Source organism: Uniformispora flossi (assembly GCF_049534875.1).
GTDB classification, from domain to species: Bacteria; Actinomycetota; Actinomycetes; order Streptomycetales; family Streptomycetaceae; genus Yinghuangia; species Yinghuangia aomiensis.
The window spans coordinates 1-56914 of record NZ_JBMULZ010000001.1 but is presented as its reverse complement, the minus strand read 5'-3'; the positions used below and the strand labels follow the sequence as shown (position 1 = coordinate 56914).

The following is a 56914-nucleotide window of genomic DNA, read 5'->3' as shown; positions in this document are numbered from 1 at the left end:
TCCACGACCGCGGCCGGCTCGCACCCGGAATGAAGGCCGACATCAACCTGATCGACTTCACACGGCTCCGCGCCCACGCCCCGGAAATGGCCGCGGACCTCCCGGCCGGCGGCCGGCGCCTGGTGCAACGGGCCGATGGATACCGGCACATGGTGGTGTCCGGCGAAGTCGCGTTCACCGACGGGGAGCACACGGGCGCCATGCCGGGCCGGGTGGTGCGCCGCACGTAGGGCGATATGGGGTGTGCTGCTGAGCCGTTCGGGTGGTTCGGCGGGCGATGCGCTTGGCGGCCCGCGCTGCGGATATGGCCACGTCATGCGAACTGCAACTGCCCTGCCCCTGATTCCGCTGCTCCTGCTCGCCGCCACACCCGCGACCGCGGCGACGGCGGCGCCCGGCCATGCCGGTGCGCCGCCGTGCGCACCCGAGGACTTGGCCGTCGAGGCCAACGAACTCCCGCCCATCGCCCAGGCCGTGGTCTTGGTGCACGTCACCAACACGAGCGACGCGGCGTGCACGGTCGACCGCTTCCCGACCGTGACGTTCGGCGACCTGGACGGCAGCGCCCGGCCGGAGCCGCCGGCGTCCAGCGTGCCGTACGCCATCAACGCGCACGGGGACATCTACGCCGCCGTGCGCACCGACGACGGCAGCGGCAACACCCGGTACGTCCCGACGCTGACCGTTTCCGCCGACCCCGCCCACCCGGGGACCACCTTCACGGCCGCCGAAATCGGCGCGCCCACGCCCGGGATCCCGGTGTACGACCCGATCACCACGTGGTGGTTCGGCACCCCGGACGACGCGATCGCGGCGCTGCCGCCGCGCTGATCCGCCGCGTCGGTTCCCGCTCGACCTGCGCCGGGACCCGCTCGCTCCCCGCAGTGCCGAGGCGGCCCCGTACTCCCGTCGGGGCCGCCTCTCACGCGTCGTGGAACACCAGCCCCAGTGTGCGCCGCCGCCCCGACCGCACCGTGCTGACGCCGTGCCGCACCGCGCCCGCCGACCAGCCGCGGACCGACCGCACCGGGCGGTCGCGGGTGGTGAACACCAGGCCGTGCCCCTGCGGCAGCACCGTCGCCGTGCCGCGCGACTGCGCGCGGGCCCGTTGTTCGAGCAGCAGGAACTCGCCGCCGGTGTAGTCCTCGCCCGGCACGTCGAGGCCGATCACCACTTGGAGCGGGAACACCAGGTCGCCGAACAGGTCGCGGTGCAGCGCGTTCCAGTCGCCGGGCCCGTAGCGCAGCAGGATCTGCGAGCCCTTGACCTGCCCGGCCTCGTGGCACATCGCCAGCCACGTCTCCAGGTCGTCCGGCCACGGCGCGGGACGCCCCAGCCGCGCGGCCCAGTCGCGGGCGACGGGCAGCAGCCGCGGATAGAACGCGCGGCGCAACGCGGCCACGGGTTCCGGGGCTGGGTCGGCGAAGTAGCGGTACTGGCCGGAGCCGAAGCGGTGCCGGGCCATGTCGACCGTGGAGCGGAACAGCTCGGTGCGGTCGTACCAGGCGGCCAGGTCGCGGCACTGCGCGGGCGTGAGGATCGGCGGTGTCAGGGCACAGCCGGCGGCGTCGAGTTCCGTGCCGAGAGCGGACCAGTCGGCGTCGGCCACGCGGCGGACGGCTCCGTCGAGGCCCGCCGCCGGTGGTGCGGGTGCCGCGGATGGTGCAGGGGTCACAGGTGCAGTGGTCATGAGTCCTCCGCTGCCCAAGCCTGCCGCGCGAGCGGCTTGCGAACCGGCGGAAATCGGACCTCGCGCTGGGCGTGGCCTACTCGGCGTGGCTGTTGCCGATCTCGACGCGCACCCCGTCCGGGTCCTCCAGGAAGACCAGCTCGTTGCGGCCCGCCGGCATGTCCACGATCGTCCGTGTGTGCTCCAGCACCCGGCCTCCGCACGCGACCAGGTGGGCGACGGTCGCCGTGACGTCGTCGGCGACGAAGGCGATGTGGGTGAGGCCCACGATGTTCCGCCGGTTCGACGGCCTGCCGTCCACCGCGGGCGAGCGGTAGTGGAGCAACTCGATGGTCATGCCTTCCTTGCGGATGAACTGCGCCGTGAGGTCGATCTCACCGGGCACCTCCAGGCCCTTGCCGTACTCGGTGCCGATCGGGTAGGTCGCGAACGGCTCGAAACCCAGACCGTCGCAGTAGAACCGCAGCGACGCGGCGAGGTCGGTCACACAGATGCCGAAGTGGCTCGTCTCGGTGCGTACCTGAGGCGCAGTCACGGGCTGGGGCATGGGCTGTCCTTTCCTCGACATGGTGGTACACATTTGCAACGCGGTGTTGCACTATGACTCCCGCAGGAAAGCACACACCCCCGGCATGCTCCAGAGGCATGTGCGAACTTTCGTGAGAGGCGGCACTTGTGACGGAACGTCAGTCACCGCCCACGGAGCGCGTGGTGCAGGTCCTCAACTTGTTCGCCGACCACCCCGACCGCCGCTGGACCCTCACCGGCGTCGCGGAGGCGCTCGGTCTGACCAAGGCGACCTGCCTGGGCATCCTCGGCGTGCTGACCGACGCGGGCTTCGCGACGCGTGACGACGCCAAGACGTACGGCCTCGGCCCGGCCCTCCTGCGCCTCGGCTGGGCCGCGGAGACCGGGCTCGCCTCGCTCGACGTCGTCCGGCCGCACATGGCCCGGCTCTACGACCGCGTCGGCATGCCGTGCGTGCTGGTGTCCGTGCACCAGGACCACCTCGTCGTGGTCGACCGCATCGGCCCCATCGGGCCCGCCGACCAGCGCGACCTGGTCGGCGACCGGTTCCCCTTCACGCCGCCGCTCGGCCTCGTCAACGTCGCGTGGGCCGACGACGCCACCGTCGACGCGTGGCTCGCCCGCACCCCGCTCGCCCCCATCGGCGTGGGCGAGGAGACCACCCGCGACCTCGTCCGGGCCGCCCGCGCGCACGGCTACCTGGTGGAACGCCGCGTCGGCGCGGCCGGGACGCCGAACGTCTTGCTCGCCAACCTGATCGGCTCCGACCTCCCGCCCGCGGTCGTCAAGGAACTCCTGGGCCACCTGCCGCCGACCGACTGGTCCGAGTACGTGCGCGAACTCCCCGCCGACGATGCCGCCGAAATCGACCTGTGGTGCGTATGCGCGCCCGTGTACGACCGGCGCGGGCACCAGCGCTACACGCTCACCCTGATGGGGGACACCACCCCGGTCCCGGCGGGCGAGATCCGCGCCCGGGCCGCCGAGCTGGTCGCGGCCGCGCAGGCCGCCTCGGCCTCCCTGGGCGCCCGGCCGAACTGACGCCACCGGCCTCTTCCGACTTCGCCGGATCCGCGACGACCAGAACCTGCGACGACCAGAACCTGCGACGACAAGAACCTGCGACGCAAAGGAGCACGCCCATGCCCGTCCCCACCAAAGAGCAACTGCTCACCTGGGCGGACCAGTACGTGGCCACGTGGAACGCCGGCGACAAGGCGGGCTTCGAAGCCAACTGGCGCGCCGTCGCCCCCGGCCACTTCCGCATGCTCGACCCGGTCGGCACGCCCGAGAAGGTCGGCTTCGAGGAATGCTGCCTGAACCCGTTCGACCTGTTCCAGCCGAAACTGCAGTTCCGCATCCAGCCCGGCACCCTGTTCGTCTGCGGCAACGAGGTCGCCTGGGTGATGGAGAACCACTTCACCACCGACGAAGGCCGCAAGACCGTGGTGCTCAGCATCGAGACCTACCGCTTCGAAGCCGACGGCTCCGCGGTGCTGCGTACCTTCTACGACGTGCCCGACCACGGCGACGGCGAACTCGGCGAGATCTTCCAGACGTACCTGCCCTGACCCGCCCTCGCCCCCGCACCAGCCTGCCCTGAACCACCGCTGCTCTGCACCACCCCTTGTCCTGACCACCGCTTGTCCCGACCCATCCCCGACTCATCCCCGGCGGCGCCCCGGCCGCCGTCCTCGGAGAACGGAGCGCCGCACCATGGCCCCTGTCGTCCCGTCCGGCCGTCTCGTCTACGGCATGCAACTGCCCGTCCAGACCAAGAGCAAGAGCACCGCCGAGCCGTGGGAGCGCGACGCCGGCGTCGACGCGATCGTCACCGTCGCCCAGCACGCCGAGAACACCGGCTTCTTCTACGTCGGCGTCTGCGACCACATCGGCGTCCCGGCCGGCCCGGAAGCCGACCACATGGGCACCACCTGGTACGACTGCGTCGCCACGCTCGGCATGCTCGCCGGGCTGACCAGCACCGTGCGGCTGGTCTCGAACGTCTTCATCCCCGCCTACCGGCACCCGCTCGCCACCGCGAAGTCGTTCATGACCCTCGACAACCTGTCGAACGGCCGCATCGTCCTCGGCGTCGGCGCCGGCCACCTGCGCGGCGAATTCGACGCGCTGGGCGTGCCGTTCGAGAAGCGCGGCGCGCTGACCGACGAGGCACTCGACGGCATCCGCGCCGCGTTCGACGCGGAGTTCCCCAAGCTGACCGGCGAGCGGTTCCGGGATGGCGGCATGGGCCTCGGCCCGCGGCCGGTGCAGCCCTCGATCCCGATCTGGATCGGCGGCAAGGCCCGCCCGGCGCTGCGCCGGGTCGCGCTGCGCGGTGACGGCTGGATCCCGCAGGCCACGCCCCGCGAGCAGATGACCGAGGACATCGCCTACATCCGCACGCTGCGCGAGGAGAACGGCCTGGCCGAGGCGCTGGACATCGGCTTCATCACCGAGCCCGTCCACGTCGGTACCCCGACCTGGGACCTCGGCGACGGCCCGGTGGTCAGCGGAAAGCCCGAGGAGATCGCCGAACGCATGCGCGAGATGGGCGAGATCGGCGTCAACCACCTCCAGGTCCGCTTCCGCAACCGGTCGCTGACCGAGCTGCAGGACCAGATGTCGGCATGGCACACCGAGGTCGCCCCGCTGCTGAACGACTGACGCGTGCACCGACGGTCGGAGCGTCGTCCCCGGTCCCGGAGGGCCGGGGACGACACCCCTAACGGAGTGCTTTGCTCCGTATCGGGTAGGGTTGCCTTGTGCCTCCCACCCGACGTCGCCCGGCTCCGCGGCAGGCCGAGGCCGACCGCAACGACCGCGAACTGCTGCGCGCCGCCCGCGAAGTGCTCGCCGAGGACGGCGCGCACGCGTCGGTCGCGGCCATCGCCGCCCGCGCCGGGGTCGGCATCGGCAGCCTGTACCGCCGCTATCCGACCAAGGACGACCTGTTCCGGCACCTGGTCGACCTGTCGCTCGACCACTGGATCGCCGTCCTGGAGGCAGCCGACGCGGAAGAGGACGCATGGACCGCGCTGTCGGTGTTCCTCACCCGCGGGCTGGAGTCCGACAGCAGCGGCTCGCTCGCCCCGATCGCCGGGACGGTCGAGATCACCCCGGCGATGCGCGCCAAGAACGACCGCAGCGAAGCGATGCTGACCGCGCTCGTCCAACGCGCCCACGACGCGGGCGTGCTGCGCCCGGACGTGTCCACCTCCGACATGTGGGCGCTCGTCGAGCAGCTCACTCCCGCGCCGATGATCGAACAACTGCGCAAACGCGGCCTCGCCGACCAGCTCCCGGCCGCGACTGCGGCCCGGCGGCGCGTCCTCGCGATCGTGCTGGACGGCCTGCGCGCCCCGGGCACCCCGCTGCCGGACGCGCCGCCGCCGAAGTCGGTGTTCGATCGGCGCTGGGAGACGGACTGAAGGGCTTCGGGCGCGGCTCGGGGCTTCGGCCGTCGGGCCGGGCGCCGCTTCAGACGTCGCGGAATCCGGCGAAGTACCCCGCGATCATGTCCTCGCTCCCGTGCCCCGCGGCATCGGCGCGCCGGAACCGGTCGCCCGCGGCCTCCGTGACGTCGACCGCGATACCCGCCTTCCGGGCGGCGTCGGCGATCAGCCGGGTGTCCTTCTCCGCGTTGCGCACCGTGAAGCTCGGGGTGAAGTCGCCCGCCCGCACCGCCGCCATCTTCGCCTGCAGGTAGCCGCTGTCCATCGGCCCGCCGGTCACCACCGCGGCGAAGTCCGCGGCGTCCACGCCCAGGCCCTCGGCGAGCGCGAGGACTTCGCCGACGACGGCGGTCAGCGCGATGGCGTAGTCGACGGTCACCAGCTTCAGCCGGGAGGCCGAGCCGACGTCCCCGGTGCGCACGGTCTTGCTGCCGACAGCGTCGAACACCGCGTCGGCCCGGTCGTCCTGCGGACCGCCCGCGAGGACCACCAGCGTTCCCGCCTCGGCGGGCTGCCGCGTTCCTTGCACGGGGGCGTCGACGAAGACCAGCCCACGCTGCTCGGCGAACGAGGCCAAGCCGTCGAGTGCGGTGAGCCCGACGGTGCTCATCTGCGCCCAGCACTGGCCGGACCGGAGAGCCGACGCCGCGGCATCCATAGCCGACGCCACTGCTTCCCCGTCGCTCAGCATCGTCACGACGACGTCCGCACCGTCGACCGCCTCGGCCGGATCCGCGGCAATCCGCGCCCCGGCGGCGCCCAGCGGCTCGGCCCGCTCCCGCGTGCGGTTCCACACACTCAGCCGATGTCCCGCGGCGAGGATGTTGCGGCCCATGGCCGCGCCCATGATTCCGGTTCCCAGCAGTGCGACGGCGGTCATGGCGGCTCCGATCGTGGTGGCGAGGTCGTACGGGGCCGAGGCCGACGGCTGACGCACCACCGGCCGACAACGGCGGATCTCCCCCGGGCGGCTACCCGGGTAGGGCGGTGGCTCCACGCTATCCACCACGTGCCGCCGGGGCGGGCAAGGACGTGCCGAAATGCCGGATCCAGTCGAGGCATCCGAGGTCCCCGAGACACTTCGCCGGACCCGGCCACCGACGGCACCGGCGAGGCCGAGGCGGCGCCCGAAGCTTCGGAAACCGCACACGGCGGGCATCGCAGGCCCCGGGGCCGGGCCGCGCTCCCGCGCCATCGGCCACTGCGCTTCCGCGCACTCCGCTCCGGTCGCCCGGCCGATCTCCCCGCTCCGGCCGCCGGGAGCAGCGCTCCGCGCTCCGGCCGCCGGGAGCGGCGCTCCGCGCTCCCGTGCCGGGCGGCCCTCGTGAACGGCGCCGACCGCCGGTGGAATCGGGCGTGCCCTGGCGGCGCGTGGGCCGCCCGCCGTGGGCGACGCCCACATCCACCAGTCACGTCTTAGGCTTCGAGGCGTGCCCGCTGTCCCCGCCGCGCCCGGCGACGCCCTCGCTCCGCCGGGCGGCGGCGCCATCGTCAACGCCTGCCTGCGCGACGGCAGGGGCGGCAGTCCGACCGCCGTGCTGCCCGAGAGCGGCCTCACCGAAGCGGAACGCCGCGCCGTCCCCGCACGCCTGGGCACCTCGCACGCCGTGTTCGTTGCCGCCGAGACCGCGCCCGACGGCGAAATCACCGCCGCACTGCGGTTCTTCACCACCGCAGGCGAGCTGCCCGCGTGCGGCCACGGCACCGTGGCCGCGCTGGCGTACCTGGCCGCGTCGTGCGGGATCGGCGGTAGGCCGGTGAGGCTACGCACGCACGGGCAGGCGGTCGAAGGGCACGTCGCCACTCATCCCTACGGCTACGAGGCGGTGTTCACCCCGGGCGCGGTGGATATCGGCGAACCGGCCGAGGGGGAGTGGGAAGCAGTGGTGCGGGCCCTGCGGATTCCGGGGACTGGCGCCGGGCGGGGCACGAGTCTTGGCACGCATGGGGGCGCGAGTCGTGGCATGAGTCGTGGCACGAGGCTTGGTGCTGGTGCTGGTGCTGGTGCTGGTGCCGGTGCCGGCGGTGGCACGCGTCGCGGCGCGAGCACTGCCGCGGAGCCCGCGTGTTCCCAGCCGCGTCACCCTCAGCCGCATGACCGCCGTCCGCGTATTGCCACCCTCGGCCGCCCCCGCCTCCTCGTCCCCGTCGCCGACCGTGCCGTGCTCGCCGTCCTCGCCCCCGATCTCGACGAACTCCGCGCCGCCTGCGACCGCCTCGGCCTGCTCGGCTGCTACGTCCACACCGTCCCCACGCCCCAAGGCCGCGCTGCCGCCCGCATGTTCGCCCCGTCGATCGGCGTGCCCGAGGACATCGCGAACGCCAACAGCACCGCGTGCCTCGCGGCCCGCATGGCGGCCGACGGCGTGCACGCGATTGCCGTCGACATGGGCGACTCGCTCGGGAGCCCCGCCACGATCACCGCGGGCACCCGGCCGGGACCCGACGGCCGCCCGCGAGTCCACGTCGGCGGGGTCGCCGCCGTGGACCGCGTCATTCCGTGGTGAGCGACTGCTCCTCGTCCGACGCGGCGTGCGCCCGCGCGTGGTCGTCCCGGTGGGCGAGCACCTCGCTCATGTGGTCTTCGGCCCAGTCCTTGAGGTCGGCCATCACCCGGTTCAGCGACAGGCCGAGGTCGGTCAGTTCGTAGGTGACCGTGACCGGCACCGTGGGCGTGACCGTGCGGGTGACCAGGCCGTCGACTTCCAGCGAGCGCAGCGTCTGGGTGAGCATCTTCTGGCTGGCGCCCGCGAGCCGGCGGGACAGTTCGGAGTAGCGCATCGACCGTGGGCCTTCCCCGTGTTCGACGCCCGGACGGTGCGGGCCGTCACTGCCGAGCGCCGCGAGGATCAACGCGACCCACTTGTCGGAGATCCGGTCCAGCAGCTGACGGCTGGGGCAGCCCTCCATGAACGCGTTGTAGCTCGTCCTCGCCTCGGCCCGCCGCTGAGCCGCCGTCCGCGTCGACATCGTTCGCTCCTTCGGTACCCGACGGGGGCTTACGCACTTCCAGGTGCGCTCTTATGCCGCGAGGTTAATCAAACCAGCATGGAGCACGGAAACGATCACCCCGCCAGACCGGAGCAAAACCATGCAGGCTGCCACGTTCCGCACCGCCGTCGTCCGGGTCCCGAACGGGCCCGACTCGATCGAGATCATCGACGTTCCCGTCGCCGAGCCCGGCCCCGGCCAGGTCCGCGTCGCCATCGCCGCGGCGACGGTCAACCCCACCGACCTCGGCGTCGCCGCGGGCTTCTTCCACGCGATCGGAATGGTCGAACAACCCGAGCACACCGGCCTGGGCTGGGAATTCGCCGGTGTCGTGGACGCGGCCGGGCCGGACGCCGACGTGGCCGTCGGCACCCGGGTGGCCGGTCTGGTGGTCGGCTTCGACCGCGACTACGGCACGTACGCGGAACGGATCGTGGTCGCCGCGACCGACGTCGCCCCGGTCCCGGACGACCTGGACCTGGTCGCCGCGACCACCGTCCCGCTCAACGGGTCGGCCGCCGCGCACGCCGTCGACCTGCTCGGCGACGCGCCCGCCGGAGCCGCCCGGCTGCTGGTGACCGGCGCCGCGGGGGCGGTCGGCGCGAACGTCGCCGTCCTGGCCCGGGAACGCGGCTGGCAGGTCACCGGGCTCGCCCGCGGCGGCGACGAGGAGTTCGTCCGCGGTCTCGGCGCCGACTTCACCACGCGCGCCGAGCCGGGCTGGGACGCCGTCGTCGACCCGGCGCAACTGAACGACCAGGCGCTCGGACTGGTCCGCGACGGTGGCGCCTACGTCGGCCTTCGGCCCGGCCTCGGACCGGCCGCCGAGCGCGGCATCTCGGTCGCCTCCGTGGTCACCGCCTCCGACCGCGCCCGTATCGCCGACCTCCTCGCCCGCGCCGCCGCGGGCGACCTTCCGGCCCGGGTCCACGCCGTCGTCGGGCTGGACCGAGCCGCCGACGCCCACCGGGCCACCGCCCAGGGCGGTCTCCGCGGGCGCTACGTCATCTGCCCCTGAGCCGCCCGCACTCAGGACTCCGTCCGCAGGATCTCCATCAGCCGGTCCACGAACTCCGCCTGTGCCGCGAGCAGTTTCCGGCGGGCCTCGTCCGGGCCGCACCACTCCGCCCGGTCGACCTCGGGGAAGCTGCGCACCGCCCCGGAGCCGCGCGGCCACTCGACCTCGACGAGGTTGCTCACCAGCTCGGCGACGTCGAAGTCACCGGCAACCGCCCACGCGGTGACGACCTTCCCGCCGCGCTGGGTGACCGAGCCGAGCGGGACGGCGAGCGCCGGGTCGACCTCGGCGCCGGTCTCCTCGCGGAACTCCCGCACCGCGGCGTCGAGCGGCGCTTCGCCGCCGGTGTACTCGCCCTTGGGGATCGACCACGCGCCCGCGTCCCGCCGGGCCCAGAACGGACCGCCGGGATGGACCAGCAGCACCTCGACCACTCCGTCGCGCATGCGGTGGAGGAGGATCCCGGCACTCTGCTTCGGCATGCGGGTGCTTATGCCCGACCCGCGCACCCCGAACCGCACCGCCCGCCGGAAGCCACGGAGACCCCCGAAGCGGTGGAAACGCCGATCGCGCCCGATTCCGTGTCGACGACGACACGGAATCGGGCGCGATCGCCCGGCTCACCGGCGCCCGGCGGACCTCACCGAAGCAACGTCCGCCGGCCCGGGCCGGCGTTCATCGCACGTCGAACCGGTCCAGGTCCATGACCTTCGCCCACGCGGCCACGAAGTCGGACACGAACTTCTGCTTCGCGTCCGCGCTCGCGTAGACCTCGGCCAGCGCGCGCAGCTCCGAGTGCGAACCGAAGACCAGGTCGACGCGGCTGCCGGTCCACTTGACCGCACCCGTGGCGCGGTCGCGGCCCTCGAACGCCGAGGCGTCCTCGGACGTCGGCGTCCAGACCGTCCCCATGTCGAGCAGGTTGACGAAGAAGTCGTTCGTCAGCACGCCCGGCGTGGCGGTGAACACGCCCTGTTGCTGCGCCGATCCGTGGTTGGTGCCGAGCACCCGCAGGCCGCCGAGCAGCACGGTCATCTCGGGCGCGCTGAGGGTCAGCAGGTTCGCCTTGTCGAGCAGCAGGTACTCGGCGGACAGCCGGTTGCCCTTGCCCAGGTAGTTGCGGAACCCGTCGGCGCCCGGCTCCATCGCCGCGAACGACTCGACGTCGGTCTTCTCCTGCGTGGCGTCCACCCGGCCCGGCGTGAACGGCACCGCGACGTCGAAGCCCGTGCTCTTCGCGGCCTGTTCGACACCGACGCCGCCCGCGAGGACGATCACGTCGGCCAGCGACACCTTCTTGCCGCCGGTCTGCGCCGCGTTGAAGGCCTCCTGCACGCCTTCGAGCCTGCCGATGACCGCGGCCAGCTCGTCCGGCTCGTTGACCTCCCAGCCGGCCTGCGGCTGGAGCCGGACCCGGGCGCCGTTCGCGCCACCGCGCTTGTCGCTGCCGCGGAACGACGAAGCCGACGCCCACGCCGTCGACACCAGCTGCGCGACGGACAGGCCCGAGGCGGCGATCGCCGTCTTGAGCGCCGCCACGTCGTCCGCCTCGATCTGCGCGTAGTCCGCGTCCGGCAGCGGGTCCTGCCACAGGAGTTCCTCGGTCGGGACCTCCGGGCCGAGGTAGCGGACGACCGGGCCCATGTCGCGGTGCGTCAGCTTGTACCAGGCGCGGGCGAACGCGTCCGCGAACGCGTCCGGGTTCTCCAGGAAACGACGCGAGATCTGCTCGTACGCCGGGTCGAACCGCAGCGACAGGTCCGTCGTCAGCATCGTCGGCGCGTGCGTCTTCGCCGGGTCGAACGGGTCCGGCACGGTGCCGGCGCCGGCGCCCGCCTTCGGCCGCCACTGGTGGGCGCCCGCGGGGCTGTCGAACTGCTCCCACTCGTAGCCGAAGAGGATCTCGAAGAAGGTGTTGTCCCACTGCGTCGGCGTGTTCGTCCAGATGCCCTCGAGGCCGCTGGTGATCGCGTCGCCGCCGACGCCGCTCCCGAAGGTGCTCTGCCAGCCGAGGCCCTGCTGCTCGAGCGCGGCCCCCTCGGGCTCCGCGCCGACGTTCTCCGCCGGTCCGGCGCCGTGCGTCTTGCCGAACGTGTGGCCGCCGGCGATCAGCGCGACGGTCTCCTCGTCGTTCATCGCCATGCGGCGGAACGTCTCGCGGATGTCGCGGGCTGCCGCAATCGGGTCCGGGTTGCCGTTCGGGCCTTCCGGGTTGACGTAGATGAGGCCCATCTGGACGGCGCCGAGCGGGTTCTCCAGCTCCCGGTCGCCGGTGTAGCGCTCGTCGTCGAGCCAGCCGGACTCCGGGCCCCAGTAGACGTCTTCCTCCGGGTCCCACACGTCCTCGCGGCCGCCGCCGAAGCCGAACGTCTCGAAGCCCATGGTCTCCAAGGCGACGTTGCCGGTGAGGACCATCAGGTCGGCCCACGAAAGGCTCTGGCCGTACTTCTGCTTGACCGGCCACAGCAGGCGGCGCGCCTTGTCCAGGTTGCCGTTGTCCGGCCAGCTGTTGAGCGGCGCGAACCGCTGCTGCCCGGCGCCGGCGCCGCCGCGGCCGTCGCTGATGCGGTAGGTGCCGGCGCTGTGCCAGGCCATGCGGATCATCAGCGGGCCGTAGTTGCCGAAGTCGGCGGGCCACCAGTCCTGCGACGTGGTGAGGACCTCGGCTATGTCGCGCTTCACGGCGGCGAGGTCGAGCGACTCGAACGCCGCCTTGTAGTCGAAGTCCGCACCCAGCGGGTTCGCCACATCGGGGTTCTGCGCAAGGATCTTCAGGTTCAGCCGGTTCGGCCACCACTGCCGGTTGCCGCCGCCCTGCGTCGGGTGGGGGGCGCGTCCGTGGACGACCGGGCAACCGCCTGCGGCATTTGCGTCTTGGTTCTCGGACATCGGAAATCCTTCCGGGCTGGTTCCGGGGCTAGGTGGTTCGCACTGCACGGGAACTGCGACAGGTGGAGGGGCCCGGGTATTCCGGGCACGGCACCCCGTCGGCAACGGCCGGCACCTCGGCGGCGGTCATAACTCAAGCTAACTTCGCAGAGGCGAACGATTCAAGGCAATGAATGACTCAAGTCTGAGTGCGTGCGCGAGGTAACGTTTACCCCTTTTGCCGTACACAGGGAACGGCGCCACGCCGGAACGGGGCCGAAACCGAACGGCCGACTGCCCGGCGGGCGCCGCGGATACGAGGGGAATTCAGAGGTCGCGAAGGGCTCAGCGGGGCTCGGCGGGGCTCGGCGGGGTTACGCGGCCCGCGTCCACGTCGGTGCGGTGCGCGCCCAGTCACGCGCCCACGCCGCCTTGCGCAGCCGCATGAACAGCTTGGACTCCGCCGCGGCCAGCGCGACGAGCAGGCCCGCACCGATGAACGTGGTCGCCAGGCCGAAGCCCACGGCGTCCACCACGAGCCGCTCGTGCGGCGACGGCGGCGCGGCCGGCTGCCCGGCGCGGTCCAGCCAGATCGTCGTGGGCTCGCCCGTGTGGCCGACCGAACGGACATCCGCCAAGCCGGTGTGCGGGGTGCCGTCCGCGGCCGTCCACGTCACGGTCGCCTTCACGCTGTCGCTGCCCGACCACGGGCCGCCGACCGAGTACACGTTCTGCTGGAGCACCGCCGGGACCGGGTGGATCGCCGCCGCGACCGTGCGCTGGTGGGCCTCCGCATTGTCGAGCTGCACGCGCGCGGCCAGGAAGCCCAGCGCGGGAAGCGCCAGCGCGAGCAGCAGCGCCAGCGCGGCGAACACTTCGTGACAGGCCTGGCCGCGGGTCCGCAGCACGCTGCGGTGCAGATGCCAGCGGATCCGGTGCGGACGGCTCGCCGGGCTCGGCGGATGGAGATCTCCCGTGGTGCTCATGTCGGTGCCCTCCGATCGAGCCACGCCGTCGACGGCGGTGTACGGACCCGCCGCCGGATCCGCGATCCCGCTGTTCTCCCAGCCTCGCCGCCCGGCGCGCCTTGCGCATACCGGGGGCGCACCGGGAGCGGGACCCCGCCGATCCCGTGTCCTTTTCCAGTGTCCCGCCGCACGGCCCGCTCGGCAGCGCGGCCGCACCGGAAATCCGCCGCGCGCACGGCGCGTGGCAATCGCGGTAACCCGGTGGTGACCAGGAGTGTCAAAGCCGTCAATCGGGTGGATATTGCCACAATGAGCTGATGCCCTGGCACCCTCCGTCCCGGGAGCGGCCCGCAGGTCTCGGACCGCTGCTCGCCCTCGTCGCACTCATCACCGTCATCGGCATCTTCACGCCGAGCTACGTGCGCGTCGCCAGCCCGCTCCTCGCCGTTCCGCCCGCGCTGGCCGCGGCCCGCCTGAGCCCCCGGGACACCGGCTACGTCGGCGCCGCCTCCCTGTTGGGCGAGGTCGTCATCGGCATCGGCCACTACGACCTCGACGCCCTCAACTGGCTCGTCCAGGCCGCGGCCGTCGTGCTGGTCAGCATCGTCGGCGTCTACCTCGCCCAACTGCGCGAATCGCAGCTCGACCAGCTCGTCCGCACCCGGCGTATCGCCGAGATCGCCCAGCAGCTCGTGCTGCGCCCGCTCCCCTCGCGCCTCGGACCGCTGCGCGTCGCCCAGTTGTACCTGGCCGCGGAGCGGGAGATCCAGCTCGGCGGCGACCTGTACGCCGCGGTACGGACCCGCTCCGGCACCCGCGTGCTGATCGGCGACGTCCGCGGCAAGGGCCTGCCCGCGGTCGGCGACGCCGCCCAGCTCCTCGGCGCCTTCCGCGGCACCGCGCACCAGCAGCCGGACCTCGTTGTGCTCGCCGACACCCTGGACGCCGGGGTCACCGGCCACCACGCCGAGGACGGCGAGGAGAACCTGCCGCAGGAGAGCTTCATCACCGCCGTGCTGGTCGACATCCCGGACGAGACCGCGGTCCTGCGGCTCGTGCAGTGTGGGCATCCGCCGCCGCTGGTGCTCAGCGGGCACCGGGTCCGCGTCCTGGAGGCCGCGCACACGTCGCCGCCGCTGGGCCTCGACCTCGGGCCGGTGGAACGCGGGGCGGACGCGTTCGCGTTCGAGGCGGGCGACGTGCTGCTGCTCTACACCGACGGGGTGGTCGAGGCCCGCGACGCCGGCGGGGCGTTCTACCCGCTGGCCGAGCGACTCTCGCAGTGGTCCGGGGACAGCCCGGAGGAACTCCTGGACCATCTGCGCGCGGACTTGCTCGCCTACGCGGGGCACCGGCTGGACGACGACGCGGCGATGGTCGCGATCGCCCGGGACGCGTGACGGGCTCCGGCCCCGGTCAGCCCGCCGCCCGGGTGCGCGGCGTGTCCGGGCCGGATTCCAGCGCGGGCACCGCGATGCGGATCGGGGACGGCAGCCGGCGTGGCGGCCCGGTGTCGACGACCGCGCCCGGCACGGTGAGCCGGGTCGGCGGCGCCGGGCGGCGCAGGGGCGTGATGCCGCCTCGCAGGTTCTCGTCGTGGCTGCCCGCGTGGCGGCCGGCCCGGCGGGACGTGGGGATGGCGGGCGGGTCGGAGCGCAGGCGGGTGACCGGTGCGTGAACCGCCGCAGGGGAGACGGCGTCGGGATCGTTCGGCAGGGTGTCGGTCTGCAGCGTGTCGGTCAGCAGGGTGTCGGTCAGCCGGACCGCGTGCAGGCAGTCTTCGGCCAGGCGGCGCAGGGTCTGGGTGGCTTCCGGCCACAGGGCGCCCGCCGGGTCGTCCGCGAGGCGGATCAGGGTGTGGGCGACGCGGCCGAGCGGCGTGCGGAGTTCGCGTTCCAGCAGGGCCGCGGTCTTGTTGCGCTGCTCGGTCATCGCGTGGACGGCGGAGCGGTCCGCGAACGCCACGATGGCGCCGACGATGCGGTCCCCGTCGGTGACCGCGGCGGTGCTCAGTTCGACCGGGCGGGCGGTGCCGTCCCGGTGCCACAGGACCGCGTCGGCGGTGCGGTGCCCGCGGCCGGTGCGGAGGGTCGAGGTCAGCAGCGCCATGTCCGGGTCGAGCGGGGCGCCGTCGGCGTGCGCGGGCATGGCGAGCGACAGGAACGCGCGCCCGCCGAGGTCGGCGGCGCCGTAGCCGAGGAACCGGGTGGCGGCCGGGTTGGCCAGCACGATGCGGCCTCGGGCGTCGACACCGACGACGCCTTCGGCGGTGGCGCGCAGGATCGTCGTGGTCTGGCTGTGCAGGCGGCGTAGCTCCGCTTCCAGGCACAGCCGCGCGGTGAGGTCGCTGATCGTCACCAGCAGCAGGCCGCGGTCGTCGTGCACGACTCCGTGCAGGTCGAAGCCGGAGACGGGGAAGGCCGCTTCGTGGCCGACGTCGGCGTGCCGCACCGGCCGGACCGCGACCTCGGCGGTGAACTCGAAGCTGTCGGTGCAGCGCACGGTCATGCGCACGACTGCGTCCGCCTGGTCGTCGCAGTCCAAGCCGCCCGGTGTCCGGCTCAGGTCGAACTGCGGGAGGACGTCCAGAACACCGAGGCCGACCAGGTGGGTTCCGGGCGCCTGCAAGCTGTCCACGGCGGCGGTGTTGGCACCGACGATGGTGGCGTTGCCGTTCACCAGCAGGATCGCCTGCGGGAACGCGTCGAGGATGCCCGGGAGCCGCGCCCCGGGTCGCCGGTCGGGCACGGCGCTTGCGGGGTACGGCACCAGGTCGGACGGGTGCGTTCCGGTGGGCGCGGGCGATTCCACCGGAGCAATGCCTGCGTAGTTCACTCTGCCGCCAATCTCGGAGCGGGTAGGCGAGGCCGCCGCCGCACACGTGTCACCCGGGCGAGAACGGACGGATCCGGGCGAAAGGGGGCGGTGCCGGTGCGGGGCCGGGCGAAGTGGGGCCGTGCTGGTGCGGTGCGGGGTGCGGGGCTGGTGCGGGGTGGGTGCGGGGCGAGCCCGGACGGGGGGCGGCCGAAGCCGCCCGCCGCCCGGGCTCGCCGTGCGGTGGTGCCGCGTGTGCGGGTCAGGCCTCCCGCGGGATCACACGCGGCGCCGCCGCCGGGCGATCACGAACAAGGCCGCGCCGCCCGCAAGGGCGACCGCCGCGGCACCGGCGACGATCGTCGTGGCATTGCCCGAACCACCGGTCTGGGCCAGCGATCCGCCGTTGTCCGGGGCGGGGGGCGCGGACTCCGACGGGGTGGCGCCCGGCGAGCCGGCCGGGGCGCTCGGCTGCCCGGGCGGCACCGACCCGGCGGGCGCCGAAGGCCGCGGCGGTGTCGGCTGACCCGGCTGGGCCGGCTGACTGGGCTGCCCCGGCTTGGCGGGCTCGGTCGGCGGCGGCACCGGCTGCCCAGGGCCTTCCGGCTTGCACGCGAACGCGGGCGACCCGGACCACGGGTAGTTGTGGCTTTCGTTGCCCGAGCCGTGCGTCTTCACGTTCCCGCCCACATAGAGGCGGCCGTTGGTGCTCGCGGTGAGGTCCGCGTTCGCCTTCGGGGCGAGGATCGAGCCCATGAAGTTCCCGCCCCCGCCGAGCGTCAGCGACGGGGTTTCCCGGAAATTGTAGAGAATCCGCGACGCGGCTTCCCCGAAGTTCTTCGAGGTGTACACGTCGACCTGGTCGTCGTTGAATCCCACGGACATCGGGGAAATCGAGACCGCGCGGTTTCCGGTCACGTTCACCAGCACCGAGGCGCCCGCCGGGATTTTCTGGAAAAGGAACGTGGATGCCTTGTCCAGGTCGGCCGCCGCGATTTCGAAGACCTGGATGGTCCCGGCGCTCGGCGCGGTGCTGGTGAACGTCACCGTTCCCCCGGCGCGCACGCTCGTCCCGGTCGGCCGCAGCGCGCCGAGCGAGGCGGACTCCTGCGCCATCGTCGCGTCGAAGCCGTTGTACGCCCCCAGCGCCCCGGCCGCGCCCATCCGCGCCGGGCTCGCGCCGCCGTTGGTGCGCAACTCCCCCTTGACGTCGAGGTTGCCGCCGACCTGCACCGACCCGCCGTAGCGGGGCCCAGCGGTGAGACCGGAGCCGACGTCCACCGTGGTGCCCTTGGCGATCGCGACGTCGCCGCCGACCGCCAGCATCACGTCGCCCGCGGTCGGCAGGATGCCCGACCCGGCGCCGACCCGGCCCACGTTGTAGACGCCGCCGGGATTCTTGGCGAACGTCGCCTTCCCCTTCACGACCAGGAGGCCTTCGGCCTCCGCCGCGCCGCCGTCGACCGTGTAATCGCCGCCCGCGAAAAGCGCGACATTATTGTCGGTGAAGAGCGGGGAATGCCCGATGCCGGGTATTGATCCGGCTGCCGGACAGGCCGCCGAACGGCCGTTCGCGGTCGCTGCGAAAGTGTTTCCGGCACCGCACAGGCCGAGCGTGGCGGCCATCGCGATCGCGGTGCTTGTTCCGGTAATGGTTCTTCCTTTGATGCCCACGAGACGGAACGTTAGCAGCGCTTCGGGCGGCCGGATCATGGATTTCCGGGCGCTTGGTTAATATTGGTTGTGCGGAAACTTAAGAGAACCTGAGGCAGGGTTCGGCGGCTACGGACCGTCCGGTCGGAGCCCCAGTTCGGCCGCCACATAGGCCGGATCCGGATGCCGCCCGTTGCGGAAGGCGTGCACCGTCAGATCCGCCGGACCATCGGCTCCGAGGGCTTGCAGCGCATCGACGGCTTTCCGGGGGAACGCGTCGGCGCCCCAGTGGACTTCGGGGTCGCCGAGGGTCCATTCCGCGACGCCGGGCGCGACCGGGCCGGGGTACCAGCCGCCGGCGAACATACGGCGGGCCCGCTCACTGCCCGGGTCCGCCTCGTGCGGCAGCCGGTCGGGATCGAGCGCGGGGTCGATGACGCTGGTGGCGATCGAGCCGCCGTGCCGCGCGGTCATGAACTGCACGACGGTGTTGCCCGGGCCGCTCAGGATGACCGCGGAGTCGTTGGCCAGGGTGGTGACGAGCCAGTCGAGGCGGCGGCGCAGGTCGTCCCAGTCGGCGCATGCGGGAGCGGCGCCGGAGGCGGTGGGGCGGTCGTCGAAGTCGCGGAGGCCGTAGAGGTCGGTGGGGCCGTTGTCGTCGGCGCCGCGGACCACCACCTGTTCGGCGGGCAACGCGAGGACGTCGCGAAGGAGTTCCACGACCGCGCGGCCTCGGGCGGCGCGTACGGCGACGTCGTCGAACCAGCGCCAGGACAGCGACCAGACGGGCTGGGTGATGGGGACGATGGCGCTGCGCTCGTACCGCCAATTGCCGGCCATCCGCCGCTTCTGCGCGTCGGTCACGGGTGCGGTGCCTTCGCCGAGCCAGAGTTCGGCGACGACGAAGCGGCCCTGCCGGGTCAGCGTGACCGACGGTCCGGACTCCGGGAGTCCGATGCGCAGCCGCGCGTTGTCGGCTTCGTCCTCGTCGCCGAGGAAGTCGGCGACGTACGGGACTCCGGCGTAGCCCGGACGCAACAGGGCGTCCCAGATCGTGCGTTCCATGCCGGTCAGTCTGCCGAGCGCGGCCGACAGCCCCCGGAGCGCCCCGGAGGCCGTCGGTCTGCCGCTAGGGCGTGACGGCGAGTTCGAGGTAGGCGGCGAGCACGGCCAAGTGCACGCCCGCCTGGAGCAGCGTCGCCCGGCCGGGCACCACGGTCAGCGTGCCGACCACCAGCGTCAGTCCGAGCAGCACCATGTGCGTGGCGCCGAGTCCGAGGACGAGCGGGCCGGACAGGAAGAACGACGCGATCACCACGGCCGGCACGGTCAGGCCGATGCTGGCCATCGCCGAACCGAGCGCCAGATTGAGGCTGGTCTGCACCCGGTCCCGGCGCGCCGCGCGCACCGCGGCGATGGTCTCGGGGAGCAGCACGAGCAGGGCGATGACCACGCCGACGACGGCGTGCGGCATGCCGGCCGCTTCGACGCCCGATTCGATCGTCGGGGACACGCTCTTGGCGAGTCCGACGACGGCGACCAGGGCGAGGCCGAGCAGTCCCAGGCTGACCAGTGCGGTGCGTGTGGACGGGGCGTCGGCGTGGTCGTCCGCGTCGATGACCTCGCCTTGTTTGGTGACCGGCAGGAAGTAGTCGCGGTGCCGGACCGTCTGCGTGGCCACGAACAGCCCGTACAGCACGAGCGCCGCGACCGCCGCGAACACCATTTGGGACGTGGAGAATTGCGGCCCCGGCTTGCTCGTGGTGAAGGTCGGCAGGACCAGGCACAGCGTCGCCAGCGTGGCCACGCTCGCGAGCATGCCGCCGGTGCCTTCCGGCTGGAACACCGCGACCCGGTGCCGTAGCGCGGCGGCGAGCAGGCTGAGGCCGACGATGCCGTTGCAGGTGATCATGACGGCCGCGAAGACCGTGTCGCGGGCGAGGGTGGCGCTCTTGTCGCCGCCGTCCAGCATCAGCGTGACGATCAGCGCGACTTCGATGATCGTGACGGCGACGGCGAGGACGAGTGAGCCGTAGGGCTCGCCGACCCGGTGGGCGACCACCTCGGCGTGGTGTACGGCGGCCAGCACGGCGCCCGCGAGGAACACCGCGGCCACGCCGACGAGCACCCCGGGGAGCGAGCGGCCCCAGACGAAGACCAGCAGGATCACGGCGGCGATCGGCAGGACGGTCGTCCAGCGGGCGGCGAGGGCGGGCAGCCGGGGCCGGCCGCGCCGGGTGCCGCCGCGGTCGGAGCCGGACGGCCGGGTCTGCTCGGTCTGCGCGATCGGCGGCTTCCCGATCGGTGTCTGCTCGGTCGGTCGGTCGGACGGTCGACGGGGCGATTCCGGCCGCGCTAGCCGCACACGCTTCACCTCTCCTGGGGATCGGGTCGGATCAGGTCTAGGTAAAGAACGATACGGGAAAAGGTCATGAAAGATAAAGTTGAAGGTAAAAGGATCGCCAAGTCGGGGGGGTGTGCGAGGAGGTCTGGCGGGGCGGTTCGGGGGTTCAGCCGGTGAAGACCGCGGGGAGGAGGAACCACCGCAGTGCGGCGTCCTCTTCGTCCGCGGTGCGGGGCCGCGGCGGCGGGAAGCTGAGCAGGGAGACGCCGAGCCGGTTGACCCACTCCACGACGTCCGCGTAATCCGTGCCGGGCCGCAGCGTGCCCGCCGCGGCGGCGCGGTCCAGGATCGGATGCACCCACGTCGCGGCGGCCTGCGCCACCACCGGATCGGTGCCCGCGAACGCCGCCGACGTGCCGACCACCGCGGGGGCGAACCACTCGGCCTGGGCGGGGTGCCGGCGCACTTCGTCGAGCATCCGCCGCATGCCCGCGATCAGGGCGTCCGCGGGATCGTCGACGTCGCGCACCGCGTCGGCGACGCGGTCGTGGATCAGCCGGGTCTCGCGGCGCATGTACGCCTCGAGCAGGCGCTCGCGCGTGGGGAAGTGGTTGTAGAGCGTCGCGCGGGAGCAGCCCGCGCGGGCCGCGACCTCCTGCATGCGCAGCTTGGCGACGCCGCGTTCGGCGAGCAGCGTGCGGACCACGTCGAGAATCCGCGCCGCGGCCAGGTCGCCGCGGCCTTCGCGGAGCCAGTCGCCGCTCGGCGCGGTGGGGGCGTCGTCACGTGTGGTCATCGCGCCGATCCTCGCATACGCCGCGGCGCCGGGACCGGGCGGTTGGCAGCCGTGGCTACTCCCGCCGCCGTATGGACATTCTTGTGAGTCTGTCCAATGATCTGGACGGTATCGAGAATCTGTCCAGTGTGCAGCGCTGTGCTGTCGAGGAGGTCGCATGTCGTCCCGGTCCGGTCGTCTGGAAGGCAAGGTCGCCGTCGTCACCGGCGGCGGCAACGGCATCGGGCGCGCCTGCGCGCTCCGGCTGGCGGAGGAGGGTGCGGCGGCGGTCGTGGTCGCCGATGTGGTGGCCGAGCGTGCCGAGCGGGTCGCGGACGAGATCACCGCGGCGGGCGGCCGGGCGAGCGGAATCGCCGTCGACGTCCGCGACGCACAGGCGTGCGAGGACATGGCGCAGCACGCCGTCGACCGGTGGGGACGGCTCGACGTGCTGGTCGCCGCCGCGGGCATCAGCGGTGAGAACGCGTCCGGCGATGAGCACGACGGGGTCAGTGCGGGAGTGGCGTTCTCCTCGCAGGTCTGGACGAACGTGATCGACGTCAACCTCAACGGCCTCATGCACACCGACCGCGCCGTGGCGCGGCGGATGATCGCCGGCGGATCGGGCGGGTCGATCGTCAACATCGCGTCGATGTGCTCGGCGTGGGCGTCGGCCGGGTCGACGCCCTACAACGTGTCCAAGGCCGCCGCGTGGATGCTCACCAAATCCCTCGCCATCGAACTCGCGCCGCACGGCATCCGGGTCAACGCCGTCGGGCCCGGCTTCATCGACGACACCGGTATGACCGAGGTGACGCGCGCGAACGAGGAAGCGGCGGACGCGGTCGCCGGGCGGACGCTGCTCGGCCGGTTCGGCCGGCCGCGCGAGGTGGCGGACGCGGTGCTGTTCCTGGCCGGCGAGGAGTCGTCGTACTTCACCGGCTCGATCCTGTACCCGGACGGCGGGTTCAACGCGCCGAGCCGCTGACCGGGGCGGTTGCCCGGGCCGGGCCGGCGCAGGGGCAATCGGCCGGTGGTGCTTGATCCTTGCGGCGCCCGTGGCTACCGTCGCACATGCTTGCCCTGGTCAAGTATTGCGGCGGTGCCCGGACGGCCCGCCCGCGCCGGGCGGCGGAGGCGGCCGGACCCGGCCGCGGGGACCGGTGGGAATGGGGCGCGGCATGGGAGATCTTTCGGACCGGCTGGCGTTCGCGGACGCGACCGAGCAGGCGGCGCTGGTGGCCTCGGGTGAGGCGTCCCCGGCGGAACTCGTGGACGCCGCCGTCGCCCGCATCGAGCGACTCGACCCGGCGCTGGGCGCGCTGGTCGCGGAACGCTTCGACGAAGCCCGCGCGGAGGCCGGGGGAGAGCTGCCGGACGGGCCGTTCCGCGGCGTCCCGTTCCTGCTCAAGGACGCCGTGCAGCATTCCGCGGGCGACCGCTACCAGCACGGCATGACATTCCTGCGGGACAACCCGTGGGTGTCGCCCGAGGACTCCGAGCTGACCCGGCGCTACCGGGCCGCCGGGCTGGTGCTGCTCGGCCGGACCAAGGTCCCCGAGTTCACCATCTCGCCGACCACCGAGCCCCTCGCGCACGGCCCGTCCCGCAACCCGTGGGACCCGGAGCGGTCGCCGGGCGGGTCGAGCGGGGGATCGGCGGTCGCGGTCGCGTCCGGCATGGTGCCCGTCGCGCACGCCAACGACATGGGCGGATCGATCCGGATCCCCGCGTCGTGCTGCGGGCTCGTCGGCCTCAAGCCGACCCGCGGCCGCACGAGCCCGGCGCCGCACGGCCTCTACTGGGGGCCGCTCACCCACGAGCACGTCGTCACCCGCACGGTGCGCGACAGCGCGGCCGTCCTCGACGCCACCGCGGGCGCCGCGCCCGGCGACCTGTACGGCGCCCCGGCCCCGGCCCGGCCGTGGACCGACGAACTGACCGCCGCCCCCGGCCGCCTCCGCATCGCGGTGCTCACCGAGCGTCCCAGCGGCCGCCCGGTCGACCCGGAATGTGCCGCCGCGGCTCGCGCGACCGGCGAACTGCTCGCCGAACTCGGCCACCACGTCGAGGAGATCGCCGCGGCACCGCTGGCCGACGAAGCGGGTGCGTTGGCCATGGGCACGGTGACCTCGGTCGGCCTCGCGCACGACGCGGACGTGTGGGAGCGCCGCATCGGCAAGCCGGTGGACGGGTTGGAGCCCTTCCCGGCGCTGGCCGTCGAACGCGGCCGGGCGACCTCCGGGCCCGCATACGTCGCGGCGATCGAGGCGTTGGCCGCGTGGAGCCGTCGGATCGCCGCGGTGTGCGCGCCCTACGACCTCGTGCTCGCGCCGACGATGGCGATCCTGCCGCCGCCGCTCGGCACGCTGTCCGGCGACCGCCCGATCCAGGAGACCCTGCCCGGCTGGTCGGCGATGGCCGAAATCGCCACCCTGTTCGACATCTCCGGCGCGCCCGCGATCTCGCTGCCGCTGCACCGCACGGCCGACGGCCTGCCGGTTGGCGTCCAGATCGCCGCCGCGGTCGGGCGCGAGGACCTGCTGTTCCGCGTCGCCGCGCAGCTCGAAGAGGCGCGGCCGTGGCGCGAGTTCGTGCCGCGCGTGCACGCGTCGCGGAGCGTGTGACGGCGGCTTCTACAGCGCTTGTGACAGCGCTCGTGGCAGCGCTCGTGGCAGCGCTCGTGGCAGCGCTTGTGACGGGGCTTGTGACGGCGCTGCCCCGGCCTGAGTTCGCAGGCCGGGGCTGCGATTCCGGCGGGATCAGGCGTGCGTGCCGCCGTCGATGCGGATCTCCGTGCCGGTGACGAACGCGCCGTCGTCCGAGGCCAGCATCGCGATGACGCCCGCGACCGTCTCCGGACCGGCCATCGGCGCGCCGCTCGCCGACTCGACACCGGCGTCCAGGATCGGCGACAGCTTGGCGAACAGCGACCAGTCGGTGTCCTCCGGCAGGTAGCCGCCGGTGGCGTCCGTGATGCCGGACTTGATGCTGCCCGGGGCCACGTTCACCGCGCGCAGGCCCTGCTTGCCGTACTCCAGCGCCAGCGCGTGGGTGAACGACTGGACGCCGCCCTTGCTCGCCGCGTACGCCGCCATGTAGGGGTGCGCGAACTGCGCGGACGTCGAGCTGAAGTTGACCACCACGCCGCGCTTGGTCGCGAGCAGCGCCGGGAGCGCCTCGCGGGTGACCAGGAACGTGCCGGTCAGGTTGACCGTGACGATGCGGTTCCACAAGTCGAGCGACGTCTCGTGGGTGTGCGCGGCGCGCAGGATGCCGGCCGCGTTGACCAGCACGTCCAGGCCGCCCAGGCGCCGCACGGCGTCGGCCACGCCCGCGACGACGTTCGCCTCGTCGGCGATGTCCAGTACCAGCGTGTGCAGCCGGGCGGTGTCCAGGCCGCGCTCCTCGGCCTGGGCGACGGTGGCGGCGAGGCCGTCGGCCACGACGTCGGCGGCGACGACGCTGCCGCCCTCGGCCAGCAGGCGCAGCGCGGTGGCCTGCCCGATACCCGACCCGGCTCCGGTGACCAGGACGCGGCGGTTGTCGAAGCGGTTCATGGCGAGCCTTCTTTCGCTCTCGTGCCGACGGCCGGGGGATGGGGGCCGGCGGGCGGTGTTCCGTATTTTTGGCACGCTATGACAAATATGCATGTGATGCCAAAAATTCCCGAGGGGGCCATCGCTTTGCCCTAGGCTGGGCCCGTGCGGAGCCGCGCCGGGGGGGACGCCGCACCCGGCGCCGGCCGCGGTGCCGCACCGCACGCCGAACGGAAAGCGCAGGTCGCGAGCACCGCCGCCGACCAGGAGGACCGATGACCGCCGCCACCCGCCGGAGCCCCGGCAGACCCACGCTCACCGAGCGCCGCCGCGAGGACACCCGCGGCGAGGTCTCCCGGACCGCCGCCCGGCTGTTCACCGAACGCGGCTACGACGCCACCACCGTCGAGGACATCGCCGCCGCGTCCGGCATGGCGCTGCGCACCTTCTACCGCTACTTCCGGGCCAAGGAAGACACCATCGCCCGGCTCTTCGGCACCGGCATCGGCGACTGGGTGCACCGGCTCGCCGACGCGGACCCCGGCCTCGGACTGGTGGACGCGCTGCGGACGTCGTACGCGGAAGCCGTCCGCCACTCCCGGGCCGGCGAGGTCGACGACGCCCAGCTCCGTGCCCTGATGCGCATCGTCGACGGGCACCCGGCCCTGCGCGCGGTGTGGCTCAACGTCTACCGCGACTCCGAGGACCAGCTCCGCCCCGCGATCGCCGCCCGCGTCGGCCGCGACCCCGACGACCTCGCCGTCCGCCTCGCCGCCGGAACGGCCAACACCGCCGTGCGGATCGCCATGGAACGCTGGGCCGCGGGCGACGGCCCCGGCTCGGCGGAGGAGGCAGTGGCCCAGTCGCTGGCCGAGGTGGCGGGTGGCGGTTTGCTGGGCGAGGGGGAGAAGGGGGCCTGAGCTCCCGGCCGGTCTCCGGGCCGCGGAACCGGGCGGTTCCTGGCGCCGTGGGCTGATCGGGCTGACCCGCCCGGCCGGATGGGCAGGCCTGGCCGACCCGGCGCACTCGGCCCACTCGGCCCACTCGCGGCCGGCTTGTCGGCCCGCTCGAGCCGACCTGCTCGCCCGCCCCCGGGCTTGCCGCCCCGGCCGGCCCGCCGACCCGCTTGCTTTGCCGACCGGCCGGGGACACGTGGCCCGCCGCGGCGCCCGACAGGGCGGGCCGCGCCCTGACCTGTCGGCCCGTCTCGCCCGCTCGGCCCGTGAACCAGGCCGGCCTGCCGACCTGCGCGGAGCGCGGAGGCCCGGACCCGGTCGACCTGCCGACCTGCCGACCTGCCGGCTCGCCATGCCGCCCCGAGGGCCTGCCTGCTCCGAACGGGCCGCTCGACCTGCCGACCCGCCTGCGCTGCCGCCCCGTCTCGGTCGGCCGGCCCGTCGACCGGCTGACCTGCAGGGTTCCCGTCCAGGCCGGTCCGCCCGCCTGCCTCGCGGGACATGCCCTTCCCGTCGATCCGCCGCCGGCCGACCGGCAGCCCGACCTGCCCCCACGGGTCACCGCAAACCCGTCGGGCTTGCCGAACTGTCCGCCTGCCGACCCGCTCGTCCGGCACCCGGGTCAAAGGCTGGTCATCGGCCGGTCAACGGGTTTGCGTAGCCTGCCTGTTGTCGGCAAAAACCGGCCGGATAGGCTTCGCCCATGGGACCTCTCACGCCGAAATGGGGCGACCTCATCGTCGCCACCATCTCCTTCTTCATCGTTCTCTTCGTCGTGGGCAGGGTGCTCGCGCCGCGGATCGCGCGCACGCTGGCCGAGCGTGAGGACAAGCTCGAGGGCGGCCTCGACCGCGCGGACGACACCAAGGCCGAGAGCGAAGCCGTCTACCGCGAGATCCAGTCCGTCACCGCCGAGGGCCGCCGCGAAGCCGCGCGCGTCCGCCAGGACTGCATTGACGAGGGCTCCGACGCGATCGCCGACGCCCGCGCCGAAGGCCAGATGATCCGCGACGAACTCGTCGATGCCGGCCACCGCAACATCGCCGCCGAACGCGCCCTCGCCGAGGCCGCGCTGCACTCCGAGCTGGGCCTGATCGCCACCGAGCTGGCCGGCAAGATCCTCGGCGAGTCGGTCTCCGACTTCGTTGCCGAGGGCGACACCGTCGAGCGGTTCCTCGCCGAAATCGACGCCTGACCCGCGACCCGGAGCCGCGCCGCCGCCCGGCGGCGCGGTACGGTGCGAACACCAAGTCCCGCGCGGCGTGGAGGTGTTCTCCGATGCACTGGGTGATCCGGGTCGATGTCGAAGCAACTCCCGACGACCTGTGGCAGGTCGTCGCGGACGTGGACCACTGGCCCGAGTTCATGGCCACGATGCGCCGAGTGGAGCGCGTCGGCGGCGCCGAACTCGGGCCCGGTGCTTTGGTACGCATCGCCCAGCCCCGCATGCCGGTGCTGACCTGGCGGGTCACCGACTGGACGCCGGGCAGCTTCTTCGCCTGGCAGGCGGCCTCTCCCGGCGTGACGACGACCGCCAGCCACGCCGTCGAAGCCCGCGACGCCGGCGGCAGCACCCTGACGCTGGGCATCCACCAGACCGGGTTCGGCGCCCCGCTCGCCGGCCTCCTGATGGGCCGCCAGACCCGGCGCTATGTCGGGATCGAAGCGGAGAGCACCAAACGGCGCGCCGAAGAAGCACGCTGACGCAGCTGCCGCCGACCGGCTGAACACGGCGCCGCGGGGTGACCCGCCGGGCCGGACGTCGTTGCGCACGGCATGAAGAAGATCACCGCGCTCGGCGCCCTCACCCTGCTGACCTGCGGCCTCGCCACCGTCCCCGCGCACGCGGACGACGACAGCAACTTCGGCGGGGGCGTGAACGCCGCGAACAACTGGAACTTCACCGCGGCGGCGGTCTGCCTCCAGGAGGTCGCCGTCGTGCCGGTCCTCGGCGACTATGTGTCCGACCACGTCAACAACTGCAGCAACGGGAACGTCATCGACCACTCGGGGCGCTGACTTCGGGAGACACATGGCGATACACGGCGCGCTGACCGAGCTCGGCGGCCTCCCCGTCCACCGGCTCGAAGCGCCCCGCCCGCATCCGCCGCTCGACCCGCGGACCGCGGCCATGGTCGCGGCCAACGGCATCACCATGCCGCCCGCGACCTGGCCCGAAGTCGGCGCCGCCGGGCCCCGCGCGCAGGACGTGGCGTGGGTGCTGTCCGCCTCGCCGTACGAACCGGGCCTCGCCGTCCCGGACCTCCTCGCGGGCCTGCTCGAAGCCGTCGACACCGCGAACGTGCGCGCGCTGGTCGTCGGCTATTGGGCCCAAGGCAACCTGGAACAGGACACCGCCGACCGGATCGTCGGCCTGCTCGCCGCCCACGCCGATCGGCTGCCCGCCCTGCGGCACCTGTTCGTCAACGACATCGTGTGCGAGCAGCACGAGATCTCCTGGATCCCGCCCACCGACATCACCCCGCTGCTTGACGCGTACCCGAACCTCGTCGAACTCGGCTACCGCTTCGGCACACGCGCCGACGACGTGCCGCCGACGATCCTCCGCCCGACCCGGCACACCGGGCTGCGCCGCCTCACCCTGCAGACCGGCGGCATGCCCGCGGCCGTCCCCGCCGCCATCGCCGCCTGCGACTTCCCGGCGCTGGAACACCTCGACCTGTGGCTCGGCATCGCGTTCTACGGCGGCACCGCCACCGTCCGCGACCTCGACGGCCTCCTCGCCCGCGACACCTTCCCCGCCCTGCGCCACCTCGGCCTGCGCAACAGCGAGATCCAGGACGACATCGCCGTCGCCGTCGCCGGAGCCTCGACGGTCGCCCGGCTCCACTCCCTCGACCTCTCGATGGGCACCCTGAGCGACCGCGGCGCGGAAGCCCTGCTCGCCGGGCAGCCGCTCACCCACCTCGACGAGCTGTCCCTGCGCCACCACTTCCTCGGCGCCGGCATGCGCACCCGCGTCCGCGAAGCCCTGGAGCCGTACGGCGTCCGCGTCGACCTCTCGGACGCGCGGCAACGGTGGGAGGAAGACGACACGGGCGACGGCCGGTACACCGAAGTCTCGGAGTGAGGCACGTGCCAGACCGGGGGAGAGCCGCGTGAGGGGTGCCGCCTGCAGGGCCTTCGTGTTGCGCATCGTTGCGGTGCTCTGGCAGTTCCACAGCGGACGGCGGGCCGGGCGTCAGCCGCCGGACCGGCCGACCGCCTTCTCCGCCTTGTCCCACGTCGCGCGGAGCTTGTCCAGGTAGGACTGGGCCTGGCTGCCCGGTTTCACGCCGCGGGCGAAGGCGAGCATGTTGCCGGAGCCGGCGTTGTAGCCGAGGGCGGCCAGTTCGTCGCGGGTGTACGGGCCCGACACCTTCGACGGCAGTTGCGCTTCCAGGTCGTGCAGGTACCAGGCCGCGGCCTGGACGGCGAGGTCCCGGTCGTCCGGCAGCTCCGACCAGTCGCGGTCGGCGAAGTCGCGGTTGCGCTTGGTGTCCTCGAAGGCGGCCTTGTGCATGTTGGCGATGCCGAAGGCGGCGTCGGGCTTGAGGTTCTGCCAGGCGCGTTCCAGCGACGGGTCGTGCGGCTTGTAGGACTCGTTGTAGAGGATCGCCATCAGCAGGACCGGGTTGACGCCCGCTTCCCGGGCGTGGGCGCGGACTTGCGCGGCGTAGTCGGCGGGGTCGTAGGGACCGGTCGGGTCCGCGCTCTTGCCGGGTGCGCCCGTGGTTGCTTGCGCGGACGGGTTCGCCGCGGCGCTCGCCGACGGGGCGGCGTCGGACTTGTCCGCGGTCGAGCCGCCGTTCTTCGCCACCGCCCACAGGGCCAGCGCGGCCAACGGCACGACGAGCCACCACAGGCGGCTGCGGCGGGTAGGCGACGTCACGCGAACCACCCTGGCACATCGACGCGCCACAGCTCGCCCGGCGTCATCGTCCGCAAGTCGGCTTCGAACGCGCGGAGCCGGTCGCTCCCGAGCGTGGCGGCCCACTCGGTGCGGATCTCCTCGAAAATGCGCGCCGAGCGGGCGAGGGAGTCGACGCCGCGGGAGGTGAGCCGCACCACCTTGCGCCGGGCGTCGGCGGGGTCGGGGCTGACCTCGACATAGCCGAGCCGTTCCAGGACGCCGACCGTCTTGCCCGCGGCCTGCTTGGACACGCCGAGACGGCGGCCGAGGTCGGCGGCCGTGGTGCCGTGCGGGCCGATGGCCTGGAAGACGAAGCCGTGCATCGGGCGGAAGTCCGGATGGCCTTCCGCGGCCAGGCGCGCGTGGGTCTCGTCGATGATCGCGCGGAACGCCATGAAGAGCCGCAGCGGCAGTTCGAAGCCGGGGGCGTCGGCGTCTGCGTCGCGGTCGGGGGAGGCGTGGCGGCGGGACACGGCGGATTCCTCGGGTCGTCGGGGCGGCATGTGGACAACGCTGTTGTCGATTCTAGGACGCCGACCTCTTGTGGAGATGGACAACCAGGTTTACGGTTATCGTCAACTTGGTTGTCCAATTCTCGCCTCCGGAGGTACCGCACCATGCCCGCAGTCACCACGCCGCTCTTCCCCGACCACACCGTCGACACCGCACCCCCGGCCGCCCGGCGCGCCATGACCGGTGTCGCCAACGGCTTCGGCTACCTCCCGGTCGCCGTCGGCCGCATGGCCGAATCCCCGGAAACGCTCGACGCGTTCCTCAGGATCAGCGCCACCTTCGAGAGCGCGACCCTCGAACCGATCGCCCGCGAAGTCCTCGTCATGACCGTGGCCACCCGCAACCGGTGCCACCTCTGCGTCGCCATGCACACCGGCAAGCTCGTGAAGTACGACGCCGACCCGGCCCTGATCGCCGCCCTGCGCGACGGCACCGCGCTCCCCGACCCGCGCCTCGAGGCGCTGCGTCAGTTCGTGCACGACGTGATGGACGCGGCAGGCGGCGTATCCGACGAGCGCATACGCGAGTTCCTCGCCTTCGGCTTCACCGCCCGCAACGCCCTCGAAGTGGTCCTGGGCATCGGCGCCTACACGCTGTCCACCTTCGCGAACCGGCTGATCGATGCCCCGCTCGACCCGCCGATGGCGGCGCTCGCCTGGGAGCAGCAGGCCTGACCCCGATGGTCAGGCCGCCGTCGACAGCCTGACCCGGAGCGTCGCCGCTCCGAGGCCGGTGCGCGCCGGCTCGTCGACGGCGGCGCGGAGGGTCTCCGGCTTGCGTTGCGGACCAGGTCGGCGTCCCGTGCGGGTGACGCTACCGGTGGGCGCGGCGCGGCCCCGCCCGGCATGCCGGATCGGCCGGCCTAGGCCGAGTCGACCCGGTCCAGGCAGGCCACCAGCCGCTCGGTGAGTTCCCGCGGGTGGGACAGCGCGTTGAGGTGGCCGCCCGGGACGGGTTCCGCGTCGACACCGAGGCGTTCCTTGGCGATCCGGCGCTGGAACTCGTACGGGAAGAACCGGTCGTCGGTCCCCGCGAGCACGCAGGTCCGCACGTCCGGCCACTGCTCGATCGCGCACGGCTGGGTGAACGCGACCTCGGCTTCCGGGCGTTCGTTCTGCATGAGGGTTGCGGCCAGGTCCGGCGGCACGTCCTCGAGGAAGTACGTCGCGAGGTCGAACTCCTCCGGATAGCCGCCCGCTCGCGCCGCCGCCGCGCGCGCCTCCTGCGACCCGGTCGCGTCCCACCACGCGCCGGCCGTCTCGCCCGGCAGCGGCACCATCGCGTTCACCAGCATCAGCACATCCACCGGGCGCCGCGCGCAGACCATCGGCGCGGTGAAGCCGCCCATCGACTGCGCCACCACGGCAACGCCCGCACCGCTGTCGCCGATCACGTCGAGGACGAGGTCCGTGTACGCAGGCAGGCCCGCCTTCTCGTCCGCCGCAGGCAGCTCGACGGCGACCGCTTCGTGGCCGCGGGACTCCAGTTCGGCGACGACGCGATGCCAGTACCAGGCAGCGCCGCCGGCTCCGGGAATCAGGACGAATCGGCTCATCTGCATCCTCCTCGGCTCGGGACCACCTTAGAGAGACCGAGCCGAGCCCCCGAACTCATCGGTGGCGACGCGCCGATGCGGAAGTCACAGCTCCACCGCATCGGCATACACCGGCAGCTCCTCCGTCGCCCCGAACTCGTCTTCCGCGGTGTCCGACGGCACGAACGACGTCTCCGTCACCAGCAGCCGCAGCGGCTGGTCCGGGTGCGGGGCGGGCAGCGGGATCTGGGCCGTGTACGTCGGCAGCAGCGAGGAGTCGTCGTCGGCGGGCAGTTCGGTCTCCGTCTCCGGCATGTCGACCCAGCCCAGCACCGGGTCGGGGACCTCCGGGTCGCGGTGCTGGAAGACCGCCGTCACCGTCGGCGGCATCGTGTCCATGTGGTACGCCGGACCGGTCAGCTCGACCGTCAGCGGATCGGTGCCGCTCACCGTCAGCGTCCGTTCCGGCAGCAGCCGCAGCGTGTCGGTCAGCACGACCGACGACAGATGGCAGGTTTCCAGCGACTGCGGCTGGAAGCGGGCCAACGCCGGACGGAGGAACGGGAAGTAGGCGCCGCCGGTGTCGACGTCGATGTCGCAGTACCAGCGTCCGGTCGCCGGATCGAAGGTCGGCTCGAACCCGGCCGCGGTGACCGTGAAGCCGTCGAAGACCTCCGGGAAGGCTATGTCGAGGCTGGTCGTCGCCCCGGGGAAGTGCGAGATGTCGGGCAGCGTGACCGATGCCGACTGCCGGATCGGATCGCGGCCGAGCAGCGTGATGAACGGGTGCGCCTGCGGCGGCTGCTCGTCGCCTTGGACGCCCAGCACCACGGCGAGGAGTTCGCCGTCCCCCGACGAGTACCACGGCCGGGCCAGGTACACCCGGAACCCGCCCCCGCGCCGCCGCCGCACCAGCCCGTCCGGCAGGCTCCCGCTCGTGTCGAAGCCCAGGGTGAGGTGGGTCCCGAGGACTTTCGGCGCCGCGGGCTTCGCTGTGTTGCGGACGGTGACCGGGGTCGGTTCGCCGTGCGCCGTGAGGAGTTCCTTGGCCGGGTCGGCCGCGAAGTCCGGCGGGAAGCAGTCGGCGAACCGTGTGGTGGCGACCAGCGTGTAGGTCACCTCGCGGTGCTTGGTGTCGCCGAAATTCTGCTTGGCCGGCACCGGCGCCGTCGCGGGCGCGTCCGGCCCGGCCGGTGCCGCGAAGTCCTCGGCGGCCTGCGTGTTGAACGTCAGAGTGTCGCCGTCGAGGGTCGCGGCAGCGTTGTCCTCGAGGCTCGGCGGGCCCGGCGTCGCCTCGTCCAACGGGAGCCGGAAGACCGGTGTGGTGATGCTCAGCCGACGCGGTGCGTCGGCCGCCGGGTCGTCCACGTTCTCCGTCCACGACGCGAACAGGTCGAGGCGTTCGGTGCTGCGGGCGCTCACGTCGATGTCGCCGGTGAAGTGCTGGTCCGTGGCGCCGACGAAACGGTCCGTCAGGTCGAAACTGTTGGCGACGGGCGGCTTCAACGGCCGCTGCACCGCGTGCACGAGCGTGACGTCGTGCCACGGCGTCAGCATCCAGTGCCGGTTCGCCCGGGCGGCCTGCATCACGGCCGCGTACTGGTCGTCGTCGAGCGAATCCCGGCACCACTTGAGCATGCCGAAGGTCTTCTCGTCGGCCTTCACCCGCGAACAGACCCGCACCGTCGCAATCGTCGCCTTCGGCATCTGCACGGTGAGCACGCGGTCCGCGCCGAGCGCGGGCGGGCCGCTGCCCTCGACGATGCGCAGGCGGAGCGACTGCGGGGTGTGCCAGTCGGGCCCCGCCCACGGGACCTCGAAAGCCTGGCCGTCGGGCATGCCGGGGAGCTCGTGGAACACCACACCGTCGGTCAACGGGTCCGGGAGATAGGGGAGATCGATGGTGTCGCCGGTGTGCAGCACGTAATGGCCCTGCGGCCCCTTTTGGTCCGGCGGTACCTTCACGGCCGACGGGTAGGGGACGGTCTGCACGCCCGGCAGCGCCGGATCGTCCAGCGAACCGCTCTCGCGCGAGGCGAGCGCATAGACACGGCTCCGGGTCCCCGCGTCGGCCGAGCCGATCGCCTCGTCGAGCTTGCCGTGGCGTTCGACGCACTCCAGCGAGGCCTTGGGGGCGACGACGTGGCGTTCGTCGGCCTCGCCGTAGGGGAGATGCCCGCCGGTCGTCACCAGGGGGGACGCGTTGAACGTCTGCGCGTACTGCTCGGGCGTCAGTTCGCCGGTGCTGCGGATCACCAGGCGAAGCGCGGACGTGCCTTCGGTGAACGCGGTCCGCGGCAGCAGCACCGGTGCGGAGACCGGCTCGAACCGGCGGAACGTCGGGCCGCCGGTGGGCGGCAGCGACAGCACGTCCTGGTCGAGCAGGGCGGTCGCCTCGTCCACGCTCGGCCCGTTGCCCGCCAGGTCCACGGTGCGCAGCCGAATCCGGTAACCGTTGCCGAAGCGCAGCCGGGGCAGCGTGCCGGGCCGGGCCCGGACGTCGATCTCCAGCGGCAGCGTCGTGGCCGCGGTGTTGGCGATCCGCCGTGGGCCCGAGCCGTCGGCCTCGGCCTTGCCCGGGTGCGGGGCGGAGAGCGCCCAGCCGTCCCAGGTGACCAGGTGCTCGTGGACGTGCACGCGCTGCACCGGACCCGGAGGCGCCGCCGGCGAGGCCAGACCCACCTGGAAGAAGCCCTCGTCGGAGGCCGTGTCGAGATGGTCGCCCGGGCTGCCGGCGCGCGTGTAGGAGACTTCGCGGGCGTGCAGCGAGAACCAGTTCTGCCGGCTCTCGTCGAAGATGTCGACGCGGTGGCCGCGGACCAGGTCCTCGGCCCCCAGCACCACGACCGCATCGGCGGTCAGGGCGTCCTGCCGGTCCGCGGCGCGCGTGAAGTCGTCGTTCAGGGTGCCCACCTGGTCGCCGTGCACCAGACACAGGCCTTTGGTGCGGACGGTCGGGGGTGCCGCTTCCGTGTCGCCGTCGGTGCCGGTGGCGACCGCGGCGGCCAGCAGCTTGAGGTTGACACCGTCGATGTCCGCCTGCTCGATGGCGTATTCGGCCTCCGGCAGGGCGACGAGCCCGCGCGCGGGCGGACCGAACGCGTCGTTCCCGTCCGCCGCCGCACAGAAACCGTGGCCGGGCGTGAACGCATACCGCGTCGCGGCCGCGTGGTCGTGCGACGTGCCCGGCGGCAACTGCGGCTCCCAGATCGGGATCACCAGCACGGTGAAGTCACCGTTGGCGGCGCGGAGTTGCGCGGCAGGGAAAGCGAAGTCCAGCACCAGGCCCAGACGCCGCAGCAACTTCGGATGGTCGCCGAGCGACGACAGCATCTGATGGAAGTCGACGCGCGGTACCTCCGGCGGCGGCGCGAGAGGCGGCGGCTCGTTGTTCCCGGCCGCCAGCCCTTGAACCTGCTGCTGCACCCGCGGCTCGTGGAACGCCAGGAACGCCTGCTGCGCCGTCAGATCGGGGCGGACGAGTGCGCCCGGCTGGTCGGCCACCTGCCGGTCGGCGACCTGCTGGTCGGCCACCGTCAACTGCTCGGCGATGGTCGCCCGCATGTTCTCCATCGTCGACGGCATGTCGGTATCGGCCGCGAAACCCGCCAAGGCGGTCATCTGCCGAGCGGGCGGCATCCGATCCGGCGACTCCGCCGCCGTCGCGGCATAGGACCGGCGGGTGGTGTCCGCGATCTGCTGCGCCGGATAGCTGACCGCCGTGCTCTGCCGGTGGTCGTCGAACCGGAACCGGTCCACGAGGGTGGTCGCCGGGAAGCAGAACCGCCACAGGTCGGAGTCCGGCGGTGCGCTCGTCCGGGTGAGCGGGATCGGCGGCGTGCCGTCCTGCGCACCGTCCGCGTCGCCCGTGGCGAGCGCGAACGACGCCCCGGCGATCCGCGCCGGCCAGTCCTGGAAGTCCGGGAACGCGGCCAGCGTGTCCGACTCGTCGCTCTCCAGCCGCGGCGCCACGAAAACCGACAGGTGCGCCGTCCCGCCGTCGGCCGACAGACCGGCCGGCAGGGCGATCCACTGGATGTGCTGTTCGATCGTCATGGGGGTGCCTTCCTGGCGCTCCGGAGGCCGAGCGGCCTACGCAGCGAACGCCAAGCAGTAGTCGTCCCAGTCCTCCGGCTCCACGCAGTCCGCGAACGCGGGGTCGCCCGCCGATCCCGCGAACCGGCGTTCCAGCGCCAGACTGACGGACTTGCTGAAGAACGCCACGCGCACGCTCACCGTGACGCTGCCTTGGCCGACGACCTCGCAGACGCCGTCGCCCTTGTGGTACGTCAGGGCCAGGTAGAACTCGACGGAAATGGTCACGATGCCCAGCACCGACAGGTAGCCGCCGCACCGCAGATACCCGGTCAGCGTCACCGAGGTCCCGGTCAGCTGGAAAGCGATCCCGGCCATCACATGCACGCCGCCGCTGGCCACCCCCAGGTCCAGCGACGCGTTGCCGCCGAACTCCAATGAGCCTTCCACCTGTTCGATGCCATGGGTGCTGACTTCCAAGGCGAAGAACCCGCCGCCGCCGAACATCCCCACGCTCACGTTGAACGGGTTGTGCCGCTCCGACACCGCGAACCGGAACCGCGTCGGCGCGTTGTCGAACGGGATCGTCAGCTTGGCCGACAATGCGACATTGCTGAGGTTGAACATGCCCAGGCCGAGCGACGGCAGCGTCAGCCCGTAGCCGGCCACCACGCCCGCGGTCGTCACGTCCACGGACGCGCCCGTCCCGAACACGTCCGCGGGCAGGGCGTTGCGCAGCTCGTTCACGAACTCCAGGTCGTTCATGAACGTGATGCCCACCCCGGCGGCCGTCACCTCCGGCTTGGCCCCGGGCCGCGCACTGAACGTCAGACGGTCGAAGTCGACCCGCACGATCCCCAGGAAATCGAAAGCGAAGCTGCGCAGCTCGCCGCGCACCGTCGACTTGGTCAGCGCGTCGGGGGAGCGCACCGTGGTGGCTTCCAGGACGAGCGAGGCGTTCTCCAGGTCGAGCAGCGGCAGGGTGTTCGTCAGTTTGGGCTTCCACACGTAGCGCAGCTCGGACCCGTCGGCGAGGTCGGCGACCCGCATGAGCGGCACCGGCAGAAGATCCGCGGGCCCCCCGTCGAGGCGCTTCCGGATCTCGGCCTCGCCCAGACTCTTCAACTCCGCCACCGACACGGCCTCGACCGGGGCGAGCAGCGCGGCCAGATCGATCGGACCGAGCAGCTTGGTCCCGCCGAAGATCTGCTTCAGCGTGTCCGTGTCCACACCCGCCGCGGCACCGGCCTCGTCCAGGAACTGCGGTGCGAGCAGCCCGGCCCGCGTCGTCACCGCCTGCACCGTGCTGCTCGGGGCGGCCAGCCCGCCCGCCTGCCGGGGGGACAGGGAGACGGGCAGCGCTTCCGCGAGGTTCAGGAAGGCTTCGGTCGGCTGGCCTTCGAAGCCCTGCTCGAGATAGGCGTCGTGCAGGTGCACGACACTCTCGGTGAACCGCCCGGTCAGCCGCTCCACCGCCGGAACCCGCGCCGAAGCCTGTGTCATCGCGGGCAGCAGGGTCGCCGGGTGCCCGGACGCCGCCACCGGTTCCAGGCGCATCGAGCCGACCGGCATGCTCGTCGTCCCCGGCGCGTCCGCGGGAGCCTGCGCCAGCGCGACCGTCTGGCCGGACAAGTCGACCGTCGGAAGGTCCGCGGCATCAGGCTCGCCGTAGGCGCTCGGAACGTCGCCCAGCGTGGTCGTCCATGCGAAGACCAGCGGCAGCGTGAAGCCCACATGCCGGCCCTCGGCATCGGTCGCCACGGCATGGAATTGGAAGGGCGCACCGCCCACCTTCACCCAGAACGCGCCCCTGCCGCCCGCATCGTCGATCGTCGGCGTCACATGGTCGGTCAACTCGATCGACCGGAACGGGAGCTGGCGTCCCGCATGCTCGTCGTAGCCGGCGCCCTCGCCGTACCCGACCTCGGCCTGGTCGATGCGGATGTGCGATTCCGTATGCAGGTACGCGACCGACGAACCGTCGCCGGGGTCGTCGTACAGGCGCCGGGTGACCGAGACCAGCGACGCGCGGTGGCCCGTACTCAGGTAGCCCTGCCCGATGGTCTGCACGAACTGTTCGCGACCGAGCGACGCGACATGCTCGTACTGGGTCAGATCCGCCGCCGGGAAGCCGGCCGGAAGGTCCCACGCCCCGTTGATCCGCACCGACGCACCCAGCGCGGTCAGCATGAACTGCTCGGCGTGCAGCGAGCGCCGCAGCGGGAAACCGTCCGGGCCGACGAAATCGCTGTCGCTCGTCAGCGCCACGAGTTGGTCGAGGGCGTCGGCGGACAACGGCATCCCCGTCCGCGCCGGCCGATCCCGCAACGCCGCGAACGCCTTCAGCCCCGCGGGACCCCCGTTCTCGCCGTGCAGTTCGGCATGCCACAACTCGGTACGTCCGTCCAGCGCGACCGGCTCGGCCAGCGGCGCCGACCACGCGATCACCGGATCGTCGTGCCCGAGCAGCAGCCGCGTCGGGAACTCGATGGCGGTCCGCGGAATCCCGCCGAACAGATTCGGCACGTTCGGGTCGTCGCGCCCCAGATCGAACGGCACGATCGTGGAATTCAGACTGTTCCAGTCCAGCAGCGCCGCCACCGTCAGATCGATGCCGTCCTGCCCCTCCGGCAGCAGAAACGCCAGCGTGCTCGGCGCCGCCGCGAACGCGGGCACCGTCTCCGGGAACTGGCCGTCGGCCGGCACCCCTTCGCTGATGTGCTGGGACGGCGGATGCAGCAGCACCACCGCCGGGGACGCCGGATCCTCCCGGACCAGACGCGCCCCCGCACGCCGCAGATTGACCACCTCCACCCGCAGCACCAGCATGTCCTCGATACGGAGGATGCGGAACGGGTCGGCAGTCATGACTGCCCGCCTTCCGGTCGACTCGCGGGGCCCTGCCCGGCGCCGGTGCGGACACGGCGGCGGCGCAACGGCCTGGTTTCCAGCCTGGCAAACGGCGCCCGCGGGCGCACCTTTTCGGGACGCCCGCGCGCTTCAGTGCCGCCGCGGATGGCGGCGGGGATGCAGGACGACATTGCCCCAGTGCTCCACGCGGTAGGCGGCCGACGCCGCCGACTTCGCGAGCCCCGCGGCCGGCCGCATCGGCCACGGCAGCGTGAACCCCGACGCCAGCGTCCGGGTCGCCACCGCCGCCGTCCGCGCCAGCGTCTCCGACATGAGGGACGTGCCCAGCTCGCCCTGGAGCGTCTCGTCCGAGACCCGGCACGCGTGCAGCACGTCCGCGACCAGCGCCGACGGCACCGGGGGATAGGCCGCACCGTTGCCCGGCGCCGCCTGCCGGTACGCGGCCAGGAACGCCCCGGCATGGCCCGCGGCACCGGCCGCCACGTCCCGGTCGGCCTGCTCGGCGATCGTGGCCAGCTCCTGCGCGGCGATGAGCCGCTGCAGACCGCCCGCCACCCAGATCGACGTCACCGGCAGACTCCGCGGCAACCCGGACGACGCCGGATCCGTCAGGAAGCCCAGCTCCGGGGCCCGCCCGTCCGGGAACGGCTCCTGCACACCCGGCGGCGGATCGGCATCCGCGATCTCCCGCAGCGCGGCGACCAACTCCGTGCGGAACCGCGCGGGATCCTCGGACGCGTCGGCCTTGTGCGCGAGATGCCTCGGGTCGAGCAGGAGCTGGACGAGCCAGCCGGCGCCGTCCAGCCGGCCCCACATCCAGTCGTTCGCACACCACGAACTCTTGTAGAAGGCGCCGAAATGATGGAGTTGCAGACCGGTCAGCTTCTGCGCCGCCAGACTCCGCACGTCCAGGGCACAGCGGGTGTCGGCGCTGATCTGCACCAGCTCGACGGCCTGCGGGGCCCGGCCGCGGCCCGGCGACAGGACGTGCTGGAGCACGTGCAGCTCGAACAGGCGCGCGACGCAACGCGGGGCGGGCAGGGCGCCGTCGACGGTCAAGTAGTGGAGGAGGTCGGCGAGCCGGGTCGGCTCGTCGCCGGGCGGGGTCGCCGGGGCGGGAGCGGTGCCCGGGGTGGCCGGGGTACCTGCGGAGCCCGGGGTGGCTCGGGCGGCCAGCTCGGACAGGAGCGGCTGTGCGGCGAGGAGGATGCCGCCGAACTCCGCCCACGCCTGGGCTATCGCGGACTGCTGCGCGCCGGAGGGAAGTTGGCTGCATACCGCGTGCCGCCATGCGGGTGAGGAGGCCAGGTCGCCGAGCGCGCCGGGATGAGCGGCGGTGTCGGCGATGTCGGCAGTGTTGGTCGCTTCGGTCGCGGCCAGGGCGGCGGCGACTTCGGTGGGGAGTTGCCCGGCGGGCTCGCGCGCCGGCATTGCCGCGTGGGTGCGGGCGACCAGGCCGTCGAGCAGCGCACGCTCGTCCGCGGCGGGACGCAGCGCGAAACCGGAGGTGAGCAGGCCGAGCAGGATGGCCTTCCCGCCGTCCAACGCGGGACGGCCGAAGGTCGCGAGAGCGTCGAAGCGGCCCGGCTCCGGCAAGGACCCGGGCAGGCGTGCGGTGACGGCCTGTTCGGCGGCGTCGGTCAGGACATCGGCATCGGAACCGAAGCCGGTCGGGCGGCCGTCCGCGGCGAGCTGCCCGGCCGCGGTGCGCTGCCGCAGCGCCTCCTCGGCTGCCGTGGCGGCGAGGGTATGGGCGTACGTGTCGCGGAAACCCGCATACACCGGAGGCGTCACCGCATCGCCGCCCGCGGCCAGGCGGGCGAGCCGGCCGTCGGCCCGGCGGCGGGCCCGGGCGGCCGCGTTGTGCGCCGCGATGTCCGCCAGCTCGGCGGAAATCGTCTGGGAGAGGGCCGCGTTGAGGTCCCACATGACGGCGCGGCCGAGGACCGGGGCGGTCAGGTCGGGTGAGGGTGGGGCGGAGACGGCTGCTGCGGTGGTGGGCTGCGGGGTCGGCGGCTGCGTGGTCGGGGCTTGCGCGGCGGCTGTCCGTGTGGCCGGGTTGGTCACTTCGGGGAGGCCCGCGGAAGGGACGACGTAGGCGAGTACGCGCCGTACTTCACGGTCGGCCGCCCGGTCGAAAATCGCCTCCAGCGCGGGACCCAGCGGCCGGTTCGCCAGCAACCCGCCGTCGGCGACGTGCTGGGCCCGCGTGAGACCGATGTACGGGCTCATCACCGGATGGGTCGGGTCGCTGCCCGGGGCGCCGATCGGCAGGAAAGCGGGTTCGAACGCACCCGGGAACGACGCGCTGCTGCGCGCCGCCAAGGCCAACGCCCGGAAGGTGTCCGGGCCCGCCAGGTCGGCGGACGCGAACGTGAACAGGCCGCGGTGCGTCGTGTCGCGCACCAGCACGCCGTAGTCGTCGGTGTACCGGCTGTCCTCGCCGTCGAGCAGCGTCGTGGTGATCATGACCCGGACGGGGGAATCCGGGTCGGGGCCGGACGCGGAGGTGCCGATGATCCGGTGCAGGCCGTCGCTGAGGTCGGCGAGCAGCACCTCGTCGCCGTACAGCAGCGACGGCTGCTCGCGGTCCGACGGACGCCGCAGCAACTGGCCGAACGAGCCTTGCGTCAGCCAAATGCCGCGCAGCAGGCCGATATCCGTCTGCCACACCTCGGCGAGACCGAGTACGGCCGCGTTGATGGCGCCCGCGCTCGTCCCCGACAGGACGTCGATGCCGAACCCGACGCCGAGGAGATCGAGCAGGCCGCGGTACTTGTCGCGCACCCCGGCGGCGGGCGCCTCCACCTCGCCCGGCTTGCCCCGGCGCATCCGGCTCGCCGAACACAGCAGGTTCATCTCGCGGGCGACACCGCCCATCCAGATGGCGAGGCTCACCCCGCCGGTGAAGGTGGCCGCCAGTCGGATCTCCGGTTCGGCGGGGTTGCTGCCGGTACCCGGGGTACCGGTCGGAGGGATGGGCGTGCCCATGGCCGTGCTCTTCTCGGGCGGGGGGTTCTCTTCCGACCCGGCCCCGGCATGACTTCCTGCGACGGCGAACTCGCCCCTGGCGCACGCCGAATGCCGGTCTCCTTCCATGCTGCGCGCTCGGCCGGAGGCTGTCGACCTGTGCCGCGGGCGGCACTTCGGTGGCACGTCCGGTGCAGCAGATCGCCCGCGGCGATTGGATCGCGTTTCCAGGTCCATCGCTGGGCACCGCCGGCGGCAGCTCGGGTCGTGGTCGAGCGGCGCCCGACGGCGATCTCGCATCGAACACGCGTCGGCGATACGCCGATGCAATATTATTAACAGGCCCGTGCCGCCAGTCACGCCAAGGGCAGACAAACAAGCCGCGACGTCGGCAGCGCGCTGCCAAACCCGCACCGCTCGCCCGTGGATGTGCGAGGGGCGAGGCAGGGGACTTCCGCGGGTATGCGCGGGGTGCGCGACCTTCGGGCGTTGACGAAAATCGCTATGTATAAAGCTACTTGCCGTAGGGGTGGCCCTGTGCGACAGCCCGCCCCGCCGCGTGGGGCGGGCGCAGAAATCAGGAAGGCCGGTCCAGCGCCGTACGCGCGATGCCCGCCGGCCGTCCCCAACCCCTCCGCATTCCGCTGAAAGCAGACACCCCCCGCGCCCTGATGACTCCCACCCCACCACCTACCAAGATGGCCTCATGGCCGATGACAACACCCCCCAGCCCCTCCCGACCCCCGAACCCCCGCAGCTGCCCCGCGAAATCGCCGACGCCTACGTCGAAGCCCTCATCACCCTCGACCCCATCACCGGCACCTTCCTCGGCGTCCGCGACAGCTTTGGCAAACTCCCCGACCTCTCACCCACCGGCCAAGCCGCCACCGCCGCCCTCGCCCGCCACACCCTCGCCCGCCTCGACGAAGCCGAACGCACCCCCGGCGCGGACACCGGCATCGAACGCCGCTGCGCCCGCCTCCTCCGCGAACGCCTCACCGCCGAACTCGCCCTCCACGAGGCCGACGAAGGCCTCCGCGCCGTCGGAAACCTCGGTACGCCGATCCACTCCGTCCGCGAAGTCTTCACCCTCAACCCCACCCAAACCGACGAAGACTGGGCCGCCGTAGCCGAACGCCTCCGCGCCGTCCCCGCCGCTCTCGCCGGCTACCGCGCCTCCCTCACCCTCGGCCTGGACCGCAAACTCCACGCCGGCCCCCGCCCCACCACCACCTTCATCGGCCAACTCGGCGAATGGGCCGACACCGGCAACGGCCAAGGCTGGTTCGAAGACTTTGCCGCCGCCGGTCCCGACTCCCGCCGCGCCGAACTCGACGAAGCCGCCCGAGCCGCCACCGCCGTCGTCGACCTCCGCGACTGGATGCGCGACGTCTACGCCCCCGCCGTCGCCGACTCCCCGAACACCGTCGGCCGCGACCGCTACGCCCGCTGGTCCCGCTACTTCAACGGCACCGACCTCGACCTCGACGAGGCCTACGCCTACGGCTGGTCCGAATACCACCGCATCCGCGACGAAATGCAGCACGAAGCCGACAAGATCCTCCCCGACGCGGCAACCCCCTGGGCGGCCCTGGCCCACCTCGACGAGCACGGCACCCACATCGACGGCGTCGAAGAAGTCCGCCTCTGGCTGCAAGGCCTCATGGACCAAGCCATCGAAGCCCTGGACGGCACCCACTTCGAACTCGCCGAACGCGTCCGCAAGGTCGAAGCCCGCATCGCCCCGCCCGGCAGCGCCGCCGCGCCGTACTACACCAGCCCGTCCGAGGACTTCAGCCGCCCCGGCGCCACCTGGCTCCCGACGATGGACCGCACCTCGTTCCCGGTCTACAACCTCGTCTCGACCTGGTACCACGAGGGCGTCCCCGGCCACCACCTGCAACTCGCCCAATGGGCGCACGTGGCCGCCGACCTGTCCCGCTACCAGGCCACCATCGGCATGGTCAGCGCCAACGCCGAAGGCTGGGCGTTGTACGCCGAACGCCTCATGGACGAACTGGGCTTCCTCACCGACCCCGAGCACCGCCTCGGCTACCTCGACGCCCAGATGATGCGTGCCGCCCGCGTCATCGTCGACATCGGCATGCACCTGGAACTGCCGATCCCGGCCGACTCCCCGTTCCACCCCGGCGAGACCTGGACCCCCGAACTCGCCGAGGAGTTCTTCGCCGCGCACAGCAGCCGCCCCGCCGACTTCGTGGAAAGCGAACTCACCCGCTACCTCACGATCCCCGCCCAGGCCATCGGCTACAAACTCGGCGAACGCGCCTGGCTCCTCGGCCGCGAGAACGCGCGGGCCCGCCACGGCGACGCCTTCGACCTCAAGACCTGGCACATGGCAGCCCTCTCCCAGGGCTCCCTGGGCCTCGACGACCTGGTCGACGAGCTCTCCGGCCTCTGACCCGGGACTCCACTCCAGACCGGTACCGGACCTCGGCCGCCGCGGGCATCCGCCCTACCGCCCCCCGCGGCGGCCGCCGTCCCCCGCCCGCGCCGCGTCGAGTTCCCGAAGCGTCTCCTCCGGCACATGATCTCCCGCCGCCTGATGCTCACGCAGGTGCCCGATCATCGCCGCAGCCGTCGGCAACCGAGGAAAAGGCGCCATGAACTCGAACCCGAAGCAATAAGGATTGGCGCAGTCCCCGGCCACACACTCCGGACACAACCGGGTCTCGATCAACCGACACCCGCAGCACTCGATCATGTCGTCCGACGTCTCGTACACATAGACGTCGGACCCTTCCCATCCGAAGCGCGCGTAGCTCACAAGCCCTCCCGAACGACCGCTCCAAAACCCTACGACAACACCCTCCGCCGAAAGTTCCGCAGCCCGATCGCCAGGAACAGCACGCAAAACCCCACCAGCACCGGATAAATCACATACAGATGCATATGTGAAGCCTCCGTGAAAGCGGCCCGCATGCCCTCCGCCACATAGATCAGGGGATTGGCCAGCACCAGCACCTGCAGCCAGTGGAAGCCCCCCACATGCACCGGCGACAGCCGCGTCCACTGGTAGTACGTCCCGCCGAGGAACACCAACGGCAGCACCACGAACCCGAACATCAGCCCGATGTTCCGCGGCTCGAACGACGTCCCCAGCACCAGCCCCAGCGACGTCATCGCCACACACGCCAGCGGAACGATCGTCACCACGATCGGCCAGTGCACATGCAAGTCCGGCTCCACCCCCGGCGCATGCACCACCGCCGCAATCGGAAACACGATCGCCGCCGAGATGAGCGCCTGGCACGACCCCGACAGCACCCGCGCCACCGCCACCAGCCAGATCGGACACGGCGCCTGCACCCGGTCCTCGATCTCCCGCGTGTAGCCGAACTCCTGGGACATCTGGATCGCCACCGACTGGATGCCCTGGAACATGATCGAGATCGCCACCACCCCCGGCACCAGCACGGTGGCGAACCCCGACTCCCCGGGCGACGTCGAACTCCCGCCGATGCCCTGCCCGATGGTCGGAAACACGTACAGGAAGACGAAAACCAGCAACAGCGGCTGCATCACCGTCCGGGCCGCGAACTCCACGAAATTCCGCCCCAGCACCGTCAGGTCACGCCGGATCAGCGCCCCCAACGCGGTCCACGACGCCGCGGCCGCCGACCGCGGCGGCCGAATCGGCAGCAACTCCTCCCCGCCCATCGCCGACGAGGCGGATACGGACGCGGACACACCTCCGGGCTCAGGCGAAGGCGCCGCCGCGGAAGAAGCCATCAGTCCCGCAACTCCTTCCCGGTCAGTCCGATGAACACCGTCTCCAACGTGGTCCCCGCCACCGACAGGTCCACCACGTCGAACCCGCCCCCTTCCGCCGCCCCCAGCACCCGGGGCAGCAGCCGGTCGGCACCCCCGTCCCCGACCTCCAGCTCGACCGTGCGCCCCGACACCCGGGCCCGCGTCGCGCCGGGAATCTCGCGCTTCAGGAGATCGCCCAGACCGGGCGCACCGTCCGCGACCCGGACCGTCACCACCGTGTCCGCCCCCGTCCCGCGCTTCAGCGCCTCCGGAGTGCCGAGCGCCAGAATGCGCCCGTGGTCGATGATCGCCACCCGGTCGCACAACCGGTCGGCTTCCTCCATGTTGTGCGTGGTCAACAGGATCGTCTGACCGGCCCGGTTGAGATCGCCGAGCACCTCCCACAGCGCCAGCCGCCCCTGCGGATCGAGCCCGACGGTCGGCTCGTCGAGGAACAGCACCGCCGGGCGGTGGAAGATCGCCCGCGCCACCAGCAGCCGCTGCGCCATCCCGCCGGACAGCTCGTACACCGACGAGCGCGCCCACTTCGCAAGCCGGAACCGGTCGAGCAACTCGTCGGCGCGCCGCCGCGACGCGCGGCCCGACATGCCGAACAGCAGGCCGTGGAAGAACAGGTTGTCCCGCACGTTCAGTGCCCGGTCCAGGGTGTTCTGCTGCGACACCACCGCGATGATCTGCTTGACCAGCGCGGGATGCGCGACCACGTCGACGCCGCCCACGAATGCCCGTCCCGCGGTCGGGATCACCCGCGTCGTGAGGATGCCGACCGTCGTGGTCTTGCCGGCGCCGTTGGGTCCGAGCAGGCCGAAGATCTCGCCGCGCTGCACGTGCAGGTCGAGGCGGTCGACGGCGGCGAAGTCCGTCCGCCGGTAGACCTTGGTCAGCCCCTCGGCGCGGATCACCGCACCGCTCGCCTCGCCCGACGAGGCTGCGGCGGCCACGTGACTGGTGCGTTCGGCCATGGGGAAACGTGCCTCTCCCACCACGATCCGCCTCGGACGGTCCCGCGACAAACGCGGTCGGCCGCGACGCAGCGCCGGACTGCCCCCGCCTCGTGATCGCTAGTATTTCACCGACAAAGATAGTATAAAAGCGCCTCCGCCTTCTTTCCCGATCCCCCTCCCGCTCCGACCGGATCCGGATCTCGTTTCGATCCGACTCCGATCCGCCCCACCGCGAACGCAGCCCGACGCCCCACGGCGACAAGGAGTGTGTACGGTGCCCCCTCGGATTCCCCGGAGAACGCTCGCGGCCCGGCTCGTCGCCACCGCCGCGGCCCTGACCCTCGCCCTCACCGCCTGCGGAGGCTCGTCGGGCGGCAAGTCCGGCAAACAGCCCGGCGACGGACTCACCAGCGCGACCGCCCGAACCGGCGGCTCGCTCACCGTCAACATCGTCACCGAATCGCGCGGCCTCGACCCGTTCACGGGCACGTTGTCCAGCGTCGCCGACTACTCGCGCCTCAACGCCCTCTACGACGTCCTGGTCTACGGCGACGCCAAGACCGGCCAGGTCAAGCCCCAGCTGGCCGAATCCCTGGCCACCCCCGACGGCGGCCGCACCTGGAGACTCGTGGTCCGCGACGGTGTGAAGTTCTCCGACGGCACCGTGCTCGACGCCGCCGCGGTCAAGTTCACGTGGGACCGCATGGCCGACCCCGCCGCCCGCTCGCTGTACGGCAGTTCCCTCCGCGGCGTGACCACCCGGGTGGTCGACGCCCGGACCCTGGACATCAGCCTCGCGCAGGTCAACGCGCGCTTCGACCAGGTCGTCGCCGCGCACCTCGCCTACATCGTCTCGCCGACGGCGTATCGGAAGGACCCGCAGGGCTTCGCCCGCAAACCGGTCGGCGCGGGGCCGTTCACGCTCAAGGAATGGGTGCAGGGCGACCACCAGACCTACGTCCGCAACCCCGGCTACTGGCAGCCCGGCAAGCCCTACCTCGACGAGGTCACCTTCCGGACCATCACCGACCAGCAGCAGTCCTTCAACAGCGTCTCCACCGGCGGCGCGGACATGGCGATCACCCTGGACGCGCGCAACGCCTCCGCGGCCAAGAACGCCGGGTTCGACGTCACCGAGATGGCGCTCAACGGCCCCGGCGGCGTGCTGTTCAACATGGCCAAGCCGCCGTTCGACGACCCCCGCGCCCGCAAGGCGCTCGCGCTGGCGCTCGACCCGGACGCGTTCACGAAGATGATGTACGACGGCCAAGTCGTCACGCCCAAAAGCCTGTTCGCGGCCACGTCGACGCAGATCGACCAAGCCGCCGTGCCGCCCCGCGCCCAGGACAAGGCGCAGGCCGCCGACCTCGTCAGACAACTCGCCGCGGACGGCAAGACCCTCGACTTCACGCTGCTCATGCCGGCCAGCACCAACAGCTCCAAGACCGCCGAGTACTTGCAGCAGCAGTGGAATCTGATCCCCGGTATCTCCGCCCGCGTCTCCACCGTCGAAATCGGCGCGCTCACCGCCAAGGTCCTGGTCAACCGCGACTACCAGGCCGTCTACTACAACATCGCCACCCCCGGCGAACCCCTCCTGTGGAACACGCTGCACAGCGGCTCGCCCAACAACTGGCTCGGCTACAAGTCACCCGCCGCCGACGCCGCTCTCGAAGCCAGCCGCGCGGCCACCACCCCCGAGGCCCTGAAGACGGCCTACACCAAGCTCGCCCAGGTCACCGCCGACGACGTCGTGATGATCCCGCTCCAGGAGTCCATCACCTTCACGTACGCCAAACCGAACCGCTTCGGCGGCCTGGAACTCACCACCGGCGGCGCCATCCTCATGGACCGCCTCGGCCACACCGGCAGTTGACCCGCACGCCCGAAACGGCCCTCCGTAAGCCCCGCAACCACACCCAACCCGAACACCCGCGCGCGGACACTCCCTTGGCCCGCACCAAGGCCCGGCGCGGGCACCCGTCGGCATCCGGCCCCAGCGCCGGCACCAGCCCTACGCCCGGGCCCCGGCCGGGCCGGGCCCGGCCAGGCACCCAGCCCCGGGTCCCGGGCCACACCCGGCCGCCCGGCCGTTCGTCCACCGAATCCGCTACCGCCGCCGATTCCCCTTCACCGAGGCCCGCAGATACTCCCGGTTCATCGCCGCGATAGCCGTCAACGGAATCCCCTTCGGGCACGCCGTCGCACACTCGCCCGTGTTCGTGCAGCCGCCGAAGCCCTGATCATCCATCGCCTCGACCATCCCCAGCACCCGCGACTCACGCTCCGGCGCCCCCTGCGGCAGCACGTTCAGGTGTACGACCTTCGCCGCGGTGAACAGCATCGCCGAACCGTTCGGGCACGCCGCCACACAAGCCCCGCACCCGATGCACGCGGCGTGTTCGAACGCCAGGTCCGCCGCCTCCTTCGGCACCGGCGTCGCGTGCGCCTCGGGCGCGGCACCGGTCGGCACCGACACGTAGCCGCCCGCGCCGATCACCCGGTCGAACGCCGACCGGTCCACGACCAGGTCCTTCACCACCGGGAACGCCGCCGCCCGCCACGGTTCGACGTCGATGGTGTCCCCGTCGGAGAAGTGCCGCATGTGCAGCTGGCAGGCCGTGGTGCGTTCCGGCCCGTGCGCCTGCCCGTTGATGACCATGCCGCACGCGCCGCAGATGCCCTCGCGGCAGTCGTGGTCGAACGCGACCGGGTCGTCGCCCGCGAGGATCAGTTCCTCGTTGAGCTGGTCGAGCATCTCCAGGAACGACATGTCCTCGCTGATGCCGTCGATTTCGTACGTGGCCATGGCACCGGCCGTGTCCGCGTCGTGCTGGCGCCAAATGCGCAGGGTGAGCTTCACGCGTAGCTCCGCTGGGTGGGGTGGACGTACTCGAAGACCAGGTCTTCCTTGTGCAGCACCGGCGGGGTGCCGGTGCCGGTGAACTCCCAGGCCGCCGCGTAGGAGAACGCGTCGTCGCGGCGGGCCGCCTCGCCTTCCGGGGTCTGGCTCTCCTCGCGGAAATGCCCGCCGCACGATTCGGCGCGGTGCAAGGCGTCCAGGCAGATCAGTTCGGCGAGTTCGAGGTAGTCGACGATGCGGTTCGCCTTCTCCAGCGACTGGTTGAGCTCCTCGCCGGTGCCCGGCACCTTGATGCGGCGCCAGAACTCCTCGCGCAGCTGCGGGATCCGGTCGAGGGCCTTGCGGAGCCCTTCGTCGGTGCGGGCCATGCCGCATTCGTCCCAGAGCAGTTCGCCGAGTTCGCGGTGGAAGGAGTCCGGGGTGCGGTCGCCGTCGACGGCCAGCAGCCGGGACAGCCGCGCGGTGACCTCGGCGACCGCGTCGGCCGCGGCCGGGTGGTCGGCGGGGACTTCGTCGTGCGGGTGCCGGGCGAGGTAGTCGTTGATCGTCGAGGGGAGGACGAAGTAGCCGTCGGCGAGGCCTTGCATGAGGGCGGAGGCGCCGAGCCGGTTCGCGCCGTGGTCGGAGAAGTTCGCCTCGCCGATCGCGAAAAGGCCGGGCACGGTGGTCTGCAGGTCGTAGTCGACCCACAGGCCGCCCATCGTGTAGTGGATCGCCGGGTAGATGCGCATGGGCACTTCGTAGGGGTCTTCGGCGGTGATCCGCTCGTACATCTCGAACAGGTTCCCGTACTTGGCTTCCACCGCGTCCCGCCCCATCCGCCGGATCGCGTCGGCGAAGTCCAGGTAGACGCCCTGGCCGCCGGGGCCGACGCCGCGGCCCTCGTCGCACACGTTCTTCGCGGCGCGCGACGCGATGTCGCGGGGGACCAGGTTGCCGAACGCCGGGTAGATCCGCTCCAGGTAGTAATCGCGTTCGTCCTCGGGGATCTCCGCGGGCGGGCGGGTGTCGCCGTGCGCCTTCGGTACCCAGATCCGGCCGTCGTTGCGCAGCGACTCGCTCATCAGGGTGAGCTTCGACTGGTGGTCGCCGGACCGCGGGATGCACGTCGGGTGGATCTGCGTGAAACACGGGTTCGCGAACAGCGCGCCGCGCCGGTGGGCGCGCCAGACCGCGGTGGCGTTGGAGTTCTTGGCGTTGGTGGACAGGTAGAAGACGTTGCCGTAGCCGCCGCTGGCCAGCACCATCGCGTCGGCGAAGTAGGTGTCGATGCGGCCGGTGACCAGGTCGCGGGCGACGATGCCGCGGGCCCGGCCGTCCACCACGATCAGGTCGAGCATCTCGGTGCGCGGGTGCATCTCCACGGTGCCGGCGTCGATCTGCCGGGACAGCGCCTGGTAGGCGCCGAGGAGCAGTTGCTGGCCGGTCTGGCCGCGGGCGTAGAACGTTCGCGACACCTGCACGCCGCCGAACGAGCGGGTGTCGAGCAGGCCGCCGTACTCGCGGGCGAACGGCACGCCCTGTGCCACGCACTGGTCGATGATCTCGACGGAGATCTGCGCGAGGCGGTGCACGTTCGACTCGCGGGCCCGGAAGTCGCCGCCCTTGACGGTGTCGTAGAACAGCCGGTGCACCGAGTCGCCGTCGTTGCGGTAGTTCTTGGCCGCGTTGATGCCGCCCTGGGCGGCGATGGAGTGCGCCCGGCGCGGGGAGTCCTGGTAGCAGAACTGGACGACGTGGTAGCCCTGTTCGGCGAGCGTGGCGCCCGCGGCGCCGCCCGCGAGCCCGGTGCCGACGACGATCACGGTGTGCTTGCGCCGGTTGGCCGGGTTGACGAGCTTGGCGTCGAAGCGGCGGCGGTCCCAGCGTTCGGCGATCGGACCGTCGGGGGCTTTGGTGTCGGCGATCGGGGTGCCGGTGCGGTAAGCGGTGTAGTCGGATGCAGGGTGCATGCGGATCACCTCACGATTCCGGTCAGGACGCCGATCGGGACGGCGACGAAGCCGAGGGTCAACAGGGCGGCGAGGCCGTTCGCGGTCGCCTTGAGGGCGCGGTCGCGGCGGGGCGAGTTGGCGCCGAGGGTCTGCGCGGCGCTCCAGAAGCCGTGCCGGATGTGCAGGCCGAGGGCGAGCATCGCGACGATGTAGAACAGCGCGACGTACCAGCGGTCGAACGACGCGACGATGTTGGCGTACGGGTGCCCGTGCTGCGCGTTCGGGTTCGCGTCGAGCGTCGTCAGGTCGAGCAGGTGCCAGATCAGGAACAGCAGCAGGATCACGCCGCCCCAGCGCATCGTGCGCGTCGCGTAGCTGGTGCGGGCCCTGGTGCGCCGGTACTTGTCCGGCCGGGCGGCGAGGTCGCGGCGGCTGAGCTGGTACGCGGCGACGCCGTGCAGCACCACCGCGGCGACCAGCACGACGCGGAGGATCCACAGGAACCACTCGTAGTGCAGCACCGGCTCGCCGATGGTGCGCAGCCAGTGCGCGTAGGAGTCGAACTCGCCCGGGCCGAAGAAGATCTTGAGGTTGCCGATCATGTGCGCGACCAGGTACCCGAGCATGATCAACCCGGTGGCGGCCATGACCGCCTTCTTGCCGACGGTGGAACGCCACAGGAAGCCGATGAGGGACGGGGAACGCGCCGTCCGGGTCGCGAGTGCCATGTCTGGGACGTTAGGCCCGGGACCTTCGATCCGTCCAAGACATGGAATGACTCATTTCGATAGGGGATTCCTATCGATGCGGGATAGGGTGGCGGGCGTGCAGATCCAGCAGCTCCGCTATTTCGCGACCGTGGCCGAGCTTCGGCACTTCACCCGCGCCGCCGAGGAACTCAACGTCGCGCAGCCGTCGCTGTCCCAGCAGATCCGGGCCTTGGAGCACGAGCTGGGCGCCGAGCTGTTCCACCGGGCGCGCGGCAACATCACGCTGACCGACGCGGGGGAGGCGCTGCTGCCGGTGGCCCGCCGGATCCTCGCGGACGCCGAGACCGCGCGCCGGGAGGTCCTGGAAGTGGCGCAGCTGCGGCGCGGCCGGGTGCGGCTCGGCGCACCGCCGAGCCTGTGCGCGAGCCTGGTGCCGGACGTGCTGCGCGTCTTCCACGACCGGTTTCCCGGCATCGAGCTGTTCGTCGACGAAGGCGGTTCGCAGGACTTGGTCCGCACGCTGGCCGCGGGCGGCCTGGACCTGGCACTGATCATCACCCCGCTCGGTCCGGGCGCGCCCGCCCTGACCACGACCGAGCTGCTGCAGGAAGACCTGGTCGTGGTGTCGTCCCCGGCCGAGCCGCCGCCGACCGGCCGCGCGGGCATCCGGGTGGGCGACCTGCGCGGGCTGCCGCTGGTGATGTTCCGCCGCGGCTACGACCTGCGCGAGATGACGATCGCCGCGTGCCGGGCGGCCGGTTTCGAGCCGGCGTTCACTGTGGAGGGCGGCGAGATGGACGCCGTCCTCGGCTTCGTGCACGCGGGCCTAGGTGTCGCCGTGGTCCCGGGCATGGTCGCGGCGCGGTCCGGGCTGCGCGTCACCCCGTTCGAGGGGCGGCCGATGCGCCGCGCCATCGCGGTCGCGCACCGCAAGGACGCCCCGCCGCCGCGCGCGGCGCGGGAACTGTGGGGCGTCCTGGTGGAGCACTTGGCCGGCGCCGAGGACCTTGGATGACCGGTGTCATCCCTCCGGTGCCGCAGTCTCCGAGAGGACGTTGCCGTCCTCGTCCATGCGCGGATGGAGTTGCGCCGGGTCCTGGCTGTTGACGTCGGACGGGCGCGGGCCTTCGGGCCCGTCGGGGCCCCAGCGGACGAGCCGCCGGGTGCGGCACAGCTGATGGACTCCGCCGGCGAATTCCAGCCGGTTCGCGTGCGGGCCGCCGGCGCGCAGGGCGGCCGCGGCCTCGGCGTACGGGGCGAGTTCGGGGGCGTCGGAGGTCTCCGCGTCGAGCTGCGGATCGGCGTCGTAGGCGATCAGGCCGTTCTTGCGCGGCCAGAACCAGGTGAGCGCGAAGTGCAGCGACTTGCGGGCGGCGTGCGCGGTGGCGTGCGGGCCATTCGACGGGGTCCAGCCGCCGGCGTGCTGTTCGACGACGGTGAAGGTCGCGGGCAGCAACAAGACGTCGGGGTGGCTGAACAGCGCCTGCTCGGAATCGGCGCGGACGTGGTCGGGGAACCGGTCGCCGGTGTAGTGCAGATCGCGGAGCGCGAGGCGTTCCAGGGCCTGGCTCGGCGGGACCGCGGCGTACGGGTCGAGGACGAGGCCGTCGTCGATGCGGGGGTCGTTGGTCGCCCGGTCCCAGTCCGGGACGAGCGGCTCCGGGTCGGTGGGTCGGGGGCCTTCGATGCCGTTGCCGTCGGCGACCGCGTACTCCTCGGCACGAATCACCCGGTACCGGGTGCCGCCCACGCTCAGGTCGTCGACCCGCTCGGTCTCCAACCGCGCCACCGCCGACAGCAGCAACTGCCGCATCTCCCGGTCGCAGTCGGCGTCCTTGGCACGGAACCACAGGCGCGAGTTGAGCCCGTCGCGGGCGAGTTGCGGGCAGTCGTCGACGACGGGGCAGATCACGCGCCACGCCGCACCGTCCGCGGGGGACTGCGCGGCGATCCCGAACAGCGGCCCGCGGACCACGAGTTTGTCGTTCCGCAGCGCGGCGTCCGCGGCATCCGCCTCGGCCGCCGCCTCCACCGGTTCCACCGGCACCCGCACCACGACCGGCCGCACCCCACCCGGCGCCGTATCCCCGTATTCCATGACTCCATCCTGACGCCGATCACCCGGCGTGTGGGGAGCTTTGGCGGATCGTCACGCAATCGGGGCGAGGACCGCGGGGGCGCGAGGGGCGTGCGAGGGGTCGCACGAGAGGGTGCGACGATCCGGCGTACGGAACGCAGGCGAGGCCCGGCACGGCCGGAAACCGCAGCGGCGGCGCCGCGCGAAAGGAACCCGCCGGAACCGCCCCCGTCCCCCGAACGGCCCTACGCGAAGCCGAGGTTGATCGCCGGTGCGCGTACGACGGCGTTGTCCTGCCGGGCTTCCTCGCGTTGGGACGCGCCGCGGGCAGGCGATTCCGCGGGCGCGGGCGTCTCGCGGCCGGCGGCTCCGCGCACCGCCGTCTTGACGCCGCCGGCGATGGTGGCCATCCCGGCGACTGCACTGTGCAGGATGCCCTTGCGGACGTCCGGCGCGGGGCCGACCGTGCGCAGCCCGCGCTGTTCGGCGTCGCGCACGATCTGGCGCGCGTCGTCCACCGCAACGTCGCCCGCGACCTGCTTGTCGTCGGCTGCCGTGCGTGCGTTGCTGACCGCTTGGTCGGCGGCGGTCTGTCGCTGCCCATTGGCTTCGTCCGCCTTGACCCGGTCCGCGCTCTCCTCTTCCGGTGTGCGCCCCATGGACCCCTCTCCCGCCGTCGTCGGCTGGAACTACTCCTGCGCCGAGGGTAGGACCGCCGCCGCCCGTGGGGCAGAGCCCGACGCAATCGGGTCGGAGCCCCGCGCTCGGCGGCTGTTACGGCACCGCGGGCTGCGCGCTCCGTGATCGGGTGCGGAGGGTGCCCTTCGGTAGGCCGAGGACGCGTTCTGCGGTGGTCAGGGCCATGTCGTCGAGGACCGGGTGGTCGACCTGGCCCTCGTCGTTGGCGTAGGCGCCGAGGCCGTCGACGGTGATGAGGATGTGCAGGGTGGCGCCCGCCGGGTCGTCGGTGGTGAACTCGCCGGCCCGGACGCCCTCGGCGATCAGGTCGGTCAGCACCGTGCGGTTGACCGCTTCCTCGGCGGCGACCGCCGCGCGCAGGTGCTCCTTGAAGCGGCTGAGGTGACGTGCGTTCAGCCACAGCCGGCTCAGGTCGAGGTACTCGCCGTCGGTGAGCCGGGCCAGGTAGCGGGCGAGCCGGTCGGCGGGCGGCAGGGACTCCTCGTCGGCGGGCAGCAGAGCCGCGCGCTCCCGGGCCGCGGCGTCCGCGAAAGCCTCGCTGACCAGCAGGTCCGCGGCCGGGAAGTAGTGCCCGACGAGGCCCGGTCGGACGCCCAGCTCGTCGGCGACGCGCCGCAGCGTGATGCGTTCCAGGCCTTCTTCGAGCCCGATCCGGGCCGCCGTCCGCAGGATCTCCGCGCGGCGTTCCTCGGGGGCTTTGCGGGTTCGGGCCGGCCGGGGTCTTGACGTCATGGAGGCCACCCTATTGGATGTGTGGCCATTAAGCAGTTGGCTATCCGACCAATAGGGGCGGTGCAGCCCGGCGGACCCGAGAGGCCCCGATGACCACAGCAAACTCCGCATCCTCCGCAAGACCGGACGGCACCGCGGGCACCGGCCAGACCACCAGCCCCGCCGACACCCCGACGCCGGGTTCCACCACGGGCCCCGTCGACCCCATAGCCCCGCACGGCCACACCGACCCCGGACACGGCGCCGGCCAGGTCGAGACCCGCGGCATCGACCAGGTCCCCGACGACGAGCGCGGCGGCCGGCCGCGGCAGCTCTTCGCGGTCTGGGCCGCCCCGAACGTCAGCTACCTGAGCATCGTCGTCGGCGCGACGCTGATCCTCATGGGCCTGACGCTGCCGCAGGCGATCGGCGTGATCCTCACCGGCAACCTGCTGTGGATCTGCACCGGCATCGTCGCCGCCAGCGGCCCGGTCGCCGGCACCAGCGGATCGGTGATCTCCCGGGCGATGTACGGCGTCCTCGGCAACAAGGTCGTCCTCGTGCTCACCGGCTGGCTGATCGCCGCCGCGTACCTCGCCCTCAACTGGTCGGCCGCGTCCGTTGCCGGCATCGGCCTCGCGGGCCGCTACGGGCTCCCCGACAACTCGGCCGTCGACGCCGCCGTGATCTGCGCCATCGCGGGCGGCACGATCCTCATCGCGATCTACGGCTACGCCACGATCGTGCGGCTCTACACCGCCCTCAGCGTGCTCCTCACCGTCGTGTTCGTCGTGGTGACCGGCTACGTCCTCGACCACACCGACTGGTCGTACACCCCCGCCGAGCAGCTCCACGGCACGGCGCTCCTGGTCGCCCTCGGCACCGGCTTCACGATCATCGCGTCGACGCCGCTGTCCTACAGCAACAGCCCCGACCTGGCCCGCTACCTGCCGCGCGGCAGCAGCCCGTACGCCATCGCCGGCTGGACCGCGTTCGGCGCGTACCTCCCCAGCGTCGTCTTCACCACGGTCGGCGCCCTCGCCGCCACCACGCTCGACATGAGCGACCCCGAGGCCGCGCTGGAGAGCATCCTGCCCGGCTGGTTCATCCCGATCTTTGTCATCGCCGTCGTCCTCAACACGATGACCAACAACGGCATGACCGCCTACAGCGCGGGCCTGTCGATCCAGTCCGTCGGCGTCCGCCTCGCCCGGATCCCCGCCGTGCTCATCATCGGCGTGCTCGGCACCGCGATGACGTTGTACGCGATCCTCGTCTTCGACTTCCTCACGAGCGTCAACACCATGCTCCAGCTCGTCGTCGCGGTCACCGGACCGGCCATGGCCGTCGCCGTCACCGACCTGCTGCTGCGCCGCAACCGCTACCGCGGCACCGACCTCCTCGGGCAGGAACGCGGCGGACCGTTCTGGTACCACCGCGGCGTCCACCTGCCCGGGGTCGCCGCTCTCGTCGTGGGCGGCGTGGTCTCGGCGATGTGGGTCAACACCAGCTTCTGGGTCGGCCCGATCGCCGGCGCCATGGGCGACGTCGACATCGCCATCCCGTCCGGGATGCTCGCCGCCGCGGCCGTCTACTGGGCCGGCACCCGCATCCTGCGCACCATCCCGCGGACCTGAGCCCGGCGGGCGCGGCCGCCCGCCCCGCCCCCCCCCCGCGCCCCCGGCCCCCCCCCCCCCCGGAACCCCCCCCCCAGGACCAGGGTCGTAAAAACAAATGACCCGACCC

At 72.4% G+C, this 56914-nt stretch carries 49 protein-coding genes (1 of these 49 cut by a window edge); 21 read left to right on the top strand and 28 right to left on the bottom strand.

The window, feature by feature from the left end; genetic code table 11:
* Both ACPA54_RS00245 and ACPA54_RS00240 read left to right on the top strand, forming a co-directional pair.
* On the top strand, window positions 1-230 hold the 3' end of the coding sequence (locus ACPA54_RS00245; protein WP_423525512.1) for an N-acyl-D-amino-acid deacylase family protein. Its footprint begins 1447 nt before the window's first position; only the last 230 of its 1677 coding nucleotides appear in the window; the start codon falls outside the window, past its left edge; the stop codon is at window positions 228-230.
* Window positions 231-315: 85 nt separating this feature from the next.
* Complete coding sequence (locus ACPA54_RS00240) at window positions 316-831, top strand: DUF4232 domain-containing protein (protein WP_423525510.1); 516 nt, start codon at window positions 316-318, stop codon at window positions 829-831.
* A 91-nt stretch (window positions 832-922) separates the two neighbouring features.
* Here the strand turns inward: ACPA54_RS00240 and ACPA54_RS00235 are convergent, their stop codons facing one another.
* Entirely contained in the window at window positions 923-1690 is a 768-nt protein-coding gene (locus tag ACPA54_RS00235) for a 2OG-Fe(II) oxygenase (protein ID WP_423525509.1), read from the bottom strand.
* Between the two features lie 76 nt (window positions 1691-1766).
* Window positions 1767-2237 (bottom strand): VOC family protein, encoded by a 471-nt coding sequence (locus ACPA54_RS00230; RefSeq protein ID WP_423525507.1) that lies wholly within the window; start codon window positions 2235-2237, stop codon window positions 1767-1769.
* Between the two features lie 128 nt (window positions 2238-2365).
* Between ACPA54_RS00230 and ACPA54_RS00225 the strand changes: the two genes are divergently transcribed.
* From ACPA54_RS00225 to ACPA54_RS00210, 4 genes are all read left to right on the top strand, one after another.
* Complete coding sequence (locus tag ACPA54_RS00225; protein ID WP_423525505.1) at window positions 2366-3259, top strand: IclR family transcriptional regulator; 894 nt, start codon at window positions 2366-2368, stop codon at window positions 3257-3259.
* A 101-nt stretch (window positions 3260-3360) separates the two neighbouring features.
* Window positions 3361-3789, top strand: a complete 429-nt coding sequence (locus ACPA54_RS00220; RefSeq protein ID WP_423525503.1) for a nuclear transport factor 2 family protein — start codon at window positions 3361-3363, stop codon at window positions 3787-3789.
* Between the two features lie 145 nt (window positions 3790-3934).
* Complete coding sequence (locus ACPA54_RS00215; protein WP_423525502.1) at window positions 3935-4885, top strand: TIGR03619 family F420-dependent LLM class oxidoreductase; 951 nt, start codon at window positions 3935-3937, stop codon at window positions 4883-4885.
* A 98-nt stretch (window positions 4886-4983) separates the two neighbouring features.
* Complete coding sequence (locus tag ACPA54_RS00210) at window positions 4984-5649, top strand: TetR/AcrR family transcriptional regulator (RefSeq protein ID WP_423525500.1); 666 nt, start codon at window positions 4984-4986, stop codon at window positions 5647-5649.
* Between the two features lie 49 nt (window positions 5650-5698).
* On the opposite strand, the gene ACPA54_RS00205 is transcribed toward ACPA54_RS00210, so the two are convergent.
* Window positions 5699-6553 carry an NAD(P)-dependent oxidoreductase gene (locus tag ACPA54_RS00205; protein WP_423525498.1) on the bottom strand — a complete coding sequence of 285 codons (855 nt, stop codon included), beginning with the start codon at window positions 6551-6553 and terminating at the stop codon, window positions 5699-5701.
* A 550-nt stretch (window positions 6554-7103) separates the two neighbouring features.
* Between ACPA54_RS00205 and ACPA54_RS00200 the strand changes: the two genes are divergently transcribed.
* Window positions 7104-8180, top strand: coding sequence for a PhzF family phenazine biosynthesis protein (locus ACPA54_RS00200; RefSeq protein WP_423525496.1), 1077 nt, complete (start codon window positions 7104-7106; stop codon window positions 8178-8180).
* On the opposite strand, the gene ACPA54_RS00195 is transcribed toward ACPA54_RS00200, so the two are convergent.
* Complete coding sequence (locus ACPA54_RS00195; protein WP_423525494.1) at window positions 8167-8643, bottom strand: winged helix-turn-helix transcriptional regulator; 477 nt, start codon at window positions 8641-8643, stop codon at window positions 8167-8169. The two genes, ACPA54_RS00200 and ACPA54_RS00195, sit on opposite strands and share 14 nt — an antisense overlap.
* A gap of 121 nt (window positions 8644-8764) precedes the next feature.
* Between ACPA54_RS00195 and ACPA54_RS00190 the strand changes: the two genes are divergently transcribed.
* On the top strand, window positions 8765-9682 hold the full coding sequence (locus tag ACPA54_RS00190; protein ID WP_423525492.1) for an alcohol dehydrogenase catalytic domain-containing protein: 918 nt from the start codon (window positions 8765-8767) through the stop codon (window positions 9680-9682).
* 11 nt (window positions 9683-9693) lie between these two features.
* Here ACPA54_RS00190 and ACPA54_RS00185 read toward each other — a convergent pair whose 3' ends face one another.
* The 3 genes from ACPA54_RS00185 to ACPA54_RS00175 all read right to left on the bottom strand — a co-directional run bounded on the left by ACPA54_RS00185 (window position 9694) and on the right by ACPA54_RS00175 (window position 13536).
* On the bottom strand, window positions 9694-10164 hold the full coding sequence (locus ACPA54_RS00185) for an NUDIX hydrolase (RefSeq protein WP_423525491.1): 471 nt from the start codon (window positions 10162-10164) through the stop codon (window positions 9694-9696).
* A gap of 193 nt (window positions 10165-10357) precedes the next feature.
* Window positions 10358-12571: a catalase/peroxidase HPI gene (gene katG / locus ACPA54_RS00180; RefSeq protein WP_423525489.1), complete on the bottom strand. Its 2214-nt coding sequence runs from the start codon at window positions 12569-12571 to the stop codon at window positions 10358-10360.
* A 353-nt stretch (window positions 12572-12924) separates the two neighbouring features.
* Complete coding sequence (locus tag ACPA54_RS00175; protein WP_345676503.1) at window positions 12925-13536, bottom strand: Rv1733c family protein; 612 nt, start codon at window positions 13534-13536, stop codon at window positions 12925-12927.
* A 299-nt stretch (window positions 13537-13835) separates the two neighbouring features.
* Between ACPA54_RS00175 and ACPA54_RS00170 the strand changes: the two genes are divergently transcribed.
* The gene (locus ACPA54_RS00170) at window positions 13836-14918 is read left to right on the top strand and encodes a PP2C family protein-serine/threonine phosphatase (RefSeq protein WP_423525487.1); all 1083 of its coding nucleotides are present in this window, start codon (window positions 13836-13838) and stop codon (window positions 14916-14918) included.
* A 16-nt stretch (window positions 14919-14934) separates the two neighbouring features.
* On the opposite strand, the gene ACPA54_RS00165 is transcribed toward ACPA54_RS00170, so the two are convergent.
* The 5 genes from ACPA54_RS00165 to ACPA54_RS00145 all read right to left on the bottom strand — a co-directional run bounded on the left by ACPA54_RS00165 (window position 14935) and on the right by ACPA54_RS00145 (window position 21125).
* The gene (locus ACPA54_RS00165; protein WP_423525485.1) at window positions 14935-16353 is read right to left on the bottom strand and encodes a PAS domain-containing protein; all 1419 of its coding nucleotides are present in this window, start codon (window positions 16351-16353) and stop codon (window positions 14935-14937) included.
* A 258-nt stretch (window positions 16354-16611) separates the two neighbouring features.
* A complete protein-coding gene (locus ACPA54_RS00160; RefSeq protein ID WP_423525484.1) occupies window positions 16612-17958 on the bottom strand; it encodes a choice-of-anchor A family protein in 1347 nt (448 codons plus the stop codon).
* Window positions 17959-18114: 156 nt separating this feature from the next.
* Entirely contained in the window at window positions 18115-19050 is a 936-nt protein-coding gene (locus ACPA54_RS00155) for a TY-Chap domain-containing protein (RefSeq protein WP_423525482.1), read from the bottom strand.
* 64 nt (window positions 19051-19114) lie between these two features.
* Complete coding sequence (locus tag ACPA54_RS00150; protein ID WP_423526847.1) at window positions 19115-20203, bottom strand: calcium:cation antiporter; 1089 nt, start codon at window positions 20201-20203, stop codon at window positions 19115-19117.
* Window positions 20204-20495: 292 nt separating this feature from the next.
* Window positions 20496-21125 carry a TetR/AcrR family transcriptional regulator gene (locus ACPA54_RS00145; protein ID WP_423525480.1) on the bottom strand — a complete coding sequence of 210 codons (630 nt, stop codon included), beginning with the start codon at window positions 21123-21125 and terminating at the stop codon, window positions 20496-20498.
* A gap of 157 nt (window positions 21126-21282) precedes the next feature.
* Between ACPA54_RS00145 and ACPA54_RS00140 the strand changes: the two genes are divergently transcribed.
* Together ACPA54_RS00140 and ACPA54_RS00135 are read left to right on the top strand one after the other, a co-directional pair.
* Complete coding sequence (locus ACPA54_RS00140; RefSeq protein WP_423525479.1) at window positions 21283-22092, top strand: SDR family NAD(P)-dependent oxidoreductase; 810 nt, start codon at window positions 21283-21285, stop codon at window positions 22090-22092.
* Window positions 22093-22285: 193 nt separating this feature from the next.
* Window positions 22286-23731 carry an amidase gene (locus ACPA54_RS00135; protein WP_423525477.1) on the top strand — a complete coding sequence of 482 codons (1446 nt, stop codon included), beginning with the start codon at window positions 22286-22288 and terminating at the stop codon, window positions 23729-23731.
* Window positions 23732-23866: 135 nt separating this feature from the next.
* On the opposite strand, the gene ACPA54_RS00130 is transcribed toward ACPA54_RS00135, so the two are convergent.
* Entirely contained in the window at window positions 23867-24664 is a 798-nt protein-coding gene (locus tag ACPA54_RS00130; protein ID WP_423525475.1) for an SDR family NAD(P)-dependent oxidoreductase, read from the bottom strand.
* A 254-nt stretch (window positions 24665-24918) separates the two neighbouring features.
* Here ACPA54_RS00130 and ACPA54_RS00125 point away from each other — a divergent pair, with 254 nt between their 5' ends.
* The 5 genes from ACPA54_RS00125 (at window position 24919) to ACPA54_RS00105 (ending at window position 28690) form a co-directional block, all read left to right on the top strand.
* Window positions 24919-25563, top strand: coding sequence for a TetR family transcriptional regulator (locus ACPA54_RS00125; RefSeq protein ID WP_423525473.1), 645 nt, complete (start codon window positions 24919-24921; stop codon window positions 25561-25563).
* Between the two features lie 739 nt (window positions 25564-26302).
* Window positions 26303-26794 (top strand): F0F1 ATP synthase subunit B family protein, encoded by a 492-nt coding sequence (locus ACPA54_RS00120; RefSeq protein WP_345676512.1) that lies wholly within the window; start codon window positions 26303-26305, stop codon window positions 26792-26794.
* Between the two features lie 83 nt (window positions 26795-26877).
* Entirely contained in the window at window positions 26878-27303 is a 426-nt protein-coding gene (locus ACPA54_RS00115) for an SRPBCC family protein (protein WP_423525472.1), read from the top strand.
* Window positions 27304-27375: 72 nt separating this feature from the next.
* Window positions 27376-27618: a hypothetical protein gene (locus ACPA54_RS00110; protein ID WP_423525471.1), complete on the top strand. Its 243-nt coding sequence runs from the start codon at window positions 27376-27378 to the stop codon at window positions 27616-27618.
* A gap of 13 nt (window positions 27619-27631) precedes the next feature.
* Window positions 27632-28690, top strand: a complete 1059-nt coding sequence (locus ACPA54_RS00105) for an STM4015 family protein (protein WP_423525469.1) — start codon at window positions 27632-27634, stop codon at window positions 28688-28690.
* A gap of 111 nt (window positions 28691-28801) precedes the next feature.
* On the opposite strand, the gene ACPA54_RS00100 is transcribed toward ACPA54_RS00105, so the two are convergent.
* The gene (locus tag ACPA54_RS00100; protein WP_423525468.1) at window positions 28802-29491 is read right to left on the bottom strand and encodes a transglycosylase SLT domain-containing protein; all 690 of its coding nucleotides are present in this window, start codon (window positions 29489-29491) and stop codon (window positions 28802-28804) included.
* Window positions 29488-29907 (bottom strand): MarR family winged helix-turn-helix transcriptional regulator, encoded by a 420-nt coding sequence (locus ACPA54_RS00095; RefSeq protein WP_423526845.1) that lies wholly within the window; start codon window positions 29905-29907, stop codon window positions 29488-29490. The genes ACPA54_RS00100 and ACPA54_RS00095 overlap by 4 nt, the downstream gene beginning before the upstream one ends.
* A 222-nt stretch (window positions 29908-30129) precedes the next feature.
* Here ACPA54_RS00095 and ACPA54_RS00090 point away from each other — a divergent pair, with 222 nt between their 5' ends.
* Window positions 30130-30699: a carboxymuconolactone decarboxylase family protein gene (locus tag ACPA54_RS00090; protein ID WP_423525466.1), complete on the top strand. Its 570-nt coding sequence runs from the start codon at window positions 30130-30132 to the stop codon at window positions 30697-30699.
* Between the two features lie 188 nt (window positions 30700-30887).
* Here the strand turns inward: ACPA54_RS00090 and ACPA54_RS00085 are convergent, their stop codons facing one another.
* The 4 genes from ACPA54_RS00085 to ACPA54_RS00070 all read right to left on the bottom strand — a co-directional run bounded on the left by ACPA54_RS00085 (window position 30888) and on the right by ACPA54_RS00070 (window position 41456).
* Window positions 30888-31580, bottom strand: coding sequence for an alpha/beta fold hydrolase (locus ACPA54_RS00085; RefSeq protein WP_423525464.1), 693 nt, complete (start codon window positions 31578-31580; stop codon window positions 30888-30890).
* Window positions 31581-31664: 84 nt separating this feature from the next.
* Entirely contained in the window at window positions 31665-35615 is a 3951-nt protein-coding gene (locus ACPA54_RS00080; RefSeq protein WP_423525462.1) for a hypothetical protein, read from the bottom strand.
* A 36-nt stretch (window positions 35616-35651) separates the two neighbouring features.
* Complete coding sequence (locus ACPA54_RS00075) at window positions 35652-38462, bottom strand: hypothetical protein (protein ID WP_423525460.1); 2811 nt, start codon at window positions 38460-38462, stop codon at window positions 35652-35654.
* 132 nt (window positions 38463-38594) lie between these two features.
* Entirely contained in the window at window positions 38595-41456 is a 2862-nt protein-coding gene (locus ACPA54_RS00070) for a patatin-like protein (RefSeq protein ID WP_423525458.1), read from the bottom strand.
* A gap of 685 nt (window positions 41457-42141) precedes the next feature.
* On the opposite strand from ACPA54_RS00070, the gene ACPA54_RS00065 reads away from it, so the two are divergent.
* Window positions 42142-43857 carry a DUF885 domain-containing protein gene (locus ACPA54_RS00065; RefSeq protein ID WP_423525457.1) on the top strand — a complete coding sequence of 572 codons (1716 nt, stop codon included), beginning with the start codon at window positions 42142-42144 and terminating at the stop codon, window positions 43855-43857.
* A gap of 54 nt (window positions 43858-43911) precedes the next feature.
* Here ACPA54_RS00065 and ACPA54_RS00060 read toward each other — a convergent pair whose 3' ends face one another.
* From ACPA54_RS00060 to ACPA54_RS00050, 3 genes are read right to left on the bottom strand one after another with little or no spacing between them, the layout of a single operon-like run.
* Window positions 43912-44223, bottom strand: coding sequence for a hypothetical protein (locus ACPA54_RS00060; RefSeq protein WP_423525455.1), 312 nt, complete (start codon window positions 44221-44223; stop codon window positions 43912-43914).
* 29 nt (window positions 44224-44252) lie between these two features.
* Entirely contained in the window at window positions 44253-45188 is a 936-nt protein-coding gene (locus tag ACPA54_RS00055; protein ID WP_423525453.1) for an ABC transporter permease, read from the bottom strand.
* The gene (locus tag ACPA54_RS00050; protein WP_423525451.1) at window positions 45188-46192 is read right to left on the bottom strand and encodes an ABC transporter ATP-binding protein; all 1005 of its coding nucleotides are present in this window, start codon (window positions 46190-46192) and stop codon (window positions 45188-45190) included. The genes ACPA54_RS00055 and ACPA54_RS00050 overlap by 1 nt, the downstream gene beginning before the upstream one ends.
* Before the next feature lie 256 nt (window positions 46193-46448).
* On the opposite strand from ACPA54_RS00050, the gene ACPA54_RS00045 reads away from it, so the two are divergent.
* Window positions 46449-48050, top strand: coding sequence for an ABC transporter substrate-binding protein (locus ACPA54_RS00045; protein ID WP_423525449.1), 1602 nt, complete (start codon window positions 46449-46451; stop codon window positions 48048-48050).
* Between the two features lie 234 nt (window positions 48051-48284).
* On the opposite strand, the gene ACPA54_RS00040 is transcribed toward ACPA54_RS00045, so the two are convergent.
* The 3 genes from ACPA54_RS00040 to ACPA54_RS00030 are packed head-to-tail and all read right to left on the bottom strand — an operon-like array spanning window position 48285 to window position 51699.
* Complete coding sequence (locus tag ACPA54_RS00040; protein WP_423525447.1) at window positions 48285-49037, bottom strand: succinate dehydrogenase/fumarate reductase iron-sulfur subunit; 753 nt, start codon at window positions 49035-49037, stop codon at window positions 48285-48287.
* On the bottom strand, window positions 49034-50989 hold the full coding sequence (locus ACPA54_RS00035; protein ID WP_423525445.1) for a fumarate reductase/succinate dehydrogenase flavoprotein subunit: 1956 nt from the start codon (window positions 50987-50989) through the stop codon (window positions 49034-49036). Before ACPA54_RS00035 ends, ACPA54_RS00040 begins: the two co-directional genes overlap by 4 nt.
* Window positions 50990-50994: 5 nt before the next feature.
* A complete protein-coding gene (locus ACPA54_RS00030; RefSeq protein ID WP_423525443.1) occupies window positions 50995-51699 on the bottom strand; it encodes a succinate dehydrogenase cytochrome b subunit in 705 nt (234 codons plus the stop codon).
* A gap of 97 nt (window positions 51700-51796) precedes the next feature.
* On the opposite strand from ACPA54_RS00030, the gene ACPA54_RS00025 reads away from it, so the two are divergent.
* A complete protein-coding gene (locus tag ACPA54_RS00025) occupies window positions 51797-52696 on the top strand; it encodes a LysR family transcriptional regulator (protein WP_423525441.1) in 900 nt (299 codons plus the stop codon).
* A gap of 6 nt (window positions 52697-52702) precedes the next feature.
* Here the strand turns inward: ACPA54_RS00025 and ACPA54_RS00020 are convergent, their stop codons facing one another.
* From ACPA54_RS00020 to ACPA54_RS00010, 3 genes are all read right to left on the bottom strand, one after another.
* Entirely contained in the window at window positions 52703-53779 is a 1077-nt protein-coding gene (locus ACPA54_RS00020; RefSeq protein ID WP_423525439.1) for a DUF5954 family protein, read from the bottom strand.
* 224 nt (window positions 53780-54003) lie between these two features.
* Complete coding sequence (locus ACPA54_RS00015) at window positions 54004-54417, bottom strand: hypothetical protein (RefSeq protein ID WP_423525437.1); 414 nt, start codon at window positions 54415-54417, stop codon at window positions 54004-54006.
* 115 nt (window positions 54418-54532) lie between these two features.
* Window positions 54533-55189: a TetR-type transcription factor C-terminal domain-containing protein gene (locus ACPA54_RS00010; RefSeq protein WP_423525436.1), complete on the bottom strand. Its 657-nt coding sequence runs from the start codon at window positions 55187-55189 to the stop codon at window positions 54533-54535.
* Window positions 55190-55278: 89 nt separating this feature from the next.
* On the opposite strand from ACPA54_RS00010, the gene ACPA54_RS00005 reads away from it, so the two are divergent.
* Window positions 55279-56805, top strand: coding sequence for a purine-cytosine permease family protein (locus ACPA54_RS00005; RefSeq protein WP_423525434.1), 1527 nt, complete (start codon window positions 55279-55281; stop codon window positions 56803-56805).
* Window positions 56806-56914: the final 109 nt, after the last annotated feature.

Bases quoted from the DNA above. Each gene is read 5' to 3' on its own strand.
- ACPA54_RS00240 (WP_423525510.1), top strand. From the start codon at position 316: ATGCGAACTGCAACTGCCCTGCCCCTGATTCCGCTGCTCCTGCTCGCC.
- ACPA54_RS00235 (WP_423525509.1), bottom strand. From the start codon at position 1,690: ATGACCACTGCACCTGTGACCCCTGCACCATCCGCGGCACCCGCACCA.
- ACPA54_RS00230 (WP_423525507.1), bottom strand. From the start codon at position 2,237: ATGCCCCAGCCCGTGACTGCGCCTCAGGTACGCACCGAGACGAGCCAC.
- ACPA54_RS00220 (WP_423525503.1), top strand. From the start codon at position 3,361: ATGCCCGTCCCCACCAAAGAGCAACTGCTCACCTGGGCGGACCAGTAC.
- ACPA54_RS00215 (WP_423525502.1), top strand. From the start codon at position 3,935: ATGGCCCCTGTCGTCCCGTCCGGCCGTCTCGTCTACGGCATGCAACTG.
- ACPA54_RS00205 (WP_423525498.1), bottom strand. From the start codon at position 6,553: ATGACCGCCGTCGCACTGCTGGGAACCGGAATCATGGGCGCGGCCATG.
- ACPA54_RS00195 (WP_423525494.1), bottom strand. From the start codon at position 8,643: ATGTCGACGCGGACGGCGGCTCAGCGGCGGGCCGAGGCGAGGACGAGC.
- ACPA54_RS00190 (WP_423525492.1), top strand. From the start codon at position 8,765: ATGCAGGCTGCCACGTTCCGCACCGCCGTCGTCCGGGTCCCGAACGGG.
- ACPA54_RS00185 (WP_423525491.1), bottom strand. From the start codon at position 10,164: ATGCCGAAGCAGAGTGCCGGGATCCTCCTCCACCGCATGCGCGACGGA.
- katG (WP_423525489.1), bottom strand. From the start codon at position 12,571: ATGTCCGAGAACCAAGACGCAAATGCCGCAGGCGGTTGCCCGGTCGTC.
- ACPA54_RS00175 (WP_345676503.1), bottom strand. From the start codon at position 13,536: ATGAGCACCACGGGAGATCTCCATCCGCCGAGCCCGGCGAGCCGTCCG.
- ACPA54_RS00170 (WP_423525487.1), top strand. From the start codon at position 13,836: ATGCCCTGGCACCCTCCGTCCCGGGAGCGGCCCGCAGGTCTCGGACCG.
- ACPA54_RS00160 (WP_423525484.1), bottom strand. From the start codon at position 17,958: ATGGCCGCCACGCTCGGCCTGTGCGGTGCCGGAAACACTTTCGCAGCG.
- ACPA54_RS00155 (WP_423525482.1), bottom strand. From the start codon at position 19,050: ATGGAACGCACGATCTGGGACGCCCTGTTGCGTCCGGGCTACGCCGGA.
- ACPA54_RS00145 (WP_423525480.1), bottom strand. From the start codon at position 21,125: ATGACCACACGTGACGACGCCCCCACCGCGCCGAGCGGCGACTGGCTC.
- ACPA54_RS00140 (WP_423525479.1), top strand. From the start codon at position 21,283: ATGTCGTCCCGGTCCGGTCGTCTGGAAGGCAAGGTCGCCGTCGTCACC.
- ACPA54_RS00135 (WP_423525477.1), top strand. From the start codon at position 22,286: ATGGGAGATCTTTCGGACCGGCTGGCGTTCGCGGACGCGACCGAGCAG.
- ACPA54_RS00130 (WP_423525475.1), bottom strand. From the start codon at position 24,664: ATGAACCGCTTCGACAACCGCCGCGTCCTGGTCACCGGAGCCGGGTCG.
- ACPA54_RS00125 (WP_423525473.1), top strand. From the start codon at position 24,919: ATGACCGCCGCCACCCGCCGGAGCCCCGGCAGACCCACGCTCACCGAG.
- ACPA54_RS00120 (WP_345676512.1), top strand. From the start codon at position 26,303: ATGGGACCTCTCACGCCGAAATGGGGCGACCTCATCGTCGCCACCATC.
- ACPA54_RS00115 (WP_423525472.1), top strand. From the start codon at position 26,878: ATGCACTGGGTGATCCGGGTCGATGTCGAAGCAACTCCCGACGACCTG.
- ACPA54_RS00110 (WP_423525471.1), top strand. From the start codon at position 27,376: ATGAAGAAGATCACCGCGCTCGGCGCCCTCACCCTGCTGACCTGCGGC.
- ACPA54_RS00105 (WP_423525469.1), top strand. From the start codon at position 27,632: ATGGCGATACACGGCGCGCTGACCGAGCTCGGCGGCCTCCCCGTCCAC.
- ACPA54_RS00095 (WP_423526845.1), bottom strand. From the start codon at position 29,907: ATGGCGTTCCGCGCGATCATCGACGAGACCCACGCGCGCCTGGCCGCG.
- ACPA54_RS00090 (WP_423525466.1), top strand. From the start codon at position 30,130: ATGCCCGCAGTCACCACGCCGCTCTTCCCCGACCACACCGTCGACACC.
- ACPA54_RS00085 (WP_423525464.1), bottom strand. From the start codon at position 31,580: ATGAGCCGATTCGTCCTGATTCCCGGAGCCGGCGGCGCTGCCTGGTAC.
- ACPA54_RS00080 (WP_423525462.1), bottom strand. From the start codon at position 35,615: ATGACGATCGAACAGCACATCCAGTGGATCGCCCTGCCGGCCGGTCTG.
- ACPA54_RS00075 (WP_423525460.1), bottom strand. From the start codon at position 38,462: ATGACTGCCGACCCGTTCCGCATCCTCCGTATCGAGGACATGCTGGTG.
- ACPA54_RS00070 (WP_423525458.1), bottom strand. From the start codon at position 41,456: ATGGGCACGCCCATCCCTCCGACCGGTACCCCGGGTACCGGCAGCAAC.
- ACPA54_RS00065 (WP_423525457.1), top strand. From the start codon at position 42,142: ATGGCCGATGACAACACCCCCCAGCCCCTCCCGACCCCCGAACCCCCG.
- ACPA54_RS00055 (WP_423525453.1), bottom strand. From the start codon at position 45,188: ATGGCTTCTTCCGCGGCGGCGCCTTCGCCTGAGCCCGGAGGTGTGTCC.
- ACPA54_RS00050 (WP_423525451.1), bottom strand. From the start codon at position 46,192: ATGGCCGAACGCACCAGTCACGTGGCCGCCGCAGCCTCGTCGGGCGAG.
- ACPA54_RS00035 (WP_423525445.1), bottom strand. From the start codon at position 50,989: ATGCACCCTGCATCCGACTACACCGCTTACCGCACCGGCACCCCGATC.
- ACPA54_RS00030 (WP_423525443.1), bottom strand. From the start codon at position 51,699: ATGGCACTCGCGACCCGGACGGCGCGTTCCCCGTCCCTCATCGGCTTC.
- ACPA54_RS00020 (WP_423525439.1), bottom strand. From the start codon at position 53,779: ATGGAATACGGGGATACGGCGCCGGGTGGGGTGCGGCCGGTCGTGGTG.
- ACPA54_RS00015 (WP_423525437.1), bottom strand. From the start codon at position 54,417: ATGGGGCGCACACCGGAAGAGGAGAGCGCGGACCGGGTCAAGGCGGAC.
- ACPA54_RS00010 (WP_423525436.1), bottom strand. From the start codon at position 55,189: ATGACGTCAAGACCCCGGCCGGCCCGAACCCGCAAAGCCCCCGAGGAA.
- ACPA54_RS00005 (WP_423525434.1), top strand. From the start codon at position 55,279: ATGACCACAGCAAACTCCGCATCCTCCGCAAGACCGGACGGCACCGCG.